49 protein-coding genes and 1 tRNA gene (2 of these 50 cut by a window edge) are annotated in these 57,671 nt (G+C 52.1%); 25 read left to right on the top strand and 25 right to left on the bottom strand.

From position 1 onward, the window contains the following. From HRQ87_RS09375 to HRQ87_RS09340, 8 genes are all read left to right on the top strand, one after another. Positions 1 to 1,321 carry the 3' portion of a heparinase II/III family protein gene (locus HRQ87_RS09375; RefSeq protein ID WP_246251973.1) on the top strand. 410 nt of this gene lie to the left of the window's left edge, so the window shows 1,321 of its 1,731 coding nt (coding positions 411-1,731); the start codon falls outside the window, past its left edge; it ends in the stop codon at positions 1,319 to 1,321. Positions 1,322 to 1,336: 15 nt separating this feature from the next. After that, positions 1,337 to 2,926, top strand: coding sequence for a bifunctional phosphoribosylaminoimidazolecarboxamide formyltransferase/IMP cyclohydrolase (gene purH / locus HRQ87_RS09370; RefSeq protein ID WP_174137596.1), 1,590 nt, complete (start codon positions 1,337 to 1,339; stop codon positions 2,924 to 2,926). A gap of 10 nt (positions 2,927 to 2,936) precedes the next feature. Next, positions 2,937 to 3,413 carry a signal peptidase II gene (lspA, locus tag HRQ87_RS09365; RefSeq protein ID WP_174137594.1) on the top strand — a complete coding sequence of 159 codons (477 nt, stop codon included), beginning with the start codon at positions 2,937 to 2,939 and terminating at the stop codon, positions 3,411 to 3,413. A 54-nt stretch (positions 3,414 to 3,467) separates the two neighbouring features. Beyond that, the gene (locus HRQ87_RS09360; protein ID WP_174137591.1) at positions 3,468 to 3,995 is read left to right on the top strand and encodes a DUF3035 domain-containing protein; all 528 of its coding nucleotides are present in this window, start codon (positions 3,468 to 3,470) and stop codon (positions 3,993 to 3,995) included. Positions 3,996 to 4,077: 82 nt separating this feature from the next. Continuing rightward, on the top strand, positions 4,078 to 5,421 hold the full coding sequence (locus tag HRQ87_RS09355; protein WP_174137590.1) for a M16 family metallopeptidase: 1,344 nt from the start codon (positions 4,078 to 4,080) through the stop codon (positions 5,419 to 5,421). Continuing rightward, on the top strand, positions 5,418 to 6,731 hold the full coding sequence (locus HRQ87_RS09350; protein WP_174137588.1) for a M16 family metallopeptidase: 1,314 nt from the start codon (positions 5,418 to 5,420) through the stop codon (positions 6,729 to 6,731). Before HRQ87_RS09355 ends, HRQ87_RS09350 begins: the two co-directional genes overlap by 4 nt. Before the next feature lie 289 nt (positions 6,732 to 7,020). After that, on the top strand, positions 7,021 to 7,284 hold the full coding sequence (locus HRQ87_RS09345) for a VOC family protein (RefSeq protein ID WP_246251969.1): 264 nt from the start codon (positions 7,021 to 7,023) through the stop codon (positions 7,282 to 7,284). A gap of 29 nt (positions 7,285 to 7,313) precedes the next feature. Then, complete coding sequence (locus tag HRQ87_RS09340; protein ID WP_174137586.1) at positions 7,314 to 7,634, top strand: DUF1801 domain-containing protein; 321 nt, start codon at positions 7,314 to 7,316, stop codon at positions 7,632 to 7,634. A 163-nt stretch (positions 7,635 to 7,797) separates the two neighbouring features. Here HRQ87_RS09340 and HRQ87_RS09335 read toward each other — a convergent pair whose 3' ends face one another. The 12 genes from HRQ87_RS09335 to HRQ87_RS09280 form a co-directional block, all read right to left on the bottom strand. Beyond that, positions 7,798 to 8,973: a DNA recombination protein RmuC gene (locus HRQ87_RS09335; protein ID WP_174137584.1), complete on the bottom strand. Its 1,176-nt coding sequence runs from the start codon at positions 8,971 to 8,973 to the stop codon at positions 7,798 to 7,800. Further along, the gene (gene mutL / locus HRQ87_RS09330; RefSeq protein ID WP_174137582.1) at positions 8,973 to 10,790 is read right to left on the bottom strand and encodes a DNA mismatch repair endonuclease MutL; all 1,818 of its coding nucleotides are present in this window, start codon (positions 10,788 to 10,790) and stop codon (positions 8,973 to 8,975) included. Before mutL ends, HRQ87_RS09335 begins: the two co-directional genes overlap by 1 nt. An 84-nt stretch (positions 10,791 to 10,874) precedes the next feature. After that, the gene (locus HRQ87_RS09325) at positions 10,875 to 12,368 is read right to left on the bottom strand and encodes a class I adenylate-forming enzyme family protein (protein WP_425501537.1); all 1,494 of its coding nucleotides are present in this window, start codon (positions 12,366 to 12,368) and stop codon (positions 10,875 to 10,877) included. After that, entirely contained in the window at positions 12,368 to 12,790 is a 423-nt protein-coding gene (locus HRQ87_RS09320; protein ID WP_174137778.1) for a hotdog fold thioesterase, read from the bottom strand. The genes HRQ87_RS09325 and HRQ87_RS09320 overlap by 1 nt, the downstream gene beginning before the upstream one ends. Then, the gene (locus HRQ87_RS09315; RefSeq protein WP_174137580.1) at positions 12,783 to 13,880 is read right to left on the bottom strand and encodes an acyl-CoA dehydrogenase family protein; all 1,098 of its coding nucleotides are present in this window, start codon (positions 13,878 to 13,880) and stop codon (positions 12,783 to 12,785) included. Before HRQ87_RS09315 ends, HRQ87_RS09320 begins: the two co-directional genes overlap by 8 nt. Then, entirely contained in the window at positions 13,877 to 15,073 is a 1,197-nt protein-coding gene (locus tag HRQ87_RS09310) for an acyl-CoA dehydrogenase family protein (protein WP_174137577.1), read from the bottom strand. Before HRQ87_RS09310 ends, HRQ87_RS09315 begins: the two co-directional genes overlap by 4 nt. 11 nt (positions 15,074 to 15,084) lie before the next feature. Beyond that, the gene (locus tag HRQ87_RS09305; RefSeq protein ID WP_174137575.1) at positions 15,085 to 16,260 is read right to left on the bottom strand and encodes an acetyl-CoA C-acyltransferase; all 1,176 of its coding nucleotides are present in this window, start codon (positions 16,258 to 16,260) and stop codon (positions 15,085 to 15,087) included. Then, entirely contained in the window at positions 16,257 to 18,332 is a 2,076-nt protein-coding gene (locus HRQ87_RS09300; RefSeq protein ID WP_174137573.1) for a 3-hydroxyacyl-CoA dehydrogenase NAD-binding domain-containing protein, read from the bottom strand. The genes HRQ87_RS09305 and HRQ87_RS09300 overlap by 4 nt, the downstream gene beginning before the upstream one ends. A 6-nt stretch (positions 18,333 to 18,338) precedes the next feature. Then, the gene (locus tag HRQ87_RS09295; RefSeq protein WP_174137571.1) at positions 18,339 to 19,115 is read right to left on the bottom strand and encodes an IclR family transcriptional regulator; all 777 of its coding nucleotides are present in this window, start codon (positions 19,113 to 19,115) and stop codon (positions 18,339 to 18,341) included. Further along, positions 19,112 to 20,452 carry a TRAP transporter large permease gene (locus tag HRQ87_RS09290; protein ID WP_174137569.1) on the bottom strand — a complete coding sequence of 447 codons (1,341 nt, stop codon included), beginning with the start codon at positions 20,450 to 20,452 and terminating at the stop codon, positions 19,112 to 19,114. Before HRQ87_RS09290 ends, HRQ87_RS09295 begins: the two co-directional genes overlap by 4 nt. Then, a complete protein-coding gene (locus HRQ87_RS09285) occupies positions 20,452 to 20,964 on the bottom strand; it encodes a TRAP transporter small permease (RefSeq protein WP_174137567.1) in 513 nt (170 codons plus the stop codon). The genes HRQ87_RS09290 and HRQ87_RS09285 overlap by 1 nt, the downstream gene beginning before the upstream one ends. After that, positions 20,965 to 22,017, bottom strand: a complete 1,053-nt coding sequence (locus HRQ87_RS09280) for a C4-dicarboxylate TRAP transporter substrate-binding protein (RefSeq protein ID WP_174137565.1) — start codon at positions 22,015 to 22,017, stop codon at positions 20,965 to 20,967. Positions 22,018 to 22,166: 149 nt separating this feature from the next. On the opposite strand from HRQ87_RS09280, the gene HRQ87_RS09275 reads away from it, so the two are divergent. Next, the gene (locus HRQ87_RS09275) at positions 22,167 to 22,586 is read left to right on the top strand and encodes a RidA family protein (RefSeq protein ID WP_174137563.1); all 420 of its coding nucleotides are present in this window, start codon (positions 22,167 to 22,169) and stop codon (positions 22,584 to 22,586) included. Positions 22,587 to 22,641: 55 nt separating this feature from the next. Here the strand turns inward: HRQ87_RS09275 and HRQ87_RS09270 are convergent, their stop codons facing one another. The 3 genes from HRQ87_RS09270 to HRQ87_RS09260 form a co-directional block, all read right to left on the bottom strand. Continuing rightward, on the bottom strand, positions 22,642 to 26,280 hold the full coding sequence (locus tag HRQ87_RS09270) for an efflux RND transporter permease subunit (RefSeq protein ID WP_174137561.1): 3,639 nt from the start codon (positions 26,278 to 26,280) through the stop codon (positions 22,642 to 22,644). Between the two features lie 2 nt (positions 26,281 to 26,282). Continuing rightward, positions 26,283 to 27,671: an efflux RND transporter periplasmic adaptor subunit gene (locus HRQ87_RS09265; RefSeq protein WP_343035207.1), complete on the bottom strand. Its 1,389-nt coding sequence runs from the start codon at positions 27,669 to 27,671 to the stop codon at positions 26,283 to 26,285. A gap of 172 nt (positions 27,672 to 27,843) precedes the next feature. Then, positions 27,844 to 28,704, bottom strand: coding sequence for an N-formylglutamate amidohydrolase (locus HRQ87_RS09260; protein WP_174137557.1), 861 nt, complete (start codon positions 28,702 to 28,704; stop codon positions 27,844 to 27,846). A gap of 149 nt (positions 28,705 to 28,853) precedes the next feature. On the opposite strand from HRQ87_RS09260, the gene HRQ87_RS09255 reads away from it, so the two are divergent. The 3 genes from HRQ87_RS09255 to HRQ87_RS09245 all read left to right on the top strand — a co-directional run bounded on the left by HRQ87_RS09255 (position 28,854) and on the right by HRQ87_RS09245 (position 31,461). After that, positions 28,854 to 28,928, top strand: a tRNA-Val gene (locus tag HRQ87_RS09255). A 51-nt stretch (positions 28,929 to 28,979) separates the two neighbouring features. Beyond that, a complete protein-coding gene (gene ykgO, locus HRQ87_RS09250; protein ID WP_010141322.1) occupies positions 28,980 to 29,105 on the top strand; it encodes a type B 50S ribosomal protein L36 in 126 nt (41 codons plus the stop codon). A 148-nt stretch (positions 29,106 to 29,253) separates the two neighbouring features. Next, complete coding sequence (locus HRQ87_RS09245) at positions 29,254 to 31,461, top strand: fused MFS/spermidine synthase (RefSeq protein ID WP_246251966.1); 2,208 nt, start codon at positions 29,254 to 29,256, stop codon at positions 31,459 to 31,461. Between the two features lie 15 nt (positions 31,462 to 31,476). Here the strand turns inward: HRQ87_RS09245 and HRQ87_RS09240 are convergent, their stop codons facing one another. Continuing rightward, positions 31,477 to 32,730, bottom strand: a complete 1,254-nt coding sequence (locus tag HRQ87_RS09240) for a DNA polymerase IV (RefSeq protein WP_174137555.1) — start codon at positions 32,728 to 32,730, stop codon at positions 31,477 to 31,479. Between the two features lie 214 nt (positions 32,731 to 32,944). Here HRQ87_RS09240 and HRQ87_RS09235 point away from each other — a divergent pair, with 214 nt between their 5' ends. Next, on the top strand, positions 32,945 to 33,565 hold the full coding sequence (locus HRQ87_RS09235) for a LysE family translocator (protein WP_174137553.1): 621 nt from the start codon (positions 32,945 to 32,947) through the stop codon (positions 33,563 to 33,565). Between the two features lie 54 nt (positions 33,566 to 33,619). Here HRQ87_RS09235 and HRQ87_RS09230 read toward each other — a convergent pair whose 3' ends face one another. The 4 genes from HRQ87_RS09230 to HRQ87_RS09215 are packed head-to-tail and all read right to left on the bottom strand — an operon-like array spanning position 33,620 to position 37,089. After that, on the bottom strand, positions 33,620 to 34,747 hold the full coding sequence (locus HRQ87_RS09230) for a saccharopine dehydrogenase family protein (RefSeq protein WP_174137551.1): 1,128 nt from the start codon (positions 34,745 to 34,747) through the stop codon (positions 33,620 to 33,622). Between the two features lie 3 nt (positions 34,748 to 34,750). Then, positions 34,751 to 35,806, bottom strand: a complete 1,056-nt coding sequence (locus tag HRQ87_RS09225) for a saccharopine dehydrogenase (RefSeq protein WP_174137550.1) — start codon at positions 35,804 to 35,806, stop codon at positions 34,751 to 34,753. Beyond that, entirely contained in the window at positions 35,803 to 36,417 is a 615-nt protein-coding gene (locus HRQ87_RS09220) for a glutathione S-transferase family protein (protein WP_174137774.1), read from the bottom strand. The genes HRQ87_RS09225 and HRQ87_RS09220 overlap by 4 nt, the downstream gene beginning before the upstream one ends. Before the next feature lie 12 nt (positions 36,418 to 36,429). Continuing rightward, the gene (locus tag HRQ87_RS09215; RefSeq protein ID WP_174137549.1) at positions 36,430 to 37,089 is read right to left on the bottom strand and encodes a histidine phosphatase family protein; all 660 of its coding nucleotides are present in this window, start codon (positions 37,087 to 37,089) and stop codon (positions 36,430 to 36,432) included. A gap of 189 nt (positions 37,090 to 37,278) precedes the next feature. Here HRQ87_RS09215 and fdhF point away from each other — a divergent pair, with 189 nt between their 5' ends. The 5 genes from fdhF (at position 37,279) to HRQ87_RS09190 (ending at position 44,633) form a co-directional block, all read left to right on the top strand. After that, complete coding sequence (gene fdhF / locus HRQ87_RS09210) at positions 37,279 to 40,044, top strand: formate dehydrogenase subunit alpha (protein ID WP_174137548.1); 2,766 nt, start codon at positions 37,279 to 37,281, stop codon at positions 40,042 to 40,044. A 238-nt stretch (positions 40,045 to 40,282) separates the two neighbouring features. Next, complete coding sequence (locus tag HRQ87_RS09205; protein WP_343035206.1) at positions 40,283 to 42,253, top strand: AMP-binding protein; 1,971 nt, start codon at positions 40,283 to 40,285, stop codon at positions 42,251 to 42,253. Positions 42,254 to 42,302: 49 nt separating this feature from the next. Then, on the top strand, positions 42,303 to 43,121 hold the full coding sequence (locus HRQ87_RS09200; protein ID WP_174137547.1) for an ABC transporter ATP-binding protein: 819 nt from the start codon (positions 42,303 to 42,305) through the stop codon (positions 43,119 to 43,121). Between the two features lie 67 nt (positions 43,122 to 43,188). After that, positions 43,189 to 43,626: a hypothetical protein gene (locus HRQ87_RS09195; RefSeq protein ID WP_174137546.1), complete on the top strand. Its 438-nt coding sequence runs from the start codon at positions 43,189 to 43,191 to the stop codon at positions 43,624 to 43,626. A gap of 20 nt (positions 43,627 to 43,646) precedes the next feature. Then, positions 43,647 to 44,633 carry a branched-chain amino acid ABC transporter permease gene (locus tag HRQ87_RS09190; protein WP_174137544.1) on the top strand — a complete coding sequence of 329 codons (987 nt, stop codon included), beginning with the start codon at positions 43,647 to 43,649 and terminating at the stop codon, positions 44,631 to 44,633. Positions 44,634 to 44,688: 55 nt separating this feature from the next. Here HRQ87_RS09190 and HRQ87_RS09185 read toward each other — a convergent pair whose 3' ends face one another. Continuing rightward, positions 44,689 to 44,997 carry an SHOCT domain-containing protein gene (locus HRQ87_RS09185; protein ID WP_174137542.1) on the bottom strand — a complete coding sequence of 103 codons (309 nt, stop codon included), beginning with the start codon at positions 44,995 to 44,997 and terminating at the stop codon, positions 44,689 to 44,691. Between the two features lie 86 nt (positions 44,998 to 45,083). Here HRQ87_RS09185 and HRQ87_RS09180 point away from each other — a divergent pair, with 86 nt between their 5' ends. From HRQ87_RS09180 to HRQ87_RS09160, 5 genes are all read left to right on the top strand, one after another. Next, the gene (locus HRQ87_RS09180; RefSeq protein WP_174137540.1) at positions 45,084 to 46,250 is read left to right on the top strand and encodes a branched-chain amino acid ABC transporter permease; all 1,167 of its coding nucleotides are present in this window, start codon (positions 45,084 to 45,086) and stop codon (positions 46,248 to 46,250) included. Positions 46,251 to 46,314: 64 nt separating this feature from the next. Further along, positions 46,315 to 47,598, top strand: a complete 1,284-nt coding sequence (locus tag HRQ87_RS09175) for an ABC transporter substrate-binding protein (RefSeq protein WP_174137538.1) — start codon at positions 46,315 to 46,317, stop codon at positions 47,596 to 47,598. A 102-nt stretch (positions 47,599 to 47,700) separates the two neighbouring features. Beyond that, a complete protein-coding gene (locus HRQ87_RS09170) occupies positions 47,701 to 48,525 on the top strand; it encodes an ABC transporter ATP-binding protein (protein ID WP_174137536.1) in 825 nt (274 codons plus the stop codon). 58 nt (positions 48,526 to 48,583) lie between these two features. Beyond that, positions 48,584 to 49,801 (top strand): phenylacetate--CoA ligase family protein, encoded by a 1,218-nt coding sequence (locus HRQ87_RS09165; protein ID WP_174137534.1) that lies wholly within the window; start codon positions 48,584 to 48,586, stop codon positions 49,799 to 49,801. Positions 49,802 to 49,816: 15 nt separating this feature from the next. Further along, entirely contained in the window at positions 49,817 to 51,448 is a 1,632-nt protein-coding gene (locus tag HRQ87_RS09160; RefSeq protein ID WP_174137533.1) for a peptidoglycan-binding domain-containing protein, read from the top strand. A gap of 33 nt (positions 51,449 to 51,481) precedes the next feature. Here the strand turns inward: HRQ87_RS09160 and HRQ87_RS09155 are convergent, their stop codons facing one another. The 4 genes from HRQ87_RS09155 to HRQ87_RS09140 are packed head-to-tail and all read right to left on the bottom strand — an operon-like array spanning position 51,482 to position 55,644. Then, positions 51,482 to 52,579 (bottom strand): ABC transporter ATP-binding protein, encoded by a 1,098-nt coding sequence (locus HRQ87_RS09155; RefSeq protein ID WP_174137531.1) that lies wholly within the window; start codon positions 52,577 to 52,579, stop codon positions 51,482 to 51,484. Between the two features lie 4 nt (positions 52,580 to 52,583). After that, on the bottom strand, positions 52,584 to 53,474 hold the full coding sequence (locus tag HRQ87_RS09150; protein ID WP_174137529.1) for a carbohydrate ABC transporter permease: 891 nt from the start codon (positions 53,472 to 53,474) through the stop codon (positions 52,584 to 52,586). After that, positions 53,467 to 54,339, bottom strand: coding sequence for a carbohydrate ABC transporter permease (locus tag HRQ87_RS09145; RefSeq protein WP_174137528.1), 873 nt, complete (start codon positions 54,337 to 54,339; stop codon positions 53,467 to 53,469). Before HRQ87_RS09145 ends, HRQ87_RS09150 begins: the two co-directional genes overlap by 8 nt. A 57-nt stretch (positions 54,340 to 54,396) precedes the next feature. Continuing rightward, positions 54,397 to 55,644: an ABC transporter substrate-binding protein gene (locus HRQ87_RS09140; RefSeq protein WP_174137526.1), complete on the bottom strand. Its 1,248-nt coding sequence runs from the start codon at positions 55,642 to 55,644 to the stop codon at positions 54,397 to 54,399. Between the two features lie 222 nt (positions 55,645 to 55,866). Between HRQ87_RS09140 and HRQ87_RS09135 the strand changes: the two genes are divergently transcribed. Together HRQ87_RS09135 and HRQ87_RS09130 are read left to right on the top strand one after the other, a co-directional pair. Beyond that, the gene (locus HRQ87_RS09135; RefSeq protein ID WP_174137524.1) at positions 55,867 to 56,607 is read left to right on the top strand and encodes a response regulator transcription factor; all 741 of its coding nucleotides are present in this window, start codon (positions 55,867 to 55,869) and stop codon (positions 56,605 to 56,607) included. After that, positions 56,570 to 57,671: the 5' portion of a sensor histidine kinase gene (locus HRQ87_RS09130; RefSeq protein WP_174137523.1), read on the top strand. It continues 392 nt past the right edge of the window; only the first 1,102 of its 1,494 coding nucleotides appear in the window; its start codon is at positions 56,570 to 56,572; the stop codon falls past the right edge of the window. The genes HRQ87_RS09135 and HRQ87_RS09130 overlap by 38 nt, the downstream gene beginning before the upstream one ends.

Below are 57,671 nucleotides of genomic sequence, written 5' to 3'. Positions count from 1 at the left end.
TCATGCCGGTTTTTTGACCCGCGGTGCAGATGATGACGATACAGATACATTTTTGAAATCACTCACTCAGCAGGCATTTTTCCTATCACGGCGATGGCACGCAACGCCAGCCGGGTTACCAAGGCTTGAGGCATTGACGGGGCTGATTTACGCAGGCTTGCATCTGAAAGGGTTCGATAAATACAGAGAATCTGCGGCGAATGCTTTGGCAGAAGAATGCGATGGCCTGATCGACAGCGACGGCGGTATCGAAAGCCGGAACGCAGAAGAGCTGTTGGATATTTTTACGCTGTTGAATTGGGCCGCAGCGGCGCTTGAGCAATCGCAACATATGCCGCATGACGATCATATCGCCACCATTCAACGCATTGCACCTGTCCTGCGCGCATTGCGGCAAGCCGATGGTGGGTTGGCCCGGTTCCATGGCGGTGGGCGCGGGTTGGATGGGCGTCTGGATCGCGCGTTGTCACAATCAGGTGTAAAGACGCGCAGCAAATCTGGGTCGGTTATGGGTTACCAACGCCTGGCCACTGGACGGACCAGCCTGATCATGGATGTGGCACCGCCACCGATGGGACCTGACCAGACACGTGGCCATGCTTCGACCTTGGCGTTTGAGATGACATCGGGTCGCCGTCCTGTCATCGTGAATTGCGGTGAAGGCAGCAGTTTCGGTACCGATTGGGCGCGCGCGGGCCGCGCCACACCGTCACATTCAACCCTTGGGATCGAAGGGCATTCTTCGGCCCGTATCGCAGCGGGCGGTGATTTTCTGAACGATGGGCCTGATAAAGTTCCGGTCGAACTGATCCGTGCGGACAATGGCAGTATCATGATTGAAGCAGCCCATGATGGCTATGCGGCAAGTCATGGTTTGTATCACATTCGCCAGCTTGAACTGTCGCCGGATGGTCGCAACATTACCGGTAGTGATGCGCTGACGGCTGTGAATGATCTGCACAAAGCCCGCTTTGACGCCGTTCTGGATAAGACTTTATTACAAGGTGTTCTGTTTCAGGTTCGCTTTCATCTGCACCCCGACGTGACTGCATCGCTGGATATGGGCGGCAAGGCCGTATCGCTAACTCTGAAAAGCACCGAAGTGTGGGTGTTTCGCCATGACAGCAAAGCAACGATGGCACTTGAGCCGAGCGTGTATCTGGAAAAGGGCCGATTGCATCCACGTCCCACAAAGCAGGTTGTCCTTAGTACCCGGTCAATGACATATGCGACCCGAGTCACCTGGTCGCTGTCCAAGGCCAAGGATACGCCGAACAGTATCCGCGATCTTGAACATGATGGCCCTGTGATCCTGCGTTAATCTAAAGGACCTGACATGACCGATCTTTACCCCGTGCGCCGCGCTTTGCTTTCTGTGTCCGATAAAACCGGGCTTGTAGAACTGGGTCAGGCGCTGGCTGATCGCGGGGTTGCGCTTTTGTCGACCGGCGGCAGCGCCAAAACACTGCGCGATGCCGGTCTGGACGTCAAAGATGTGGCCGAGATAACAGGCTTTCCGGAAATGATGGATGGTCGAGTCAAAACACTGCATCCCAAGGTGCACGGCGGCCTATTGGCCCTGCGTGATAATGATGATCACGTCACAGCCATGCTGGATCATGATATCGGCGGGATCGATTTGCTGGTGGTAAACCTTTATCCGTTCGAGGAAACCGTCGCCAAAGGTGCCGATTATGACACCTGCATCGAAAATATTGATATTGGCGGTCCTGCAATGATCCGGGCGGCGGCCAAAAACCATAAATTTGTCAATGTGGTGGTCGACGTTGATGATTATCAGCCTTTGCTGGCTGAGCTTGATGCAAACGATGGCGCGACGTCCTATTCGTTCCGGCAAAAGCTGGCGGCGACGGCCTATGCCCGTACTGGCGCTTACGATACAGCGGTCTCGGCTTGGATGGCAGGGGCTTTGGGCGATACCAGCCCACGTCGCCGCGCATTCGCCGGAACTTTGGCGCAAACCCTGCGTTATGGTGAAAACCCTCATCAGCAGGCCGCCTTTTATACCGACGGCAGTGCCCGCCCCGGTGTGGCAACGGCTAAGCAGGTACAAGGTAAAGAGCTGAGTTATAACAATATCAATGACACCGATGCCGCTTTTGAACTGGTGTCGGAATTTCTACCCAAAGATGGCCCCGTTTGTGCGATTATCAAACACGCAAACCCTTGTGGCGTTGCAACGGGCGAGACGCTGAAAGATGCCTATGCTCGTGCTTTTGACTGCGACCGGACCAGTGCATTTGGCGGCATCATCGCTTTGAACGGCCCACTGGATGGTGAAACGGCCGAAGAGATTTCGCAGATATTCACAGAAGTTGTCATCGCCCCTGGCGTGCATCAGGATGCCAAGGATATTTTTGCCAAAAAGAAAAATCTGCGTCTGTTGATTGCGCCCGGACTGGCCAATCCTGCGCAAGCGGCGATGACCGTAAGACAGGTGTCTGGTGGTTTCCTTGTACAGGACAAGGACAATGGCCATATCACATTGGATGATCTGAAAGTGGTTACAAAGAAAGCGCCAAGTGATGCTGAGCTTGCTGATCTTTTGTTCGCCTGGAAAGTGGCAAAACACGTGAAATCCAACGCGATCGTTTATGCAAAAGACGGGGCCACCGTGGGTGTGGGTGCCGGTCAGATGAGCCGCGTTGACAGCACCCGTATCGCGGCGCGCAAGGCTGAAGATATGGCGCAGGTGCTGGGTTTGGATGCATCCCCAACCCAAGGGTCAGTCGTGGCATCAGACGCATTTTTTCCGTTTGCTGACGGGTTGCTGACAGCAGCCAACGCAGGCGCAATTGCCGTTATCCAACCGGGCGGATCCATGCGCGATGACGAGGTGATTGCAGCCGCAGATGACGCAGGCCTTGCAATGGTTTTCACCAACATGCGCCATTTCCGGCATTAAGGGGCACGACATGAAATTGGTGTTTTGGACAAGTTTCTGGATTTTCTTGATTGATCAGGCCTCAAAATATCTAATCGTCCAGTATCTGAATCTTAAAAACGTTGGGTCCATTGATGTTTTTCCACCATTCCTAAATCTGAGGATGGCGTGGAATTATGGCATCAACTTCGGTCTTTTGGGCGGCGCAGATGCGCCAGAGTTTATGCGATGGATTTGGGTTGCCGTTGCTTTGGTGATTTCAGCTTTGGTTGTTTTTTGGATGAAACGCGAAAAACCAGGGCGATGGGGTTATATCTCTGCGGGTTTGTTGGTTGGTGGGGCTTTGGGCAATACGATTGATCGGATCATCTATGGTGCGGTTGCCGATTTCCTGAACATGTCGTGCTGCGGTCTTGAAAACCCTTATGCATTCAATGTTGCAGATATTTCGATCTTTGCTGGGGCCATTGGGTTGATCCTGTTTACCGGGACAAAGAAGACTGCGTGACCTTCCAAAACGAATGGGTTAGAACGCAACTATTATAAATTGAGGAGATCCGCGATGCGTGCGTCGCTTGGCATTATTGTTTTGATCAGCGTTTTCGGACTGACCGCTTGCGATCAGGGCGATCCTGAATTGATGAACGTACAATCCACTGGGGAAGGGCCTGATGAGTTTGGCGTTTTGCCCGTAAAACCGCTGGAAGAGCCGCCAAATTATGCGCAGCTGCCCACACCGACACCCGGCGGTAGCAATATCACAGATCCACAGCCCAAAGCTGACGCAATTGCAGCCCTTGGTGGTAATCCGAACCGCGCCCGTGCCGGTGGCATTCCGGCAGCTGATGCGGCGATTGTCAGCCACACGTCGCGGTTTGGACGTGACGCCGCAATCCGGCAAACGCTGGCCGCCGAAGATCTTGAATTCCGCCGCCGCAACCGTGGTCTGCCGCTTGAACGCGCATTTAACGTCAATGTGTATTATAAGGCGTATGAGCCTTTGACGCTGGACAGTTACCGTGAATTGGAACGGTTCCGCCGGTTGGGTGTGCGTACCCCTGCGGCCCCACCTTTGCCGGTTGAAGAATAAAATCGCTCACATCTTCGCCAGATGTCTTGAACCGCAGCGACAAAGGCGTAGCTATATCCGAAATGATGAACGGAGAATTTTGATGCGTCGATTGCTTGCAGTCTTTGGTCTTACATTGATGGCATTGCCCGCTTGGGCCCAGGATTTCGTATCCACGTTTTCCCTTGATAACGGAATGGATGTGGTGGTGATCGAAGATCATCGTGCCCCGGCTGTTGTCCATATGGTCTGGTATCGCGCCGGTGCCGCTGACGAACCGCCCGGCGCATCCGGCATCGCGCATTTTCTAGAACATCTGCTGTTCAAGGCGACGGATGATATGGAATCAGGGCAGTTGTCCAAAGTGGTTGCCGAAAATGGTGGGACCGATAACGCGTTTACCAGTTGGGATTACACAGCATACTTCCAGCGCATTGCAGCAGATCGGCTTGATCTGATGATGACGATGGAGGCCGACCGGATGCGCGATATTCAGTTGACCGAAAGTGATATCCTGACGGAACGTGATGTTATTCTGGAAGAACGCAACCAACGCACTGAAAATAATCCGGCAGGACTGTTTGGCGAAGAACGTCGTGCTGCACAATATTTAAACCACCCCTACAGCATTCCAATCATCGGCTGGAAGCATGAGATGCAACAATTGTCGATGGATGATGCGATGGATTTTTATCGTACCTATTATGCCCCGAACAACGCCATTCTTATTGTCGCTGGCGACGTGACCCCGGAAGAGGTGCGTGTTCTGGCTGAAAAGCATTACGGTGTGTTGGAACCTACGGTCGATCTGCCCGAACGGGCCCGCCCGCAAGAACCGCCGCAGCGTGCGGAACGCCGTATTAAGTTCGAAGATCCGCGCGTGGCCCAGCCCTATGTGATACGCACCTATCTGGCGCCTGAACGTGACAGTGGCGCACAGGAACAGGCAGCAGCTTTGGTCATGTTGGCCGAGCTTCTGGGTGGTGAAGGCGCGACGTCATTTCTTGGTCGGAAACTGCAATTTGAAAGCCAAACTGCCATTTACACCGCCGCTTTCTATAGCGACGTGTCCCTGGATGATACGACCTTTGGACTGGCAATCGTACCGAACGAAGGCATCAGCCTGCAAGAGGCCGAAGATGCACTGGATCAGGCGGTTGCGGATTTCATCACCGAAGGCGTGGATACCGAAGCTTTGAACCGCTTGAAAATGCAGATGCGTGCCGAGCAGATTTATGAACGTGATAACGTTGGTTCGGTTGCTCGGCGATATGGGGCTGGTCTGACCAGTGGGCTGACGGTTGAGGATATTCAGGCGTGGCCAGATATCCTGCAGGCCGTCACCGAAGAAGATATTATTGCCGCTGCAGAAATGGTGTTCGATGAAGACAAGGCCGTCACAGGCTGGCTGATGAAACCACAACAAGACGCTGAGGTGCTTCAATGATCCGCGCTCTTTTCATGGCTGCCGCATTGGCGATGGCCACTGTTGCCGCAAAGGCCGAAGTTGAAATTCAGGAAGTGACGTCACCCGGTGGTATTAAAGCTTGGCTGGTGCAGGAAAACTCTATTCCATTCACCGCGCTTGAGATCCGTTTTAAAGGCGGCGCCAGTCTGGATGCTGACGGCAAGCGCGGTGCGACGAACCTGATGACTGCGCTTTTGGAAGAAGGCGCCGGTGACATGGACGCTCGTCAATTTGCCGCAGCCCGCGATGGTCTGGCGGCCAGTTACGGATTTGACGTGAGCGACGATGCCATGTCTGTGTCTGCGCAGTTTTTGACTGAAAATCGTGATCAAGCTATCGAGCTTTTGCGTACTGCTTTGATTGAGCCGCGCTTTGACGACAGTGCTCTTGACCGGGTCCAGTCGCAGGTTTTATCGATCATTCAATCAGATGAAAAAGACCCTGAAGCAATTGTTGGCGATGCATTTGCACGCCTTGCTTTTGGCGATCATCCCTATGGCAGTTCTATCAACGGGACTTTGGCAACAGTTGCGTCCCTAACCCGTGATGACATGATCGAAGCAAAAAACCGTGTGATGGCAAAAGATCGTCTTTATGTGGGGGTCGTTGGTGATATTTCGGCCGAAGAGCTGGGCACATTGCTGGACACTCTTTTGGGTGATTTACCTGAGACTGGCGCAAACATGCCGCCTCGGGCAGATTATCTCCTAACCGGGGGTGTGACAGTTGTGCCGTTTGACACGCCGCAATCCGTTGCACGCTTTGGTCATCAGGGCATCACGCGCGATGATGATGATTTTTTCGCAGCCTTTGTAATGAACGTCATTCTTGGCGGCGGCGGGTTTGAGGCCCGTTTGATGACAGAAGTGCGCGAAAAGCGCGGTCTGACATATGGTGTTTATTCATATCTGGCCCCACGGGATCATGCAGAACTGGTGCTTGGTCAGGTTGCTTCAGCGAATGATCGGATTGCAGAAGCAATTGAAGTGATCCAAGCGGAATGGTTCAAAGTGGCGACCGAAGGTGTTACTCAGGATGAATTGGACCGCGCCAAGACCTATCTGACCGGCGCCTATCCGCTGCGATTTGATGGAAATGGACCGATTGCGAACATCATGGTCGGGATGCAGATGCAGGACCTGCCTGTTGATTATATCGCGACCCGAAATGCCAAGGTCGAGGCCGTAACGCTAGAGGACGTCAAACGCGTCGCCGCGCGGGTATTGCAGCCTGAAAACTTGCATTTTGTGGTGGTTGGTCAGCCGGCAGGTCTGGAAACGACGAATTAAGAAAGGGTGACGCTGGTTTAGTTTAGGGTATTGTTATTGAACGTCAAATAACTTTGATCTTTACGTCAACGACTGACCCAAACACCTAAAACCAGACTTTCGGATTGATCTCGAAGTGTCGTTGCTGACAGTACGATTGAGCCAGGCGCTTACTCATTATAACCCATTGCTTTAGTTTTCGTATGTGAGCGGGGATTGATGAGGATGATCGTCGTGACACAAGATGCATCTACTAAGCTGAATTTCTTAGAACTGACTTCGCCTGAATTAGAAAAAACCAGACATTTTTGTGGATGTGTTCGGTTGGAAATTTATAGATTACGATGATGATTATAAAGACATTCAGGGTGCCGGCACTGCTGGTGGTATTGAGAGAGGTGATCTTCGCGCGCCGTTGCCAGTTATGCAAACAGACGATCTTGAAAACTTGTTGGAAAAGGTAAAGTCTGGAGATGCTGAGATCACATCCGGTATCTTTGATTTCCACAGCGGTCGCCGCTTTCACTTTAAAGAACCGGGTGGCAACGAAATGGCTGTTTGGTCTGAAAACTAAAGCTATCAAACGGGATCGGGGTGCAAATTATGGACAACACTGAATCAGAAGACATCACAAATGCTATAAAGGAAATCATCGACCAAATTGAGCCAGATGTTCGCTATGTTCCCAAGTATGGCGGGGAAGTAATAGCGCTTGATCCAAATGACGATAGTAAATTTGTGGGTGGGATTTTTTCATACAAAGATCATGTTTCATTGGAGTTTTCAGAGGGTTCGTTGTTCGATGATCCAGACAAATTTCTTGAAGGAAAAGGTAAGAGCCGCCGCCATCTAAAGTTTATGAGTGTAGATGACGTTGATGCGAAAGGCACGAGGCGTTTTCTAAAGCAAGCCCTTGAGCCTTGATGCAAAAGAATGGATCAGATCAGAAATGTTTGACGTTTGGATCAGTATTGCGTCACGCGGCCTGTTGACAGGATTCAGAGAATCCGCGGCATCGGATCATAAATTTACGACGTTTCACAACTGTAAATGCTTGGGATCTAAGTATTTTTGTCAGTAAGAACGGTCATTCGTTTTTCGTCTCAAGTTTTACAACGTTCGGAGCAGGGTCGGGCTGAAGTTCCTCAAAATCAAAATTGTCCAAACGGCGCGCACGTTTTCCGGCTTTGTCAGCTGAAATCTTGATGTCCGAGATATCTTTTGCGGCTTGTCCAAAGTGGCGATCCAGATTTTCGACACGGGTGCCCAGACGATCCACATCTGCATAAAGCAGGCCTAGTTCTTTGCGAATAGCACCTGCATGTTCTTGCATACGGGCGTCTTTCAGGATCGCGCGCATCGTGTTCAACGTGGCCATGCATGTAGTCGGCGAAACGATCCAGACGCGCGCTTCGAAACTGTCGCGCACAATGGCAGGAAAGTTGGCATGCAACTCGGCATAGACGGCCTCGGACGGCAGGAACATCAATGCGCCATCAGCCGTTTCGCCTTCGATAATGTATTTGTCTGAAATTGATTTGATGTGTGTTTTGACAGCCATTCTGAAAGCCTTGGCCGCTTCGTTCAGTTCCCAGTCGGTGTTGGCATTACGCAGCGCTTCATAGGCTTCCAGCGGGAATTTTGAATCGACAACAATCGGTCCGGGCGGATTAGGCAGATGGATCAGGCAATCCGCGCGTTTGCCGTTGGAAAGCGTGGCCTGCAACGTATAACTGTCGGATGGCAGGGCCTTGCTGACGATATCATTCAATTGAATTTCCCCGAAGGCACCGCGGGTCTGTTTGTTTGACAAGATATCTTGCAGGCTAAGCACATCGCCCGATAGTTTGGTGATGTTGTCTTGGGCCTTATCGATTGTCTGTAGCCGTTGCTGCAAATCCCCAAGCGATTGCGCCGTGCGCCTGGATGATCCTTGAAGATTTTCGTTTAACTGTTGTGTAACCGCCCCAAGCCGTTGTTCCATCAGCTGCAGCATATTCGCCTGACTGGCTGCTTGCGCTTCGCTGACATGGGTAAGACCACCGGCCAATTGCTGTTGCCCATCGCTTAGCATCTGAACGCGTTGGCCAAGTCCCTGCATATGCATTGCAAGGGGTTCAGCCATGCGGGCAGATCGTCCGGCGGCGCGCACAGCCATAATCAAAAGGATCAGAAAAAGCAAAACCACGAAGACAATAATCCCGCCCGCGATCAACAGGGAATTTTGAAACGCATATTCGATATCGCCAAACTGGATTGTCATCATGTGCGCCCAAACAGCCGTTCAATATCGCTGAGTTTCAGTTCGACATAGGTCGGTCGCCCATGGTTGCATTGGCCGGAATGCGGTGTCGCCTCCATTTCGCGCAACAGCGCATTCATTTCGTCACCACGCAAACGACGGCCCGTGCGCACTGAACCATGACAGGCGACACGGCTCAAGATCGCCTCGATCCGGTCCTGTAAAGACTGGGTTTCGCCCAAATCATCAAGTTCATCCAGAATATCGCGGATCATTGCAGTTGCGTTGACTTGACCCAATATGGCCGGGGTTTCGCGTATCGCTATGGCGCCACCGCCAAAAGGTTCAATGCCAAGGCCAAAGCGTTGCAGATCGGCAGTATGTGCCAGAATACGGGCGCAATCGCCATCCGACAGTTCAACGATTTCGGGGATCAAAAGCGCCTGCGCTGCGACACCATTTTCAGACATCTGGCGTTTCAGCTTTTCATAGACCAGACGTTCATGGGCGGCATGGGCATCCACAATAACGATGCCATCTGCAGTCTGCGCGATGACGTAATTTTCATGCACTTGCGCGCGGGCAGCACCAAGTGGAGAGTTAGAGTTTTCTTCTGCAGGTTCTTCCATGCGGGCGAAAACAGCTGCGGTTTCCTGAAAGCCCGGCGCTTGCGCATCATAAGCCGTTTGAATGGCCTGAGCAGACGGACGGTCCATCTGATAGACCCGTGCGCCAGTTGGTGCAGCGCGCATCGCGCCCAAAGTTGCATCTGCCACAGTGGTCGATGCACGATGTCCTGCATCTGCCAAGGCATGGCGCAGACCTGACACGATCAGGCCGCGCACAACACCAGGTTCGCGAAATCGGACCTCGGCTTTTGCGGGGTGAACATTAACATCGACATGCTGTGGATCGCAGTCAATAAACAGACATACCGCCGGGTGGCGATCACGGCTTAGAAAATCGGAATAGGCCGCGCGCAACGCGCCATGCAATTGCTTGTCGCGTACAGGGCGACCGTTCACAAAGAAAAACTGCGCGACAGCCGCGCCGCGGGAATAGGTAGGCAGGGCTGCATATCCTGTCAGGTGTATAGCTTCGCGTTCAGTATCAATGCGCAGGGAATTTTCTGCAAATTCAGCGCCCAAGACACGGGCCAGACGTCCGTAAAGGGCATCGAACAGATCGCCGGTTTCAGCATCGGCGCGAAAAGTCACGCGGCCTTCGCCACCGCTGGTCACGTCGCGCAGAGTGACGCTGATAAAGGGTTCGGCCATGGCGAGGCGCTTGACCACATCGCTGATGGCTTGGGTTTCAGCGCGGTCTGATCGCATGAACTTCAGGCGGGCAGGGGTCGCATAGAACAAATTGCGCAATTCAACGACAGTGCCACTGGTCAGAGCGGCGGGGCGAATGGGATCCATCTTGCCGCCCGCGACTGTAATTTGGGCGGCATCGAACTTGTGCATGCGCGATGTGATTGTTAACCGCCCGACAGCGCCAAGGGATGGCAAAGCTTCGCCCCGAAAGCCAAAGGTGTTGATGTTCAGCAAATCTGATCCGTCAATTTTCGATGTCGCATGACGCGATAAGGCAAGCGGTAATTCATCTGGCGCAATACCGCAGCCATCATCTGTAACGCGGATCAGGGTTTTGCCGCCGTCCGCAATTGCCACGTCTATTCGACGGGCACCGGCATCAATTGCGTTCTCGATCAGCTCTTTGACGGCGGATGCGGGCCGTTCAACAACTTCGCCCGCAGCAATCCGGTTGATCGCCGTCTCATCCAGCTGTCGTATGACTGGTTTGGGGCTTATTTTGGGGTCAGCGTTCGGCATGGCACAAGCTATAGCATGCCATTGTCTGAGTCTGCCACAACACTTTGCAATCCGTTTGAATATTGTGATGCAGATTATCTGTGATCAGCACAGGTCTTTTGCGAAATGTTCCAGAAGCTTGTGTTTCAATATTTTTCCAGTCGGCGCTGCAGGTAGGGACTTGGCAATTATGATCTGACTGGGCCGTTTATAGGGGGCCAGCTTTCCTGCAACAAAAGCTTTCAGCGTTTCTGCTATAAGTGCATCCGCAACATTGCACTGCACAAAGGCCAGCACCTGTTCGTCGCCGTCCGCTAAGGTTCGACCAATCACTGCGGATTGCACAACACCGGGATGATCGTTCAGTGCCGCTTCGACTTCGGGTGGATAGACATTAAAACCGCCGCGAATGATCAGCTCTTTTGATCGGCCAAGGATATGTAGGCGGCCCTGATCATCAAGTTTACCCAAATCGCCCGTGCGCAGCCAGCCATGGGCGTCCAGTACACGCGCTGTTTCATCTGGGTTTTTGTAATATCCGCGCATGATATGGGGGCCACGGGTCAAGACTTCGCCCAATCCATCCCCGCCGCCTTCTATTGTCTGATCGATCCGAACATCAACACCGGCAAGCGGTTGCCCGACCGATGTGTCGGGGCTGCCCATGGCATTGCACGTCGTTGCCACCCCGGCAGTCGTTTCGGTCATGCCATAGCCGTTTTGCAAAGCGATACCATAAAACGCTTCGGCTTTTTTCTTCCAAATTGGATCAAGTGGTGCAGCACCTGATGACACATAGCGCAGGCCTGATCCGACCAGTGCACCAAGGTTATTTTCCTGTGTGTACTGCATCAAAAGCGCATGCATCTGCGGTACAGCGGGTAAAATAGTTACGCCGCTCCGCAGGGCTTTATACAGCTTTTCGGCCGAAAACCGTGGGTCAAGCTGGATCGTGGCCCCGGCATAAACAGATGCCATTACCATTGACGCCAGACCGAACACATGGGTCATCGGCAAAACGCCATACACCACATCGCCCTTGGTAATTCCCCGGATCGTGGCCGAAGCGTGACCGCCAAAGCGCAGATTTCCATGGGTCAACATCACGCCTTTTGGCTGACCGGTTGTACCGGTTGTGTAAAGCATGACAGCCACATCATGGTCGGGGTCTGGCGCACTTGAATATGGCGTTGCGATTGCTATTTTGCCAAAGGCGCCTTCTTGCGGTTCTGCCTGAAGGTTTTCGGCGTGCTTTGCGGCATCGGATGATATCGATACTGTCAGAACAACGGCCCGTGGCGTGGCGTGGTCAAGGATACGGGCGATTTCGCTTGGGGTCTGGCGCGCATTCACGGGCACGGCCCAGGCACCGGCCCGGATAGAGGCAAAAAGAAAAGCAACGGTTTCAGCGCAGTTTTCTGCGACGATTAAAACCCGGTCACCACGAGTGACACCATTCTCCGTCAGCAGCTTTGCAGCCATTGTAACGGCTGTTTGCAGATCGGAATAGGTCCAGCGGCGCCCGTCACTATCAAGAATGGCCAAGGTGTCGGGCCAGCGCAGAACAGTGTCGTCTAGATAATCGCAGATCATCTGCATCAGCGGCCTTCCTTGGGTTGAAGCGGTACGCGTTTGAACACGCCGGTTGAGCTGGCGATCAGACGATCCTGATCATCCATAAGCTGGGCGCTGATGAAAAGAATACTGCGCCCGCCCCCAGTGATTGTTCCGGTTGCTGTCACACGCCCTGCACTGACAGGTGCCACGAATTGCGTATTAAGTGAGATGGTCAGAAAAGGTGCGCGCCCTGCCGGATCAACTGTTAAACTGCCCGTAGCCCCACTTGCGCTGTCCAGCAGCGTGGCCGCGATGCCGCCATGCAAAACGCCATGTCGGTTCATATGATCCGGGGTCAGATCCAGCCAACATCGCGCGCGTTTGTCTGTTTGCCCAACATCCAGAACATAACCAATGGTGCGTTGGGGGCCAGTTTCATTTCGGATCAGGTTGGGATCAGGCACTGAGGGCAATGAAACGCTCCAGATGGTAATCCGTATCCCCTAATTTATGATCAATCATAATGATCCGCTTGGCGATATGGGCCAGTTCGTATTCTTCTGTCATTGCGATGCCACCATGCATTTGAATGCTTTCCTCAGCCACCAGACGCCCCACGCGACCGATCAGATTTTTGGCCGCACTGACATAGCGATCACGGATATTTGGCGCAGTTTCCAGATGGCCAGCAGCTAAAATAACGATGGAACGCACCTGTTCCAGTTCGATCAGCATATCTGCCATGCGATGCTGAAGCGCTTGAAAGCTGCCGATGGGTTTGCCGAATTGCTTTCGTGTGCCAAGGTAATCAATGGTCAGCTGAATTGCGGTTTCCATCAAACCCAAAGCCTCGGCGCATAGCGCAACTGTTGCGGCGGCTATTGTAGTTTCGATTTGGTTTAACGCCTGTCCAGGAATGCCGATACGTGATGTGACATCAATTGTGACATCGTCTAGAATAACTTCGGCTGCGCGACCGCCATCTGTCATGGGATAGCCTTGTAATTTCATTCCCTTAGTATCGCGAGGGACAAGAAAAAACGATATATCATCACCGCTTTCGCGCGCAGAAATGATTAGATAATCAGCCGCTTCGGCATTTGCAACCACAGCTTTGCGCCCGTTCAGCACAATTTTATTAGCTAACATGGTCGCTAGCGTCGATACATCGTTCAGATCATAGCGGCTGTTGGGTTCGGCGTGTGCAAATGCCAGCTGCAACTGGCCAGCGATAATCTGGTCAATCATGTCTTGCTGGTTCAGCAGCCGTCCGGCCAAAAGACCAGTTTCAAGAAAAGGTTCAACCACACCAGCACGACCCAGTTCTTCGAACACGGTGGCGATATCAAAACCTGTACCGCCGAACCCGCCCTGATCTTCGTTAAACAAAGCGCCGATAACGCCAAGTTCGGCAAGATCAGTCCATATCTTGGGGCTGTACCCCTGATCCGATGCAATCACCCCGTTGCGAAATTCTGTTGTATAACAAGTACGCAGAAATCGGCGCAGCGTATCTTGCAGCATTTGGCGTTCTTCAGTCAGTTCAAAATTCATCGCATGGCCCCCAATGCGGTTTTTGCGATGATCTGTCGCTGCACTTCGTTTGACCCACCATAGATCGATAGTTTGCGATTGTTCAGGTATCGCGTTGTGACGGTTGCCGCATAATCCGGGCCGATGGCATCGTTGGTCTCCTCCATCGCTTCGCTTGCGAAAGGCAGCGCATAGGGGCCGGCGGCACGCCGTGCCAGATCATTAATTTCTTGCCGGATCAGCGTGCCTTTGACTTTTAACATTGAACTTTCGACGCCGGGGGCCTGCCCACTGGCCGCTTGTGAGATCACGCGCAAATTGGTTGCAGCCATTGCCATCAGGTCAATTTCAACTTGTGCCAGCCGTGCTGCAAAAAAGGGATTTTCGATCAACGGACGTCCGCCAGCCATTTCAGTGCGTGCAATCCGTTTGACGGCTTCAAGCCCCGCAGTCGAAAAACCAACACCTGCAATGTTTGTGCGTTCATGGGTCAGCAGATATTTTGCATAGGTCCAGCCTTTGTTTTCGTCGCCTACCAGGTTTTCAACAGGGACACGCACGTTGGTCAGCCAGACCTCGTTCACCTCGGCTGATCCGTCCAGAAGCACAATCGGGCGTACCTCGACCCCCGCTGTATTCATATCGATTAACAGAAAACTGATACCTTCTTGTGCTTTGACATCGGGGTTCGTGCGCACCAAACAAAAGATCATGTTTGCGTGCTGACCCAGGGTTGTCCAAGTTTTCTGCCCATTGACGATGTAATGGTCACCGTCCCGCACCGCACGTGTTTTCAGGGACGCCAAATCTGATCCGGCCCCCGGTTCTGAATAACCCTGGCACCACCAGTCATCGCCATTTAGGATGCGCGGCAACCAATGTTTTTTTTGCGCATCATTCCCGAATTTTTGCAAGACAGGCCCAAGCATGGCCAAACCAAAGGGTACAATGCGCGGCGCATTGGCCATGGCGCACTCTTCTTCGAAAATATGGCGCTGCACCGCATCCCAGGCTGCCCCACCATATTCAGCGGGCCAGTTTCCAGCCAGCCAACCGCGCGCATTCAGGGTGGCGTGCCAATGGTCATGATCTTGCTTTGTCAGTTCGCGGCCTTGCGCAACTTTGTTGGCCAGATCGGGCGTTAGCTTTTCGGCCAGAAAGGCTTTGACCTCTGCACGAAAGGCGTCTTCTTCGGGGGTATAATTCAGATCCATCAGTTGGCCTTTCAGAAAATTTCAAACAGTCCGGCAGCGCCCATTCCGCCGCCCACACACATGGTGACAACGCCCAGTTTTGCACCGCGTCGTTTGCCTTCGCGCAGAAGATGCCCGACCATCCGGGCGCCGGTCATGCCAAAAGGGTGTCCGATTGCGATTGATCCGCCATTCACATTGCAAATCGCATCATCAATTCCCAGCTTGTCGCGGCAATACAACGCTTGCGAGGCGAAGGCTTCGTTCAGTTCCCATAGATCGATATCGTTAACGGTAAGCCCGTTGCGTTCCAACAGACGAGGCACGGCAAAAACCGGGCCGATCCCCATTTCATCTGGTTCACAGCCCGCAACGGCAAACCCACGAAATGCGCCCATCGGTTCGATCCCTGCCTTTTCAGCGAGATCTGCATCCATCATGACAACAGCGGCCGCCCCATCAGATAATTGACTGGCATTTCCGGCGGTTATGAATTTGCCATCGCCCTTAACAGGGGTCAGTTTGGTCAACCCTTCCAGCGTTGTGTTCGGGCGATTGCATTCATCGCTGTTCAGCGTAACATCAACCTCTGTCATGTCACCTGTTTCGCGATCTTTCTGCGCCATGGTCGCGTTCATCGGCACAATTTCATCTTTGAAAAACCCAGAGTTTTGTGCTGCTGCGATACGCGTTTGACTTCGAAGCGCATATTCATCCTGTGCGTCGCGGCTGATGCCATAGCGTTCGGCAACATTATCGGCTGTATCAATCATTGGCAGATACAGGTCAGGCTTGTTGTCTGCAATCCAGGGTTCGCGCGGATCGACAGGGGGCGGTTGCGTCAAGGATATATTTTCGACGCCGCCTGCAATCATGGTCTGTGCGCCGTCCACAGCAATCGCATGACCTGCCATCGCAATCGCCTGCAAGCCCGAGGCACAAAATCGGTTCACGGTCATGCCTCCCACGGCCACCGGAAGCCCTGCGCGAATGGCACTTTGGCGTGCGATATTTCGGCCGGTGTATCCTTCGGGATAGCCGCATCCAAAGACACAGTCTTCGATCAGGTCTGGATTGATACCAGCACGATCTACGGCGGCGCGGATTACATGTCCGCCCATGGTCGCACCGTGCGTGCGGTTCAAAGATCCGCGGTGTGATTTTGCCAGTCCTGTACGGACGGCTGAGACGATGACAGCTTGTTTCATAATGCGGCCTTTTTGTTCAGATCATCGAAAGTGCGCCCTTGGGTTACAAGTTTTTCCAAAAGTGGGGCGGGTTGCCAGAACCAGTCGTCGTCTTGTGCAAATGTATGGATGTTGTGCAAGACCGTATCCAAACCTTGCATGTCAGCCCATTTCATTGGCCCGCCGCGCCAACGCGGGAAGCCATAGCCAAACAACATGGTTACATCCACGTCCAACGGACGCCGTGCGATACCGTCTTCGACGACGCGGGCGGCTTCATTCACCATCGCGGCCATGAAACGGCGTTGGATTTCGTCATCTGTAAAATCGCGAGGTGTTATCCCCTGATCTGCGCGCTCTTCTGAGATGATCTGCAAAACCTCGGGGTCTTCTTTTTGATTAGGATAGATATAATATCCGCGCCCCGTTTTGCGCCCAAACCGGCCCAGTTCGCATAGCCTGTCTGCAAAGCTCGGCACGCGTTCGCGCGGATCACGGTTCGGTGCTTTGCGTTTGCGGGTGGCCCAGCCAATATCCAGACCTGCCAGATCCGACACCGCATAAGGGCCCATAGCCATGCCAAAGTCAGTCAGCGCGCGGTCCACTTGATAGGGTGATGCCCCGTCCAGCACCATGTTATCCACTGCCATGCGATAATGCGCCAAAATGCGGTTGCCAATAAATCCGTCACACACGCCTGCACGTACTGCCACTTTGCGCAACCGCTTGGCCAAGGCAAACCCAGTGGCCGTTACGTCAGGGGCAGTTGCATCGGCCACGACGATCTCAAGCAGTTTCATGACATGGGCGGGGGAAAAGAAATGCAACCCGATCACATCCTTTGGCCGCTTGGTCGATGATGCAATTTCGTTGATATCCAGATAAGAGGTATTGCTGGCTAGAACCGCGCCAGGCTTTGCTGTTTTGTCAAGGGCGGCGAAGACGTCACGCTTGACACCCATGTTTTCAAAGACCGCTTCAATAATCATATCTGCGGTTGAAATTGCGGTATAATCACTTGCCGTGGTAAATGCGTCCTGTGTGATTTTTGCGTGCGTCTCAGGGCTAAGTTTGCCGCGCTGCACTGCGCCATCCAGCATTTTTTCGACCGTGGATCGGGCTTTTTGTGCGGCGTTTTCATCCCGTTCGACCAAAACAACCTGAAAGCCAGACAACAGGCTGGCCGTTGCAATTCCTGCGCCCATTGTCCCGCCGCCTATCACGCCAATCTGTTTGATGTCCCGTGATGCAACACCTTCTAACTCAGGCAGTTTTGAAACGGCGCGTTCCGCAAAAAAGGCATGGATTAGCCCTTGTCGTTGTGGCGATGCCATAAGATTGCTGAATAATTCGCGTTCGCGCTTAAGACCGTCGAAAAATGGTAATTCGCAGGCGGTTTGAACGGCGCGAACGGCTGTTGCGGCGGCGATTTGGCCTTTTCCTTTGGCTAAGGCTGCAGCGTGCCAGCTGTCGAAATCAATCGTTGTGGGCGATGGCATCGCTGATATGGGGCGTGGGCCTTTGCCGTCGTTCAAAATGGCCTGCGCATATTGCAGGCCAATTTCGCGTGGGTTGCCATTTTCAATTTTGTCTAGAATGCTCAGCTTAAGGGCTTCGTCTGCGCTAATTGGGCGGCCAGTAGTGATGATCTTCAGTGCGGCTTCAGCACCGGTTAGGCGTGGCAGACGCTGTGTTCCGCCAGCACCTGGCATAATGCCCAAAGTAACCTCGGGCAGGCCAACTTTGGTATCGGGCACGGCAACGCGGTAATGCGCGGACAAAGCCAATTCCAAACCACCCCCAAGTGCTGTTCCATGCAGGGCTGCGATCACTGGCAGAGAACTGGCCTCAATACGATTACAGGCGTCTGGCAGGATCGGAGCCATCGGCGGTTTGCCAAATTCGTTTATATCCGCACCCGCAACAAAGGTGCGCCCGTCCCCCAGAATTACAGCTGCTTTGGCTTCGCGTTCCGCTTTTTCCAATCCATTCAGCAAGGCTGCGCGCACGGCATGGGATGCCGCATTCACGGGTGGGTTTTGGATCGTCAGAAGTGCGATGTTATCGATAAGTTCATAGCGTACGGCCGTCATATTCGTTTATCCTCGTCTGACCAGTGCGGGGCTACGCCCGGTGATCCGTTCTAATTCGCGTACCGAGTCACGCAGTGCTGGCCCCACGTCATTGCACATCCGGTCGTCTGTCAGTGCTTCGGGCAAAGCGCCGCAGGAAAAGGCAACGGGTTCGCCGAATTCTTGTGCATGAAACGGTACAGCAACGGCGTTGACTGTTGTGGAATATCGCGTCTCGGGCGGGGCAATCGTAAAACCCTGTGCAATCAACTGGTCGTATCCATGGCTTCGAAAGTTGCAAAGCGCGTCACTTGGGTTCATCGCCTGAAATCGGGTGTCGTCCAGTGCCGCCACAATGGCCCGGCCAGATGAAGATCCGAAAACAGGTATCCTGTGCCCGGGTTCCAGCCAGATTGAGGCTGCGCCAACCGGGCGCCAGGTTTTGGCCAGCATAACCTTTTCGCCGTCACGCACCGCCAGTGATACCAATGTTCCGGTTTGATCTGCGAGATCTTGCAAAATTTGGTGACCGACCTCAACAAAGGACACCGATGCTGCTGCTACATTCCCCAAAGCCAAGGCTGCTGGTCCCAGTCGATAGCGGTTCATGCGCCCTGCGTGGCTTAGAAACCCCAATTCGCTTAGGGTAAATGTTAACCGCGATACGGTGCTGTTGGGCAATCCCGTCCTTTCGGCCAATTCCGAATGGGTGAGACCGTCATCGCTGGCACGAAACGCACGCAGTAGGCTAAGACCCCGCGCCAATGTATTGGCAAACCGTCGATCTGTTTCAGGCTTGGTCATCGCATACCCATCGGCAACAGAAGTGAGATTATGGGGAACGCCATGATCAACAACAAAACGATCACATCGACGCTTAAGAATCGTGCGATGCCTGCGAATATCTGGTCAATCGGGGCCTGTCGCCCAACCACGTTCGAGATGACAAAGACATTCAGCCCAACGGGCGGTGTGATCAGCCCGATCTCAAGCAGTTTGATCACAACGACGCCAAACCAGATCAGATTCAGACCATAGCTTTCGACCAGCGGTATCATCAGCGGAAGCGTCAGAACCATGATGCCGATTGGGTCCAGAAACATGCCAAGCAGCAGGTAGATCAGTGCAATACAGATCATTAACACGACCACAGACGGGCCAATATCGGTCACGGCATTCACGATCATTGGGGCGACGCCGGTCAGGGCAATAAAGGCCACAAATATCTTGGCTCCCATGGCGATAAAGAAAATTGCTGCCGTCTGGATGCAGGTTTCTTTGACGCTTTCCCACAGGGCTTTAAAGGTTAGTTTGCGTTGCGCAAATCCGATGGCAGTGGTGGCACATACGGAAACGGCTGCGGCCTCGGTCGCGGTGAAGATGCCGCCATAGATGCCGCCGACAATGATCACAAACAGCAAAACGGCAGGCCAAGCGGCGCGTGCGGCAGCCATGCGTTCACTATGGCTGACCCGTTGTTCGCTGACCGGTGCGATTGCGGGGTTTCGCCAGACCCAGACTGCAATCACCAGAATGAAGCCTGCCAATGTCAGTAGTCCTGGCAAAACACCCGCCATAAACAGGCTATTGATCGAGGTTTCGGTGAAAATACCATAGATGATGAACAAAACCGATGGTGGGATCAATGATCCAAGCGTGCCGCCCGCTGCAACGCTTGAGGTCGCCAAACGTGGATCATACCCCATCTTCAGCATCTCTGGCACACAAATGCGCCCCATCGTTGATGCGCAGGCGATTGATGATCCGGTAATTGCTGAAAATCCACCGCACCCCATGACCGAAGCCATGGCGACACCCCCTGGCAGACTGGCCAGCCAGACTTTGGCGGCATAATAGATTTTTGTCGTGATTTCGCTGCGATATGCAATGTGACCCAAAGCCACGAAAAGCGGGATCATGGACAATTCATAGGAATGAACCAGATCAAATGCGTTGGAAAACACCATAGAAGATGTTGGCCGTATCGCGCGATCTGGCATGAAAGTGCCCGTGCGAAAAGCATAGATCATAAAGGCCGATACGGTGGCCACGGCGGCCAAAGCAAATGCAATTGGCACACGGATCGCAAGCAGTACAAGGACGGCCCCAAATGCGATCAGACCAATTAGTGTAGGGTCCATTATTCGGCCTCGGTTTGGTTGCGGGTCACGTCAATGATACCACCACGCAACAGCGTAAGTGTGTCGCGGATCACCAGTTCTGACAGACGCAGAAAACAAACACCGATGCCCAACAGAAACAACGCGCGCCCTGGCCAGCGGGGCAAATTCAGATCACCGTAAAAAAAGCTGCCGGATTGCCAAGTGCTTGACAGTTCGCGCCAACCTGCAAAAAGCAGTGGCGTTAAAGCCATAAGCCCAACGATTGACCCGAATACGATACACCAAGACCGGACTTTGGCATTGAACCGGTTTGAGATAAATTCGACCGCGACATGGGACCGCGCAGCCGTGGCCGCGGCAAGTGGCAAAAGAATAGCGGCCACCATAAGTTCGCGGACGATGGTGACGGAATCAGGGACTTGTGATCCAAACACTTCGCGCAGAAAAACATTTGCGCCGATCAGAAGTCCAAGTGCGATGATTGCCGCCGCACTTAGACCCCAAAGGATGTTTTCAAGCCGGGCCAGCATTTATTGACTGCGCGCCCATGGGTATCCTGCATCGTCACGCTCTGCCGTGTATTTGGTGATCAACGCTTGGTATTCAGCAAGCAGATCTTCGCCCGGCAGACCAACGCGTTTTGCGGTTTCCGTCCATTGCCCGATATAGGGTGCGCCCGCCGCAACCAGTTTGGCACGATCTTCCTGCGGCAGCTCGATCACTTCGACGCCTTGGGTCTTCATGCTTTCGATGGCTTTTGCATTTGCTTCAGTGATCAAACGCCCGAACTCATTGGCCATATCAATGCCAACTTCAGCCAATAGTGCCTTCTGTTCTTCACTAAGATCCGCGTGGATGTCGGCATTCATAAAGATGCCCACACCGCCAACCTGGCCCCAATCCAGCAGGGTGTAGCTGTCCATGACCTCAGCTTGTTTCAGCGCGCTGACGGCATAGCTATAGCCTTGGGAACAGTCGATTAGGCCGGTATCAAGCCCCTGATATGCCTCGTAAATTGACATGTTGACCATATTTGCGCCCAGTTCGCCAAACACCTTGCCATAAGCGCCCGTTCCACGAACTTTCAGTCCGTCGATGTCGCTGACGCTGCGTATGGCTGCATCTTTACAGCCAATATGTACGGCCGAGGTCGTGAAAGTGCCGATATAGACAAGACCTTTGTTGGCAAGATCTTGTGCGATGACGTCGGAATTGCGCATTAATTCATCCGTGGCGCGCATGCCAACCCAAGCATCAGGGTTATCAAGAGGCAGATCGGCAATGCCGTATCCAACTAGTTCTTGTGGATAATAAACGGCAATGACCGTGCCCATATCTGCCACGCCGTCACGGACCGACTGCAATGCCGCTTGCGCCTTGAACAATGCACCACCCCATTGAATGTCGATACGCATATCACCTGCTGATCTTTCAGCGACTTCATCTGCGAACCATTGCAAAGCCGCCGCCCGTGCGCCGCGGTTTGGACCCGCTTCGCCGTGGATTAATACTGTTTCTGCTATCGCAAAGTTGCTTGCGCCCGCCACAAACGCAGCCGCGCATAATGCCTTAAAGCATCCCATTTCTATCTCCTCCCATTTCCACTATGCAGAAATTTATTTCATTATGCAATTGAGGCTATAGGCAAAATAAGGATCAGGCAAATAAGAAATTTTGATAATCAGCCGTATTTAATGATAGCTTGTAGCCTTGATTAAGAAGGGGGTCGCAAATGCCCAAAGGCTTTGAAACAGAAAAAGTTTGGGGCGCTCGGGGACGAGGCTTTCAGATGGGGGTTATTCAGCCAAAGGGGATTGTGGTGCACTTGACAGGTCAGGTTGCGTGGAGTGCCGATGAAGAGATCATTGGCCTTGGGGATGTTGAAAAGCAAGCAAGACAGTGTTTTCGCAATATTCAATTTTTACTGCATGAGATTGGTGGCAACCTGTCAGATGTTATTTCAATAACGACCTATTTTACGGACCGAAGCCAGCTTAAGCATATACAAAAAGTACGGGCAGAATTTTTTCATCCAGGCAGTGAGCCTGTATCTACATCAGTTATGGTTGCCGGGCTTGGCCATAAAGACTTCTTAGTCGAGCTTACTCCGATCGCAGTTATATCACATGACAGATTTATCGACCCTGATTGAAAGCTGACATAAACAGCTTTTATAAGAACACCCGCTTCTGAAACCTGATATTTTGTTAGATTTTTTGACGCAGTATAATCCTGATAGATGCTGCAATAAAGCTAAGCAGCGTCAAAATCGCAGAGCCAGATATGAACAGCACAAATGCACTGATCGCAGGGTTGCTGAAGCCCGGATCAGGAAGAGCTGTCCAAATATCACCAGTAACGAAAAGCGGCAGAAATATCATGGTAAACAATATCGCGATGCTTGTGCTTGCAACAATTGACACCAATCCAACATCGCCGGATTTGACCGGATGACGCAATGCACGGCGCAGACCTGTGATCTGCTTGGAAATATCCAATTGCATTGCCATCAGCGCAGGGACGACCAGCAATACCAAAAGCATTCCGAAGCCCAGCCCGTAAACTAACGTAATAACTGTTGGCTTTAGAAACTGTGCCTGCGTGGACTGTTCAAACAGCAGCGGTGACAGGCCCAAGACAGTTGTCAGCGTGGTCAGCAGCACAGGGCGCAACCGATCGCAGGCGCCATCAATGATTGCGGGGATAATGCCACGGTCTTTGGAATATTCGTCAATTGTCGTCACCAAAACGATTGAGTCGTTGATGATAATGCCCGTCATTCCGATCAGGCCTACGATGCTGAACATGCTTAATGGCACATCCCATGCGTAATGGCCCCATATTGTCCCGACCAAGCCAAATGGGATGATCGCCATGACCACAGCAGGGCGGCTCCAACTGGAAAAAATCCAGGCCAAAGTCAAATAAATACCCAATAAGCTAAGCATCAGACCAAGGGTGGCATCATTCAGAAATTCATCTTCCTGTTCGCTAAGGCCTGTCAGTAGGAATTCGATCTGATATTGTCCTGCGATATTTGGAAGCAACTCATCTTCCAGGATTTGCATGATCTCTTCTGCACGGGCCGGGTCGTCTTCGGACAGATCGCCAGTGACCGATATCAGTTGAATACCGTTTTCGCGCCGCACGGTTGAAAAGCCAGATTGGCGCTGTACGGTCACAATATCGGCCAGCGGAACATATTCGCCTGCGGGTGTACGCAACTGCATCCGATCCAGAAAATCAGCGGTCAGTTCATCATCAGGTAGTTCGACCCGAATTGCGGCTGATCGCGGGCCATCTGGATAGGTGGCAGCTTCAATCCCGTTCAACCGATTGCGCAAAACACGGCCCAGGCCATCAATTGTGAAGCCCAATGCCTGACCTTGCGGCGTCAGATCCAACACCAATTCTTCTTTGTCATAGGCCAGATTATCCTGCACTGCCGAAACTTCCGGGAATTGCAAAAGCGCCTGTTGCAATGTCTCGGATGCGGATTTCAGGGTTTGTGCGTCCGCCCCATAGAAGTGAATAGATATCGCATCGCCGCCTGGCCCCGATCGCCATCCGCGAAAGCTGACAGTTTCGGCCATGGGATGCTGTCGAACGACCTCTTGCAGTTCGCCAACAAAGGCAAACGACGAATAGGGGCGCAGATCGGGATCGATCAATTCAATGGAAATACCGCCAAGCTGATCGGGGTCTTTATTCGAAGCCCCAGCCAGACCGCGCCCGGAATTACCACCGATTTCCGCCATGACAAAATCAAGCGGGTTCAGGCCATAGCGTTCTTCGTATTCGGCGCCAAGTTCTTCGACGCTGCGTTGTAAGTCACGCATTTGTTCCAGTGAATCCTCGCGCGTTGCCCCGGGTGCCATGGCGAAATTGCCGGTGACGGATCCGCGTTCGGGCGCGTTGAAGAAACGCCATTGCACATCGCCACCCACCAAAAGGCTTACGTTCCAAGCCAAAAGAAAGATAACCGCTGCCATCACTGGATATCGGCCTATTACAACAAAGCCCATCAACGGACGGAATGCATTGTCGCGAAACCAACTAAAGCCAATGTTCACTATTTTGGACACGCTATCGATGCCATGTTTTGACAGATAGACCCACATGACCCGACGTTTTTCGCCCGGTGTCAAAAAGTACAACACCAGGGCAGCACACGGTACAGCAGAGAAGAAAAAAGCGAAGACGGACGTGCTGACCAAGATATCGAAAACAACATCAGCTTGGCTGAACCATAGGATAGTCATTGCGACAAGTATCCACATCAGCCCACCAAGGGCTATTAATAAGACCTGAACGCCAAGCAAACCCAATAAGGCGCGCATGGGTTTGAACCCTATCACAGGCTTGACCCTTAGTGCGCTTTGCATGTGATGAGGCAATATCAAAAAACACTCAACAAGCGATGCAATTAGCACCACGATCACTGTGAAAGGAATATCTGCAATCAGATCGCCAAAACGGCCACCAACGGCAACAAGACCAAAAAAAGCAATGACTGTGGTCAGAGTCGCGGAAAACACAGGGGCCGCCATCCGCTTTGCGGCGTTTTCAGCTGCGACAACGGGGGGTTCGCCCAACCGTCTGCTACGAAAATCGGCATGTTCACCCACAACAATTGCGTCATCCACGACAATCCCAAGTGTGATGATCAGCGCGAACAGTGACACCATGTTGATGGTCAGACCTGCAGCATACATCAGCGCAATCGCGGCCAGTAAGGCCACTGGAATACCAGCTGCCACCCAAAAAGCCGTGCGTGCATTCAGGAACAAAAACAACAGCGCAAGAACAAGCCCTAATCCCATAAGTGCATTATCCAAAAGAATATTCAGCCGTCCACTGATCTGTTCGGCGCGGGCCCGGATCAGTTTGATCTGCACACCTTGGGGCAGGCTTAGGGCCAGTGTATCTGCGACATCCTGAACCTGTGCCTGAATATCAATGGCATCCCCCCTGTCGGACCGATCTACGCGAATTGAAATTGCAGGATCATCGCCCACGAAATAGGCGCGTTCACGATTGATCCCTTCGACACGAACCTGGGCAACATCACCAACAGTCAGCGGGCGACCGTCCTGATCAGATCGCAAAACAATTGCCGCGATTTCATCTGCGCTGCGTTTGGCAATGCCCGTCCGCACGCGGCTGTCAATGCCCGACACATCACCGGCTGGGTCTGCATCGGCTTCGCCTGCAATGGCTTCGGCAATTTCTGCTATTGTGACATTGTGCCGAATAAGTGAGTCCGACGTAACCTCAACCACGGTCTCGGGCGCGGCGATGCCACGGATTGATGTGCGTGTGACGCCTGCGTTGAACAGTCGTGTGACAAATTCATCTGCAAAACGCCCTAGTTGATCAACACCCACAGGACCGGTGATAACAACATCTGTCACCCTGTCGCGCCATGCACCACGCCGTACGTTTGGGTCTTCTGCTTCATCGGGCAGATTGTTTGTGGCATCGACGGACACTTGCACGTCATCAGCGGCACGCGACATATCCCAGTTCGGTTCAAATTCCAAAGTGATGGACCCGAAACCTTCACGAGATTCAGAATAGGCGTTTTCAACCCCTTCAATCGACAAAAGCGCAGGTTCTAGCACCTGAATAATGGCTGTATCCACATCTTCCGCACCTGCGCCATCCCACGCGACTGACACGGTGACCTGATCTATGATGACATCGGGAAAGAACTGTGCGCGCATCCGCGGAAAGGCTGCCAAGCCCAAGACAATCATTAGAACCAACAGCAAATTGGCGGCAGTTTTGTGGCGTGTGAAATAGCTTAGGATGCCACTGGTAGAAGGAGGGATAAGACGTGCCATCCCTAGCTGCCCATCCGGCTTTCAAGACGTGTTACGACACTGGCAGGGACCTGATCTTGTTTTAACTGTCCAAGAATGCGCGCTTTTGCGGCATCAGGCATACTGTCATTTTCTTCGACAAAAGTTATTAGTTTGGTACGACGTTCGGGGCTTAACATCAGCATTTCCACGACATCACTTGTATTGTCATTAAGACGTCTGACCTTGATGCCCGCACCAAGCAAAGGTGTGCGTTCCGCAACAATGTCACGACCTGCCAAGGTCGGGGCGGTAACAATCACATCATTGTCTTGCCTGCGCATCAATTGAACTTGCGACACCTCAAGCCGATCATCATCGTCCAAAACAAGAACCGTCTGATCCGCGCCGACAGCTGCCGAAGGCAGTTTGACGACATTATCCAAAGCGGGTTCTGCAATGCGCACTGTGACAAAGTCACCGGGCTTGAAGCCCAAGGGTTGATCAAGTGTAGCAAACAACAGCCGCCCGGTCTGGCCTTCGCCCACTGCGGCACTTTCGCGTGTGACCATACCTTGGGCAATATGGTCAAATCCCAGGACATCCAAGGTTACATTGACCGGAACCTGCTGCAAACCACCGTTTTGATCCAAAAGCCGGGCATATTGCGCTGTCGACAATCGAAACCGCACCTCAAGCTGGTCTGGGTCAACCAACCGCGCCAGTTGTTCACCAGATGTGATACGTGCGCCCTGAACAGCTGATACATCGCTTAGTGTCCCCGTGAATGCAGCATAGATATTGGTGTCGGCCAGTCGGCGTTCCGCTTCGGCCAGATCAATCTGTTCCCGCAAAAGTGCTGTTTTCGATTGATCCAAGCGCGCCTCGGCCTGGGCCAGGGATTGTCTGCGAGCCACCACAGACTGGCGCGCGCTTGAGGCTTCAAGTTCAGCGATCTCAACACTTGCGTCTGTGCCCACACCGCGTTCGCGCAAATCCTGTTGTCGCACAAATGCACGTTGTCGTAACAGGTTTTGTTCTTCGGCAACCGCGAGTTCATCTCGGGCCAGTTGTAAGGCACGGTCAGCATCGCGCACTTCTGCTTCGGCTTGCAGGATATCGGCCTTGGCACGGTCAAGCGCAGACTGCATGTCGGCCGGATCAATCTGGGCCAGAAGTTGGCCGTTTTTAACTTGACCGCCTTCTTCAAATTCACTCGCCAGTTCGACCAAAGTACCTGCAACAGCGGACCGTAGCTCTAGGGTGCGGCGACTTTGGACTTCACCAAAAACGGTCATTTCAGGGATCAGCGTTTTGGGTGTGACGGTTATTGTATTGACCGCGAATACACGTTCGCGCGCAGGCCTTGCATCGGGTTCATCGGACAAACGTGTTTGAATCGCAGAAAACATCGAAAAAGCGGCAAGGCCCAAAAAACCTACCGTAAGAGATAATAAAAAAAGGCCAATAAGGCTTCGAACTAAAAAGCGCATCGCTAAGACATACCTTGGATAACTTACCAATAAGCATAGGCTTGATCCAAAAAAGGCCAACCTACAATAGTGTTACGTGGATGCGCAGCGTTTCCGTCGGTCAGTGTGGGTATTATTCAGCAGCCATCGGAAGCTTGACCTGACCGATCTGTGTAATGTCGGCAATTGCGCCGGTAATCAGCTTGCGAAACGTTTCAAAATCGCGCCGGGGCAAAATGGTTTTCTCATCCATATAAAGCGCACGATCAATTTCGATCTGGATGACATGCTGACGTCGCGAGGGCCTGCCGTAGGTTTGTGCAATATAGGCACCGGCAAATGGCGTGTTGCGCACAACATTCAGCCCAACTTTTGTGAAAGCCTGCTCGACACGATCCATAACGTCGCTGTTTGCGGCGGCGCCAAAACGATCGCCCAGGACAATCTGGGGCTTTTTGACTGCAGATTTTGCAATTGATTCAATCGCTTCATGCGGCATGGAATGACAGTCTATCAAAATCGCTTCGCCAAACTGATTGTGATTTTCCGTCAAAAGTTGCTGCAGTCGCGCATGATAGGGGTGCCATATATGTGTAATGCGGTCCTGCGCACGCTGCCAGGACATCTTGCCGCGATAAATCGCACGCCCATTTGCGACGACCCTTGGAATGACCCCAAGACCTGAAGCTACTCGAGGGTTATGACTGACTTTGCCGACCCCTTCGATCAAAGCAGGATCAAGTTCATCGGCACTGCGGTTCAGGTCAACGAACGCTCTGGGTGCGCCTGCACGTAAAAGGGGTGCGCCAAAACGGGGGGCTGCTACGAATAACTTATCAACAAACGCATCTTCAGAGCTGCGGATTGTTTTTTTGTCTAGAACAGTTTGATTTAGAAATACGTCAGAATAATCGCGCCCACTATGCGGCGATGCAAAAACAACGCTGGTTGTGCGTTTTTGCGGCAAATCCAGTGAATACGCGGCGTTCGACATTTCTGCTCCTTTATACTTATATCATAGACTGATTTTATTGATGTTCAAAAGCCCTTGATCCTGTCAGCGACTCCTTTTATAGACCCAGCACCCGGCGCGGATTTCCCGCGTCTGATTTATTTTGGGCGCAGGGGTTTGCAAATGGGCGTGGGCGCTTAGCTCAGCGGTAGAGCACTTCGTTGACATCGAAGGGGTCACTGGTTCGATCCCAGTAGTGCCCACCATGAATAGAAACCCAATGGCGCAGGGACGCGCCGCGATAAAAGGAGAGGACCATGAAGGTCAGAAATTCACTCCGCTCGCTCAAGCAGCGTCACCGCGATTGCCGCGTTGTGCGCCGTAAGGGCCGTGTTTATGTAATCAACAAAACACAACGCCGTTTCAAGGCACGTCAGGGCTAATCTGTTTTGACATTCTGAAATTTGAAGCACCGTCTGGCAACAGGCGGTGTTTTCATTTTGTATGTTTTGTTGAATACAAAATTTTGCCGTAAAGTCGTTCTAACCAACAGGCGTAAAGTCAGTCTTGCAGGTAAGCGGAGCAATCAACATGGCGCATGAAACAGAACGCAATGATAAGGCAATGGATCAAAAGCTGATTGCTCCGATTGTGTTTTCAGTGTCGATCTTTCTAAGCGCGGCTTTGCTATTTTTTGTTCAACCTCTTTTTGCAAAGCTTGTTTTACCTAAAATCGGTGGTGCATCTGGCGTTTGGACAACTGCAATGTTGTTTTTCCAGGTCGTATTGATTGCAGGCTATGTGTATTCACATTTAATTACCCGGTTACTTCCGGTGAAAATACAATTGATTGTACATGGCGCTTTTTGGGCAGCTTCGCTTGCATTTTTGCCATTGGCCGTCAGCAGCAACTGGCTGTATGATCCCGAACAATCCACAGCGCTGCAGACACTTATATTGTTTGCTATTGGCGTGGGTGTGCCGTTTGCGATGCTTTCAGCCAATGCGCCTTTGCTTCAGGCCTGGTATACGCGCACCAACGGCCCCTCAGCAGATGATCCATATTTCCTTTATGGCGCTAGTAATTTTGGGTCTTTACTCGCCTTGCTTTCGTTTCCGTTATTGGCAGAGCCTTTACTGCGAATTTCACAAATTAGTGTGATTTGGTCATTCGTATTTGTTTTATTCGGAGTATTTTTGATCATTTGCGGCTTGATGGCGCGGCATGAAAAAACAGAAACTTTGCAAGGACCATCAACACGGGAAGACAAAATAGCAATATCTGATATTGGTATATGGCTCTTGATTGCCTTTGTGCCATCTTCGCTGATGCTGTCCATTACAACAAAAATCAGTACGGATCTTGGATCTTTTCCATTGGTCTGGGTGATCCCATTATCGATCTACATTTTGTCGTTCGTCCTGGCCTTTAGCAACAGAACATGGATCAGTGATCATCTGTCAAATACACTTTTTGTTATTTCACTAGCAGTGCTGAGCATGTTGTTCATTCCATATATGAACCTAATTTCGACGTCAGTGACTGCACTGATCTTCGCGCCATTGCTTCTTATAGTGGCGTTTTATGCACATAAACTCCTGTATAATCTCAGGCCATCTGCTGGAAATTTAACAGTATTCTATATCACGATGTCTGTTGGCGGGGCATTGGGCGGCCTGTTCAATTCGATTATTGCACCAACCTTTTTTGACACGGTTATTGAAGGACAGGTGTCAACATTATTGGCAGCATCCCTTTTGCTTTTCACCCGCAACAAACTGAAACCATGGATGTTTTTAGTTGGTATGGTAATTGCAGTTATTATTTTCGCAGGTGGTCTCTATCAGTACGTTGTTTTGAAGGACATTCAGCAAAGAATAGTATCCTTTGGCTTACTGGCTATTTTTATGCTGGTCCTGTTTTTGCTAAGGCGAAAGCCGACAGTTGTCTTTGTAGCTGTCTCATTTCTGATATTAATCAATTTTTCTGTCGATCTAAAGCCAACCGTCTTCGAAGACCGTAGCTTTTTTGGTAAACATACGGTTGTTGATAATACCGAAGAAAATACAAGGCTTTACAGCAACGGTACCACGCTGCATGGCATACAACGTTTGACAGATATGGATGCTGATCCAACACCGCTGTCTTACTATCATCCCCAAAGTCCTATGGCGCAGGTGCTGACATCTGAACGGGGAAAGGCATCTGAAACAATTGGGATTGTCGGACTTGGTGTCGGTTCGCTGGCTTGTTATGCACAAACTGGGCAGGATTGGCATTTTTATGAAATCGATAAGACTGTTGATCAGATTGCGCGCGATACGTCTCTGTTTACGTTCATGCATCATTGTGCACCTGATGCACCCACACATTTGGGGGACGCACGCATTGTTCTTGATGATCAGGATCTGCTGTTCGATGTGTTGGTTCTGGATGCTTATAGTTCCGATGCGATCCCGGTTCACCTGATTACGCTTGAGGCGGTTCAACTATACCTGAGACGTTTGTCAGAAGATGGTATTTTGGTGTTTCATATTTCAAACCGATATTACGATATCGCACCCCCACTTGCGCGAATTGCAGGTAAACTTGGTATACATGCTGCAATTCGGTCGGATTTGTCGGACTCAAATGCGAATTGGGAAGTCGGATCTACTGCATCAGTGGTTGTAGTTGCATCCCGTGATCCTGAATGGATCGAACATCTGTCTGAAACGAAACAATGGAATGTGTTGCAAGCGGATCAAAAACCAGTTTGGACAGATGATTATGCCAATCTTTTATCGGCTCTTAAATGACAATGAAAATAAGAATCATCTTAGAGCCCGCCCTTTAACAATCGCATCCTTGCCGAATTTTTCGCGAATTTTGTCTGTTGCGCGCTCAGCTTCAGCGCGTTTTACGGCCTCTGGATCCAAAAGATCACCCAGAGTGTCGAACTGACTTTCTGGTGTCAGATCTGACAAACCGACGCCCAAAAGCCGGTAAGAGCCGTGGGTTTTGACCTGATCAAATAATTCGCGCCCTGTGCGGTAAATGCGGTCAGCGATTTGTGTCGGATCTCGCAATGATACACGTTTGGACAAAAGCGAATGATCAGATCGTTTCAGCTTTAGCGTCACAACACGACCTGCCAAGTGTTTTGCTTTTGCGCGCGCGCTGACTTTTTCAGCCATTCGCCAGATATGACCGTCAAGAATATCAACATCAGCCGTGTCATCATGAAACGTCGTTTCGTTTGATATTGATTTGATTGGCCGCCGCGATGAAACGTTGCGCCGATCTTCGCCGCGTGCAAGATACCAAAGCCGGTCGCCCATGGATCCAAACCGCGCATGCAGATCTTTTTTGTCCCACCGCAGCAAATCTGCAAACGTCCGAATGCCTGCTTTTTCAAGACTGGCTTTGCCAGAATGGCCAACACCCCAGATCAGACCCACGGGTTTGTCATTCAGAAAATCGGCTGTTTCGGATTTGCCGATCACCGAAAATCCACTTGGTTTATCCAGGTCAGAGGCAACTTTGGCTAAAAACTTATTATGCGACAGGCCAATGGAGCCGGTTATGCCAAGCTCGTCCTTCATGCGTTTTGTCAGACCGGCCAGCATTTTGGCAGGTGGTGCATTGTGCAGCTTGGCGGTTCCTGTGAGGTCAAGAAAGGCCTCGTCCAGTGATAAGGGTTCGATGGCAGGCGTTAGTTCTTCCATCATAATGCGGATCTGGCGCGAAACCTGAACGTATTTATCTATACTGCCCCGAACGACCACGGCATCGGGACACAGCTTCAACGCCTTGAACATCGGCATGGCAGAGCGAACACCCCGAATGCGGGCAATATAGCAAGCCGTCGAAACCACACCGCGTCGTCCACCCCCAATGATAACGGGTTTGTCGCGCAATTCCGGATTGTCGCGCTTTTCGACTGACGCGTAGAATGCATCACAATCCATGTGTGCGATCGACAACGAAAACAGTTCAGGATGACGTAATACGCGCGGGCTGCCACAGTTGGGGCAGCGGTCGCCGTTTTCGAAAATCTGCAGACAGTTTCGGCAAAGTGCATCCATGCGCTTAAATTAGAGATGCGCCCTTGCAATGCCAATGACGATTTCGATGGCGGAGGCAGACTGTTAAGAAAGCGTGTTAATCTGTGCAGCGAATGTTGCAAGTAAGTTCTGATTTTTGTTGTTGAAGTCTCTTATTTGTCTGCACAGTATGATTAAGCGATAAGGATATTTTGAGAACCTGCCCGAACTGAAGGATAATTTTTGGGATTTGGACATGATAGACATAACTGGATTGATTGCGATTGCAGGCGCCTTTTTTATCGTGACGGTATCGCCAGGTCCCGCAACGATAGCTGTGGCAACCGTGTCAATGAGTTCAGGCGGCAAAAATGGGCAGATATTTGGTCTAGGCTTATCATTTGGCTTGGCTTCTTGGGGATTGGTCGCTGCAACCGGTATGGGGGCCGTGCTGCAGGGATCAAATTATTTGCTAACCGCGCTTAAGTTGCTTGGTGGGGTATACTTGCTATGGTTGGCTTATCAATCTGGTCGCTCAGCAGTTCAAAAAGTCACTATTGAGCAAAAAATCGATGCGAACGGGCGCTGGTTCATTCGCGGCCTATTTCTAAATCTTTCTAACCCAAAGGCTGTCGTTGCATGGATGGCGGCACTTTCGATGGGGATGGACAAGGGCGACGCGGCCGGCCAGATCGTAACCGCTTTAGTGATCTGCATAGGCTTGGGTTTTCTGAATTACGCAGGCTATGCGTTGGCATTTTCCCGATCACAGGTGATGAAAGGATATCGTCGTTTTCGTCGATTGATCGACGGCGTCGTCGCTGGTTTGTTCACATTGGCCGGTATAGGGCTTATTCGGTCCGCATTTTCGCGGTAGTGTTTTTGAACCCAATTTATCTGGCACTTTTACGTGGGCGGGATAAACGCCTGATCAGATATGATTGACCACCTGCATATGCTGGGCAAGTCGGTTAACTTCGCCTAACCATCGTTGCACAAGTCGCAGATCACTGGGGGCAGCATTGACACCTGGACCGATTTCGTGGGCCATCACGGCCTCAACCGCCAATGACACAGGTATTGATACCAGCCGCGCCATCGCTGTGCCGCGTATGTCACCCCATGCATCCATTGCATAGGTTTTGTGGTAAACGGATTGCCCGTTTTGTTCGGCCTGCAAAGCGACACACATAACAATGCGGTCGGGGTCATCTGGGCCATACGCATTGTCTGCCCATAGTTTATCAGACATTTCCTTTAGGCGTGCGTCGGTGGCTGTGTCCACTTCGTCAAACACATCGCGCCATGCATCGGCCCATCCGTTCAGACGCAGTGTCCCGCGTACAAATTCCTTGACCGTCCATGCGGGATCAAAATGATAATCGGCCATGAACGGCAGGCTGTCGCGGTTTGGATAAACCTCAAAGGTTTCGGGGGGTGTCAGCGGCGCATTATAACTGTGCATGGCGTCCCAGGGATGTTTCACCTCAAGTTCAGTATAGGCACGGATGGATTTTGAAGGGGACCGAAGTGCTTTTAGGACGCCCACGGGTGACCAGCTGAATTTATATCGGAAACTGTTCGGGTGCTTTGGTACACCGCCACAATAGCTGATGAAACTCAGGTGGTTTTCGGCATTATATCCAACCGATGCCCGGTAATCCGCAACCAGATAATGCGCCATCAAGTGATCAATTCCAGGATCAAGCCCAACTTCATTTACCAAGGCAACACCTGCCTGTTTTGCTGCACCATCAAGTGCACGCATTTCAGGCGCGATATAGCTTGAGGATACGAAATGCGCGCCCTTTTCGATGCAAAGCTGGGCCAGTGTGACGTGCATATCGCCGGGCAACATCGACACTACGATATCACCGGGCTGCAATTCTGCACCAAGCGCATCAAAATCAAATTGCTGTATTCTGTTTGTCAGATCGCCAACCGCATCTTGCGCTTTGTCCAGCGTGCGGTTCCACACCGTGACTTCACGCCCGGCTTCAATCAGACGTCGCAAACCGGGAATAGTCGAAAGCCCTGTGCCGCACCAATGAACTGTCATCTGTCAAATCCCCGCGCTGTGTCTGTCGAAATCCGTTTTGGCGCGCACCCAAACGCCCTGATCCAACGTGCCGAGTGTCATAAGCGATGGCAAGAGCTGCTGTGCGTAATCCTCGGACGCCTCTGTTGGCAACATGGATGGCAGATTGTCGATCGCGGTCACATCAAGCGGTGGAGTGTCATGAACCCGCAGTGTAGGTGTGTCCCAGGTTGTCACGCGGTCATAGACCTTGATCGGGGAAAAGTCGCTGTCCGGGTCGCATGCAATGTCACCGATCACAGTCAAACGACGTGCCGCTGTTTTGGCAGATGCGGGCACAAAAACAGGCGTACCTGGTCGCGCCAGAATGCAATTTAGGAAAATATCATGCTGTAAAACTTGGGGGAATGGACCGCCGGATGCGGTTTCAGCCATATCCCATTTGGTCACAGGCACGCCCATATGTGTGCAAAGATCGGCCGCCCCTGTTCCCACGCGCCCAAGTGCACCGATGACAATCGCCGTCGGACGGGTGAAACCGGCTGATGTCAAGTCAACCTGTAAATCGGCCAGCAAAGCCGTTGAACTATCGAACACACCAACTGGCCCGGCGATTGACTCGCGTTGTTGTGCAGCCCAGCATCGCAAAGCCACCGCGGCACCTGCATAGCCTGCCCAATACCCAAAGGCAGCAACGCGATGTCCGGTATCATCGACCAGATATTCCAGATCATAAAGCATCCCACCGCCCGCCTTGAACCGTGCCAGCAGCTTTTGCCCGGCAGATTGGCCTTTGTATGCGTGGCCGAACATGATGTGTCTGTGGGGCAAAGGCGTTCCATCTTCGGGTAACTCTTTCAGTCCAAAGATAATTGCATCATGTGGCGCATTGCGCCAACTTCCGGCAGGCGCGATATCGCAGCCTGTGTTTTTGTATCCATCAATCGGAATGGCGCGCACAGGGCTGTCTTCGACAGTGATTTTGAAACCCTGCGCAATCAACGCCGACACGCCGTCCGGCATCAAGCCAACCCGTTCTTCATTACCGCGTTCTTCTGCGCGGACCCAAAGATGCGTCATATCATGCCCATGTCTTGCGCCTTTTGAACCGATGGCCGTTCCTTCATCGTTTGAAAGAATTCATCAAGCTTGGGGTAATCCGATATCGCGACCCCGTCGGGTTTTAGCCACGTGCAAATAACGTACAAATACGGATCGGCCAGCGTAATCTGATCGCCCAAAACAAACGGATCGAGGGCGTAATTATCCTGAAGATACGCACAGCTGGCGGCCACCGTTTGTGGCACCTTTGCTGTCATATCTGCAAATGAACTTTCTTGATCCGCCCATCTGGCCCCACGTATTTTATGGGCGTGGTTTACGTGCATGGTGCTGGCCAGATAATACATCGCCTCCCGCATTTTTGCGGCGTTGAATGGCGTTGACGGGATCAATGTCGATCCGCTGGCTATAGCGGCAATATAATCCAAAAGCGCGCCTGTTTCGGTCAAAATGCCTTGATCAGTTATCAGCGCAGGGACTCGTCCCTTCGGGTTTACAGACAGATAATCAGGTCTGGTCTGTTCGGCTGCGCTGAAATCGACCGGCTTTGCATCATAGACCAGCCCAGCCTCGTTCAACGTTATCGCAACAGCGACCGAGATTGTGTTGGGCGCATAAAAAAGGGTCAGCATGGTGGCTCCTTAGATATAGGTTCGGGCAAAGGCGCGATCGGGCATTTCCAAGTGGGGAATCGCGTTAAAGGCATCTAAGACAAGGTGATCACCTGCCTTTACGTACCGATGCAGCGACGTGTTGTGGATCTGTAAAAGCACATTGGCATAGCTGCGCACTTCAAGCTGCAAAAGGATTCGCATCGCCATGCCGATAAATCCCCCCGATGTGACCAGCAGAACCCGCCCGCCCAGATTTTCGGCCATATCTATGATGGCTTTGGTGCGGGTTTGAAAAGCCTCAAATGTCTCAAGGTGACTGGCGATTTCGCCAGATTGCCAGACCGTCAGGATTTGCGAGACATGCGTGATAAAGCTTTCCCGGTCCGTGGGGAATTGTACGGCATGCGTTTCTTCAAGCGATTTTGCCAGTCCGAAATAATCCATCTCATTCAGGCGTGGATCCTGTTGTATCTCAAGTGGCAGATTTTCCTGTATTGCCTTGGCTGTGCCGATATGACGTTTCAGTGTGCCGCAGATCATATGATCAAATGTGCGTTCAGTTGCTTTGAAGTGCTGACCCAGCCATTGCGCCTGTGTCCGTCCAAGATCGCTTAGCCTATCATAGCTTTCTTCATCGCCTGCACCGGTTTGTGCCTGACCATGCCTGACCAATGTAATTTCGACCATTCTATCCCTCAGTTTCGTTAAGGCTTAGGTCAAGCAGGATGCTGGTGCAATGGTTGTGCGCAAGGCTTTTATGGTAGGCAAATTTCCCATTGGAAACATGATTGGCGGAAATAACGCGTGTGACGTCGCAGTTAGGCGTCTGACTTTTGCAATGGAATGATCTATTCTGAATTGAATGCAGGAGGTTCCATGTCAGGTACAATAAAGTTCACGCTGGATGGCAAAGAGGTTGAGGCCCAGGCGGGCGAGACGATCTGGCAGGTCGCCAAACGTCAGGGCACGCTGATCCCCCATCTGTGTCATCGGGACGAACCGGGCTATCGCGCCGACGGCAATTGCCGCGCCTGTATGGTCGAGATTGAGGGCGAGCGCACTCTGGCGGCGTCCTGTATTCGCACACCTTCTGATGGCATGAGCGTCACCACCGATTCCGCGCGGGCCGACACGGCGCGGAAGATGGTGATGGAGATGCTGCTGGCCGATCAGCCTGAACGCGATGTGGCGCACGACAAATCCTCGCACCTTTGGGATATGGCCGCGGTGCAGCAGGTTCAGGGCAGCCGGTTGCCTGCACTGGAAGATGCCCGGGTGCCACTGTTGGATGACAGCCATGTGGCGATGTCGGTCAATCTGGATGCCTGCATTCAGTGCGGCCTGTGCGTGCGTGCCTGCCGCGAGGTGCAGGTCAATGACGTGATCGGCATGGCGGGGCGCGGCCATGACAGCTATCCGGTTTTTGACTTCGACGACCCGATGGGCGACAGCACCTGTGTGGCCTGCGGTGAATGCGTGCAGGCCTGCCCGACCGGGGCGCTGATGCCCGCGACAGTTGTTGACGCGGATCAGGTGGGCGATAGCGGCGATTACGACAGCGAGGTTGAAAGCGTTTGCCCGTTCTGCGGTGTGGGCTGTCAGGTCTCGCTGAAGGTCAAGGATGGCCGTGTGAAGTTTGTTGAGGGGATCAACGGCCCCGCGAATGAAGGGCGGCTGTGCGTCAAGGGGCGCTTTGGCTTTGATTATATCCACCACGACCATCGCCTGACCAAACCCCTCATCCGCCGTGCGGATGCCCCGGCCAAGGGTCTGAACGTCGATCCCGGCAACTGGTCGACACATTTCCGCGAGGCTTCGTGGGAGGAAGCGTTGGAGGTTGCGGCGACCGGGCTGAAAGGGCGCGGGCGCGAGGTGGCTGGTTTCGGATCGGCCAAATGCACGAATGAAGAGGCTTACCTGTTCCAAAAGCTGATCCGTCAGGGGTTTGGTCATAACAACGTTGATCACTGCACACGGCTTTGCCACGCGTCTTCGGTCGCGGCGTTGCTGGAAAATGTCGGATCGGGGGCCGTGACGGCGACGTTTAACGAGATCGAGAATGCCGATGTCGCCATCGTCATTGGCGCCAATCCGGTCGAAAACCACCCCGTCGCGGCGACTTATTTCAAGCAGTTCGCCAAGCGGGGCGGCAAGCTGATCGTGATGGACCCGCGCGGGCAGGCGCTGAAGCGGCACGCGACACATATGCTGCAGTTTCGCCCCGGTGCGGATGTGTCGATGCTGAATGCGATTATGCATGTGATCGTGGAAGAGGGCCTTTATGATCAGCAATATATCGAGGCCTACACCGAAAATTGGGAAGCCGAGAAGGCGCATCTGAAAGGCTTTACGCCCGAAAAGATGTCTGAGATTTGCGGTATTGAGCCAGAGACTCTGCGCGCCGTCGCCCGCGATTTTGCAACCGCTAAAGCGGGCATGATTTTCTGGGGTATGGGCGTGTCACAGCATATCCACGGCACCGACAACTCGCGCTGCCTGATCAGTCTGGCGTTGATGTGCGGTCATGTGGGACGGCCAGGCACAGGGCTGCATCCGTTGCGTGGGCAGAACAATGTGCAGGGCGCGTCAGACGCCGGGCTGATCCCGATGTTCCTGCCGGATTATCAGACGGTGACAGACGACGGCGTGCGGTCGGCCTTTACCGAGGTTTGGGGCGGCGGTGACTTCAGTGCCGAAAAGGGCCTGACCGTGACCGAGATTCTGGATGACGTCCACGCGGGCAACATCAACGCGATGTATATTCTGGGCGAAAACCCGGCGATGTCGGACCCTGATGTGGATCACGCGCGGGCGGCGCTGGCCAAGCTCGATCATCTGGTGGTGCAGGATATCTTCCTGACCGAAACCGCGAATTATGCTGATGTGATCCTGCCTGCCAGTGCTTTTGCTGAAAAGGCAGGCACGGTGACGAACACCAACCGTCAGGTCCAGATGGGTCGCCCTGCCGTGCCACCGCCCGGTGAGGCGAAAGAAGACTGGTGGATCACGACAGAGCTGGCCAATCGACTTGGGCTGAGTTGGACCTATCAGCACCCGTCCGAGGTCTTTGCCGAGATGAAGCGGAATATGGCCTCGCTTGATAATATCACATGGGACCGGCTTGAGGCGCAAAATGCCGTCACATATCCCAGCCTGTCGCCCGAAGACCCCGGTCAGCCGATCGTCTTCGGCGATGGTTTCCCGCGCGTTGAGGGCCGTGCTAAGTTCACCCCTGCCGATGTGATCCCTCCGGACGAGACACCGGATGCCGATTATCCGATGATCCTGACCACCGGGCGGCAGTTGGAACATTGGCACACCGGCAGCATGACGCGGCGGTCCAAGGTTCTGGACGCCGTTGAGCCCGAAGCAAACTGTTCTTTGCACCCCAAAACACTGCGCAAGATGGGTGTTGCGGCAGGTGATCTGGTGCGGCTGACAACACGGCGCGGGTCTATCGAAATCATGGCCCGCGCAGATCGGGCCGTGGCCGAAGACATGGTTTTTGTGCCCTTTGCCTTTGTCGAAGCGGCTGCAAATATTCTGACAAATCCGGCAATTGATCCTTATGGAAAAATTCCGGAATTCAAGTTTGCTGCAGTAAAAGTTGAAATGGTTGGGAAGCAACTAGCAGCTGAATAAGTACGTTTAAATATAAGATATTCATTGCCGTTATAATGTTAATTGGCCCTTTGCCACAACTTTTGCATGCAATGATGTCGTGGCGTTAACTACATAAATTTCGTCTGACTGTGTATTATTTGAACAACTGTTCAAAAAACTATTTGACGTGACAACTTTCTATCTCGCAATATCTCTAAGTGTGACTCGTGAGTATCGGGCAGGTCATTTTTTGACCTTGATGGGAGGAAAATTCAACGTGTCAAATGCATCCGCGCAAGCGGGATCTTTGGTTTCGATTCCGCATTTGCTGGCTAGAAATGTTGCGAAATACGGCGACAAGGCAGCGTACCGGGAAAAAGAATTCGGTATTTGGCAAAGCTGGAACTGGGCTGAGTCCGCAGATGAAATTCGTGCGATCGCGCTTGGTTTTCTTGAACTTGGCGTCAGCAAAGGTGACTTTGTTGCTATAATCGGCCGCAATCGACCTGCGCTGTATTGGTCGATGGTTGCAACCCAAATGGTGGGTGCCATCCCCGTTCCGCTTTATCAGGATGCTGTCGCAGAAGAGATGTCATATGTGCTGGAACACTGCGGCGCACGTTTTGTCATTGTCGGTGATCAAGAACAAGTTGATAAGGTGATCGAAGTTCAGGAAACCGTCAAAGGAATTGATCACATCATCTATCATGATCGCCGCGGAATGCGGAAATACGATCACAGTAAGATGAACGCTTTAGCCGATATACAGGCCACAGGGCGTGCCGCACATGACCGGTTTGATGCAGAATTGGAAAAGCGCTGGACGTCACTTGGCTATGACGACATTTGCGTGATGCTTTATACTTCGGGCACGACGGGGCGGCCCAAGGGCGTTGTGCTGTCGAATCGGAACATTATCGAAACATCGAAAAATTCTTCGGAATTTGATCATCTGCGTGCGGATGACGAAATTTTGGCCTATCTGCCAATGGCTTGGGTCGGTGATTTCATATTTTCGATCGGTCAGGCGTATTGGACAGCGTTCTGTGTGAACTGTCCTGAAAGCCAGGACACGATGATGACCGATCTGCGCGAGATCGGGCCAACTTATTATTTCGCCCCGCCACGCGTGTTTGAAACACAGCTGACCAATGTCATGATCCGAATGGAAGACGCAGGCCGGATCAAGAAATGGATGTTCAATAAAGGCATGTCTGTTGCGCGCAAGATTGGTCCTGATCTGTTGGACGGTAAGTCCGCTGGTCTGGTGGATCGTATCAAGTATGGGCTGGGTAATTTGTTTGTTTATGGTCCGCTAAAAAATACACTTGGCTTTAGTAAGGTTCGTGTCGGGTATACGGCTGGTGAAGCTATTGGGCCGGAAATCTTTGATTTCTATCGGTCTTTGGGGATCAACCTGAAACAGCTTTATGGTCAGACCGAAGCGTCGGTGTTCATCACGCAGCAACCTGATGGACAGGTTCGGTCAGACACAGTGGGTGTGCCCAGCCCTGATGTTGAAATCAAGATCGCCGATAATGGCGAAGTTTTCTATCGATCCCCCGGGGTTTTTGTCGAGTATTACAAGAATGCAGACAGTACTGCGTCGACCAAAGATGCCGAAGGCTGGGTGGCCACGGGTGATGCTGGTTTCATCGAAGAAGGTACCGGCCATCTGCGCATTATTGACCGTGCCAAAGATGTGGGCAAAATGGCAAATGGTCTGTTGTTTGCACCAAAGTACGTTGAAAATAAACTGAAATTCTATTCCAATATTTTGGAAGCCGTTGTCTTTGGAAGTGATCAAGATTATTGTACGGCGTTTATCAACATCGATCTGACAGCGGTCGGAAACTGGGCGGAACGCAACAATATCGCCTATGGCAGCTATCAGGAATTGGCAGGCCATTCGCGCGTTTTGGATATGATCCAGAGTCATGTGGAAGAGATCAACACCTCGGTTGCGCAGGATGATATGTTGTCGGGCTGCCAGATTCATCGCTTTCTGGTTCTGCACAAGGAACTGGATGCTGATGATGGCGAGATGACACGGACACGGAAAGTGCGCCGCCGGATTGTCGAGGAAAAATATTCTGATTTGATTACAGCGCTTTATGATGGATCCAAGACAGTTTCGACGGTTACTGAAGTGACCTATGAAGATGGGCGTAAGGGGGCGATCAAGGCCACGCTTGAGATACGCGATGCGCGAACGGTGCCCTCTGCTCAGAAGATGGCTGCAGAATGATGGGTTCGGATTTGAGTATTTTGGCAACACTGAAATTGGGGTATTGGACATGAAGGATACCTATGAACCCTATGTGACGGATGATGGTCGCCAGATCGGTAACGTTTTGATGGAAATGAAAAATATCACCTTACGGTTCGGCGGTGTGGTGGCCATCAAAGACATCAGTTTCGACATCCGCGAAGGTGAAATTCGTGCCATCATCGGGCCAAACGGAGCAGGCAAATCGTCGATGCTGAATGTCATCAGCGGGTTTTATCATCCACAAGAGGGCGAAGTTTGGTTTCGGGGTGAAAAACGCAAGCTGATGAAGCCATTTGAGGTTGCAAATCAAGGGGTTGCAAGGACTTTTCAGAACATTGCGTTGTTCGAAGGTATGAGCGTTCTGGACAACGTCATGACCGGACGACTGACGCATATGAAAACGAATATCTTTCAGCAGGCTCTTTGGTGGGGCAAGGCTGAAAAGGAAGAAACTGAAAATCGAGAAGCCGTTGAAAAGATTATCGATTTTCTAGAAATCCAAGCTATTCGCAAGACACCTGTTGGCCGTTTACCCTATGGTCTAAAAAAGCGGGTCGAACTGGCACGTGCATTGGCGGCTGAACCGAAATTGCTGCTGTTGGACGAACCGATGGCGGGCATGAACGTTGAGGAAAAAGAGGACATGAGCCGCTATATTCTTGATGTGAATGATGAATTTGGCACCACAGTGGCCTTGATCGAACACGATATGGGCGTTGTGATGGATTTGTCCGACCGTGTGGTTGTGATGGATTATGGCAAGAAAATCGGTGACGGAACACCCGATGAGGTGCGCAACAACCAAGCTGTCATCGATGCCTATCTGGGTGTCGCTCATGATTAGATTGTGGGGGCTATCTAATCGTATAAAGCCCCATTTTTCAGGGATCTTGAGTATTTTGGTCTGTACCATGGTCATTCCCAATTTTGCACATGCAGGCGCATGGCAGATCTTTCGCGACAATTGTCTCTTCCCGATTGAAAGCGGCGAATTGGTCCAACTGACCGATATGACACCGTCCGCTAGTTTCAAAAATGATGGCGATACCTATTCAAAATACAACTTCGATAATGGTGCATACATCTTGTCAATTTCAGATAGCGGACAGTGGTGTTATCTGGTTGTGACAAATGAAAAGACTGAAGCCTCAGCTGATATTGCAAATGAGTTTCTGGCGTGGAGCAGTCAGTTGGAGGTTATAGATCGATATCAAGAGATCGAGGGAGAGCAAGACGCGCTTATGCTCGTCAGCGCATTTTGGCGTACGCCAAAGATGAGTGTCACACTACGCTTCTTGAAAACTGGAATATTGTTACGTGCCGCAGAAGAGGTCGATCTTGACCTATAATTATCAATTCGGAGACTACCATGCCTGATCAACTGTTTTTTGCGATGGAGGTGGCTGTAAACGGTCTGATGGCCGGGGTACTTTATGCGCTGGTCGCCCTTGGGTTCGTTCTGATCTACAAGGCGTCGGGCATTTTCAACTATGCGCAGGGTGTGATAGCGCTTTTTGCAGCGATGACTCTGGTCGGGATCATGGAGGGGCAGGTGCCGTTTGCGCATATGATCAATTCGACCTTTGGGACCAAGATCCATCATTTTGGGTGGACCATTCCCGGATTTGTGGCCATCGCGCTGACGGTTGGTTTGATGGTACTGCTGGCTTGGGCTGTGCAGCGTTTTATATTCCGCCATCTGGTCAACCAAGAGCCGATCATTCTGTTTATGGCCACCATCGGTCTGGCTTACCTTCTGGAGGGCATGGGTGCACTGATGTGGGGGGACCAGATCAAGACCATCAATCTGGGACTGCCCAGTGGTGCGTCGATCTGGGTTGAAGATACGACAGAGAGTTGGTTTGGGTACGGCTTCTTTTTGGCACGTTTGGACATCTTGGCGACTGTCATAGCGGCGGCATTAGTTATGGCACTGATGATTTTCAGTCAGTATTCCAAACATGGTCGTGCGCTGCGTGCTGTGGCGGATGATCATCAGGCGGCGCTGTCTGTGGGTATTTCGCTGAACTTTATCTGGATTTTGGTCTGGTCAATCGCGGGATTTGTGGCACTGGTGGCTGGCATTGTTTGGGGGGCCAGTTCGGGCGTTCAATTTTCGCTGTCGCTGATCGCGCTTAAGGCACTGCCGGTTTTGATGCTGGGCGGCTTTACATCCATCCCCGGTGCGATTGTAGGCGGATTGATCATAGGTGTCGGCGAAAAGCTGTTTGATTTCTTCATGAACCCTATCATCGGCGGAGCCACGGAAAACTGGTTTGCCTATGTTCTGGCGCTGATCTTCCTTGTTTTTCGTCCACAAGGGTTGTTCGGCGAAAAGATCATCGAGAGGGTATGAGGGTGCAAGTGATTTCAGAAAACAGTTCTATGAAGCATGCCTGCCTGACAAAGCATTATTGCGACACACCGAACGCTAAAAAGGCGACAAGTAAGAATAAAATCAACAGCCCGCCGATGCTGTACATGATGATTTCAAAGTGGGTAGCCATCACAAACCCAACCAGACCAAGGCCACCGATGACCAACATGCCCGCAATTATATACCAAAGATACTTTGGCATCGCCCATTTTGAGGCCGTCGATTCAAGCCCAAGAACTTTGCGCTTGGCCTGTTCGTATTCCCATTCACTTATCTGCAGCGCACTACGCATTTTATCCAGCTTTGCCAGCTCATCTGCAATAGATGTGGTGTTTTCAGTCATACGTAAGCTTTCGATTGGTCGTTTGAGTTCACATTTATCAGTGATTTTCGACGATAAAATGGCAAATATACGATGGAGGATTGTTAATGTTCTACCGTGAAGCCGGGGATTTCAAGACCTCTTATTCGAATGACAGCCAGACGTTTCCGATCAAGTTTGACCGGTATCGGTACTATTTCGTACTGTTTGTGGCCTTTGCGATCCTGCCATTTATCCTGACCGATTATTGGGCGGGGCGGATTTTGGGACCGTTTTTGGTGTTTTCCATTGCGGCCATCGGGTTGAATATTCTGACAGGCTATTGCGGTCAGGTCAGCTTGGGCACAGGTGGATTTATGGCCGTGGGTGCCTATAGCTGTTTCAAATTTATGACCGGCGTCGACATTTGGTATCCGGCGGTGTGCGAAGGATCGCGTATACTGTTTTTCTGGTGTTCGGGCGATGCCACGTATGAGATCTGGTTTCAGTTGCCGCCGCTTAACATCCTTTTGTCGATCTTAATGGCGGGTGTGATTACAGCCGCGGTGGGGGTTTTCTTTGGTCTGCCATCTTTGCGGATCAAAGGGTTTTATCTGGCTGTGGCCACATTGGCTGCACAGTTTTTCCTGATCTGGCTGTTCAACAGCGCATCGTGGTTTTACAACTTTTCTGCCACAGGCCAGATCACTGCGCCGGACACATTCGTCTTTGGTACCCAAGTGACGGGGGCAGAAACAAAGCCTTGGGCGCTGTACATGATTTGCCTGGTTTTTGCAGTGGGTTGCGCCTGGATTGCGCGCAATCTGACGCGCGGAACAGTCGGACGGACCTGGATGGCCATTCGTGATATGGATATCGCCGCCGAGATCATTGGCGTGAACCCGCTGAAGGCCAAGTTGACGGCCTTTGCGGTTTCGTCTTTCTTTATTGGGATCGCGGGGGCGCTGTTGTTTTCGGTGGTTTCAGGATCAGCCGAAGCGGGTGATGTTTTTGGCATTCAGACATCTTTCCAAGTGTTGTTCATCATCATTATCGGTGGGCTGGGATCGATTTTCGGGTCTTTTGCCGGGGCCGCGTTCATTGTGTTGTTGCCGGTTGCCTTACGGGTGATCGGAACCGATCTGTTAGGTTGGCCATCGGATCTGGTTGAGCACTTTCAGTTCGTGATTGTTGGCGGCTTGATCATCTTTTTCCTGATCGTTGAGCCGCATGGTTTGGCGCAGTTATGGCGTCTAGCAAAGGAAAAACTGCGATTATGGCCCTTCCCTTACTAGGGGTGGCTGACTGTCGGGCACATGTCCGGCCAAAATATCAAAATGCGTGGGAGGCATATTTGAAATGAGAAAAAAACTGGTAACTTTGGCTTTGACCGCAGCGCTTGCGGCTGGCCCTGCAATGGCGGATCTGGTGTTTCCGTCGCTGTCCTATCGGACAGGACCTTATGCGGCGGGGGGTATCCCGTTTGCTGATGGATATGCGGATTATTTTACGCTGTTGAATGAACGCGATGGCGGGATTGGCGGTGTGCCGATCCGTGTGATTGAATGCGAAACAGCCTATAATACTGAAAAGGGCGCCGAATGTTATGAGCGGACCAAAGGTGAAGGATCATTGGTCTATCAGCCGCTGTCCACAGGGATTACTTATCAGCTAATCCCGAAAACGGCGGCTGACGGCATTCCGCTGCATACGATGGGCTATGGTCGCACATCGGCGGCCAACGGGAAGGTGTTCGGTAATGTCTTTAACTATCCTGCGAACTATTGGGATGGCGCGTCAATTGCCGTGAAATATCTGCTGGACCAAAACGGCGGTGATCTAAGCGGAAAGACAATCGCGCTGATCTATCACAATTCAGCCTATGGCAAAGAACCCATTCGCACCCTGACTGATCTAAGCGAAAAGCATGGGTTTGAATTCAAGACTATTGCAGTGGATCATCCGGGCCAGGAACAGAAATCTCAGTGGCTGCAAATTCGCCGGGAACGCCCCGATTATGTTCTGATGTGGGGCTGGGGTGTTATGAACCAGGTTGCTATTCAGGAAGCTGCAAACATCCGTTTCCCGATGGAGAATTTCATCGGCGTCTGGTGGTCCGGATCTGAAAATGATGTGCGTCCTGCGGGGGCTGCGGCCAATGGCTATAAATCGTTGAACATGCACAATGTGGGCAGAGATTTCCCTGTTTTTGAAGATATCCAGAAATATGTCGTTGATGCGGGCAAGGCTGCAGGTGCTGGCGATCAGGTTGGTACGGTGCTGTATAACCGCGGGCTTTATGCAGCCATGTTGGCTGCCGAAGCCGCACGTACTGCGCAGGAAATCCACGGCGAAGCTGACATAACACCTGCGATGATGCGGGATGGCATGGAAGCACTGGTTATGACCGAAGCGCGCATGACGGAATTGGGCATGCCAAACTTCGGACCTGAGTTCAGCGTGTCTTGTGAAAACCATGGTGGATCGGGCCAAGGCAAGGTGCAGCAGTGGAATGCATCAAGCGGGCAATGGGAGCTGGTCAGTGACTGGATCACATCGGATCAGGACGTGATCATGCCGTTGGTGATGGAAGATTCCGAAGCCTTTGCTGCGGAAAACAACATCGAAATGCGTTGTAACTAAAGCGCGTTTCCCCCCGGCGGGCCAAATGGCTGGCCGGGGGTTTTGAGTATTTACAGAGCAACGAAGCCGCAGATCGCGCGTTAACCTGAACGGGGTAAGACCATGTTGGATGCCGGGCATACCGAAGAAACACTGCTTGAGGTGAACAACATCGAGGTGATCTATAACCATGTGATCCTTGTGCTGAAGGGTGTCAGTCTGACAGTGCCCAAAGGTGGGATTACGGCGCTGTTGGGTGGCAATGGGGCCGGCAAGACGACCACGCTAAAGGCGATTTCGAACTTGCTGCATTCAGAACGCGGTGAGGTGACGAAAGGGTCAATTGAATATCGCGGTGAACGTGTGCAGCATCTGTCGCCGTCGGATCTGGTACAGAAAGGCGTCATCCAGGTTATGGAAGGGCGCCACTGTTTTGAGCATTTGACGATCGAAGAAAACCTGATGACTGGCGCTTATACGCGCAAGGATGGCTCCAGCGCTGTGAAGGCCGATCTTGAAATGGTTTATGATTATTTTCCACGCCTGCGTGAACGCCGAAAGTCGCAAGCGGGCTATACATCGGGTGGTGAACAACAAATGTGCGCCATTGGTCGCGCTTTGATGAGCCGCCCGGAAACAATCCTGCTGGATGAGCCGTCAATGGGACTGGCCCCGCAGTTGGTCGAAGAGATTTTCACAATCGTCAAGAACCTGAATGAAAAAGAAGGTGTCAGCTTTCTTTTGGCTGAACAAAACACCAACGTCGCCCTGCGGTTCGCGCATTATGGCTATATTCTGGAAAGCGGGCGTGTTGTGATGGATGGCCCCGCAGATGAATTGCGCGAAAACCCGGACGTCAAGGAATTCTATCTGGGTGTCAGCGATGATGGGCGCAAATCGTTTCGCGATGTGCGCAGTTATCGGCGCAGGAAACGTTGGCTTAGCTGACGTGTTATTGAATAACGGGCCGGTTTGCGCCCTAATCTGAAAAGAAGGAGCGACCGGAATGGCGTCATATTTCGACGAACTTGAAACCTGTACAGCTGATGTACGGGCAGCGGCATTGGCCAAAGTGTTGCCTGTGCAAATTGCACATGCGCAAGGCTTGCCAGGCTATTCCGGTTTGGCGGATATAGATCCGGCCAGTATTACAACCGTCAGTGATTTGGCGCATTTACCAGTTTTACGCAAATCCGAACTGGGTGAAAAACAAAAGACATCTGCGCCCTTTGGCGGCTTCACGACGTTTGACGCATCCGGGTTTGATCACATCTTTCAGTCACCCGGGCCCCTTTATGAACCGGGCATGGTCAGCCATGACTGGTGGCGGTTCGGTCGATTTTTGCATGCGGTTGGTATTGGCAAAGGCGATATTATTCAGAACTGTTTTGGGTATCATCTTACCCCTGCGGGCATGATGTTTGAAAACGGTGCGCGGGCCGTCGGTGCGGCCGTGTTACCAGCAGGCACAGGTCAGACAGAACTGCAGGCGCAAGCGGCCCACTCCATCGGAGTGACGGCCTATGCAGGTACGCCGGATTATCTGAAAGTCATTTTGGAAAAAGCCGATGAACTTGGGCTGAAACTCAAGATCAAGACCGCTGCAGTCAGTGGCGGCGCGCTTTTCCCATCGTTGCGACAGTTCTATGCAGATCGCGGGATTGCGTGTTTGCAATGCTATGCGACTGCTGATCTGGGGCAGATCGCTTTTGAAAGTCCAGCGATGGAAGGTATGATTGTCGACGAAGGCGTGATTGTCGAAATCGTTACACCCGGTACCGGGGATCCAGTGGCCGAAGGTGAAGTTGGCGAGGTTGTGGTAACCAGTCTTAACCCTGATTATCCGCTGATCCGTTTTGCCACAGGTGACATGAGCGCTGTCATGCCTGGTGAAAGCCCTTGTGGTCGCACGAACGTGCGGATCAAGGGCTGGATGGGACGTGCTGATCAGACGACAAAGATAAAGGGCATGTTTGTACGCCCCGAACAGGTGGCCGCGCTGGTTGCTAAACATGATGAAATCACGCGCGTACGGGTCATTGCCACACGTGACGGTGAAACCGATGTGATGACGGTACAGATCGAAAGCCCGACGGGCGATGGCGCGGCTTACGCGGCCTCGGTTCAAGATTTATTGAAACTAAGAGGCCGTATAAAGGTTGTACCAGTGGGAAGTTTGCCGAAAGACGGTCTTTTGATCGAAGATCAGCGGACTTACGATTAACAGATAGGAGTACCCATGCGACGTTTCTTGCTTTCTACTTTCATAGCATCAGTTGGGGTCGTACCCGCTTTTGCCCAAGATGTTGCATTGGTGATTGGAAACCGCAGCTATGATGATGCGCCACGTGTTTCTGATGCATCCAAAGTCCGCGAAACGGCGGATTTGCTAGAAGATGACGGGTTTACAGTTCTTTATGGGCGTGACCTGACCGCGGTTGAAATGCAGAATTTGTCCGACAAGATGTTCGATGAGGTCAGCCTGGGTGATCCAAGCCGATTGCTGGTATTTTTGGCCGGGCACGTGGTGATGTGGCAGGATGATGCGTATCTTTTGGGAACAGATGCGAATGATATTACGTCTGTGAACATCGGTCGGAATGCATTACCGATTGCCCCTTTGATGGATTTGATCAGCGCACGCCAAGGTAGCGCTGTGGTGATGTTGTCGCCATCAGATAATGCGCCGACAGGCCCAAGGTTGCTTGGAAAACTTGAAGAGATGTGGACGTTTCCGCAAGGTGTGACATATGCAAGCGGCGACGTGGATGGTCTGAATGAAACACTTGAGACACTTTTATCGGGTCGCAGTTATTCCGATATGGCAGTTACGGCACCCGATGGTGTCCTCGTGCGTGGTTTTATGACGTATCAATCTGGTTTTGCCCAAAATGAAGAGGGACAATCCGATGTATCGTCTGCCTCAGCGGAAGATGGATATTGGAAAGCAACACAGGATTTGGGAACGGAAGATTCTTATCGTGCCTATTTGCGCGCGTATCCGCGTGGACAATATGTAGATGACGCCAACCGTCAGATTGTTGCTTTGCGCGGTGACCCTGAACGGGGTGCACGCCAGACCGAAGAAGCGCTTGAATTGTCGCGCGATGATCGCAGGCAAATTCAACGTGATCTGACACTTCTTGAATATGATACGCGCGGTATAGATGGTATTTTTGGACCTGGCACGCGGGGTGCAATCACGAAATGGCAACGAGAGAATGGGTATGAGGCATCAAGTTATATTACCCGTCCGCAAATCGTTGCTATGCGCGCACAAGCCCAAGAACGGGCTGCTGTTCTGGAAGAAGAAGCACGACGCAGACAGGAAGAGCAGGATCGTGAAGATCGCGCTTACTGGGAACGGACTGGTACGAGTGGCGATGAAGATGATCTGCGCGCCTATGTTGAACGCTACCCCGATGGAATTTATTCCGATCAGGCACGTGAACAACTGGAAGAATACGAGGCCGAAAAACGCGCAGAAGCCAAGGGCGAAGAACGTGAATACTGGGATCAGGTGAAAGAGCGCAATAGCGTCGAAGCATACCGTGAATACTTGCAACGTTATCCAGATGGATCATTTGTGCCTGTTGCCGAAGCTTCAATCACAGAATTACAAAGCGATGATCGCAATAGCGATGCCGTTGCACAGGCGCGCGCCGAAGAAGGTCGCATTGCAGGTAATCAGATTGCCCGTTTGCTGGCTGAACAAGGTCTAGCCGCCAATGGCACCGACCCAGGCAGGATCGATGGTCGGTTTACTGACAAAACCCGCCGCGCCATTCGCCAATTTCAACGTGCACGCAACATTGAGGTGACTGGCTATATCTCGCAGGAAACTGCTGTGCAATTGCTTGGTGGACGTTAACCAAACCTTATCATCCCTAACGAGCGAAGCGGATCAGTTTAGTCGCTCGCCTGTTTTAGGGGCAAAATACGAGACCTTTGCCAGATCAAAGGCAAAAGTCAGATTGCCGCCCGGCGTTGCATTCGTTTCTGCATGCAAACGGGCGGTAACTTCTTTACCGCCTAGTTTTGACACGACATAGGTATCGGCACCGGCTGGTTCCACAACATCCACAAGACAGACAGCACTTTGGACATCATCGCCTTGGCGATATCCTGCTTCGGCAATATCTTCGGGGCGCAGACCAATAATCACATCTTCTGGCAAATTAGTATGGTGCGCATCATTCAAGACAAGGGATTGTCCATCTTCGCGCTCAATTTCAATGCGTGATCCACTTGCGTCCTTGTGCACACGCGCTGGGATCAAATTCATCGCAGGCGACCCCATAAAGTCGGCAACGAACAGATTTGCAGGTTTGTTATAAATTTCAGACGGTGTGCCGATCTGTTGGATCACGCCGCCTTTCATAACAACGATCTTTGTGGCCAATGTCATCGCTTCGATCTGATCGTGGGTCACATAGACGATAGATGCATTAAGTTTTTGATGAAGCTTTTTCATCTCGGTCCGCATTTCGACCCGTAGTTTTGCATCTAGGTTGGACAAGGGTTCATCGAACAAGAACAGTTTCGGATCGCGCACTAACGCACGCCCCATGGCCACACGTTGACGTTGCCCACCTGACAGCTGCGCCGGGCGACGTTGCAGCAATGGTTCGATCTGTAGTTGCTTTGCGACCTCGGCCAGCTTTTCAGCCTGCATCGTTGCATTCACGCCACGAACTTTCATGCCAAAAGTGATGTTTTTGGCCACCGACATCGTTGGGTAAAGTGCATAGGATTGGAACACCATCGCGATATTGCGGTCCTTGGGGCTGACATGAGTCATGTCTTGACCGCCAATATCAATTGACCCGCCAGTGATCGGTTCCAGCCCAGCAATGCAGTTCAGCAGGGTAGACTTGCCGCAGCCCGATGGACCGACAAGGACCAGAAAATCACCCGGCTCAATCGTGACATTGATGTCTTTCAGGATCTCGACCGACCCATAGCTTTTGTACAGATTTTGGATATTCAGGATGGGGGCCATTGGATTATCCTTTGACTGATCCCGCGGTCAGTCCGCGGATGAAATATTTGCCAGCAACAACATAGACAAGCAGTGTCGGAAGGGCGGCGATGATAGCGGCGGCCATATCGACGTTGTATTCTTTGACGCCGGTAGTTGAATTGACGATGTTGTTCAGGGCCACGGTCACAGGCTGCGTGCCTGCTTGGCTGAACGAGACACCAAATAGAAAATCGTTCCAGATCTGGGTGAATTGCCAGATCACGGTCACCACTACGATGGGTAACGACAAGGGCAGGAAAATAGACCAGAAGATTCGGAAGAACCCAGCACCATCAACTTTGGCCGCTTTGACCAATTCGTGCGGGATCGTGACATAGTAGTTGCGGAAAAACAGTGTCGTGAAGCCAATGCCATAAATCACATGTACAAAGATCAGCCCTGGGATAGTGCCCGCGACACCCATCAGCCCCAGCATGCGTGCCATGGGCAACAAAACAACCTGAAAAGGAATGAAGCAACCAAACAGCATCATCGAAAAGATCAGGTTGGCCCCTTTAAAGCGCCATTGCGCAACGACATAGCCGTTCAACGCCCCAATCAGGGTTGAAATCAGAACCGCCGGAATAGCAAGTTGAATTGAATTCCAGAAATAGGGGCGCAGCCCTTCGCATTGGATGCCTGTGCAGGCGCCTGACCAAGCGGTTTTCCAAGCGTCGAACGTGATATCGCGCGGAAGTGAGATGAGCGATCCGGTGCGGATTTCCTCAAGGCTTTTCAGTGATGTCGTCAGCATCACGAACAGCGGCATCAGATAGTACAGCGCGAACAGACACAGGATGATGTAAAGTAACCAGCGCAAAACAGTTTTTGACAGGCTGCTGGTTTTTGCCTTGGGATGGGGCATATCAGTCATTTTTCGCCCTTAATTCGGAATAAAGGTAAGGCACGACAATGGCAAAAACGACCATCATCATAATCATGGCAGAACTGGCCGCTTGGCCGATGTCACCGCGAGAAAAAGCCATGGCATACATGTATGTGGCCGGCAGATCGGTGGCATAACCAGGACCGCCGCCCGTTAGTGCGATGACCAGATCAAAGCTTTTGATAGCCAGATGCGACAGAACGATAAAGGCGGACAAAAAGATCGGGGCCATCGATGGGATAATAATGGCAGAATAGATGCGGTGCGTAGGGATGCCATCGACTTGTGCGGCTTTGATGATTTCCTGATCCACCGATCTGAGACCCGCCAGAAACAGCGCCATCACAAAACCCGAAGCCTGCCAGACACCCGCGATTACAACAGTATAAATCGCCATATTGGGATCAACCAGCCAGTTGAATTCGAAACTTTCAAATCCCCAGCCTTTGATCACCGCTTCGATCCCCAAACCGGGGTTCAGGATCCATTTCCAGGCAGTGCCGGTTACGATCAGCGACAGAGCCATGGGATACAGATAGATGGTGCGCAAGATGCCTTCGGCCCGGATTTTCTGATCCAGAAAGATCGCGATCATCAGGCCCAAGAACATCGAAACTATGATGAACAGCGCGCCGAAAATGAACAGGTTGTTCATTGCGGTATCCCACCGGGGCGATGCAAACAGGCGTTCGTATTGAATAAAGCCTTCGATATCGTAACGGGGCAAAAGACGGGATCTTGTCAGTGACACCCATGCCGTCCAGGCGATAAAGCCATAGACAAATATAAGGATGGCCACGAAAGAGGGTGCAAGCACCATTTTTGGCACATGTCGTTCCAACCATTCGGTCATGGGGATGCTCCACTTCAAAAGGCCTTGTCCCTAAATCAGGGGCAAGGCCATGACGATTTACATTGAGTTGGCGACAGCGTCGGCCAACATCTGGACAGCATCTTCAGACGACATGTCTGAATTGAAGTGTGCTGTCACAACGTCAGTAATTGCGCCGGCTGATGCCCCGCGCAAAGCCATTCCGTGAGCATATGAAGGCAAAAGGGACCCAGCTTCGCTGGTCGATGCCATGTCTTCGGCTGATGTGATCGCGCAGCTGTCAAAACCATCAAGTGCAACGTCAGTACGTGCTGGAATGGACCCTTTGTTCAGGTTGAACACGCTTTGGAATTTCTGACCCATGATTAGTTCTGCCAACAGTGCTTGACCAGCTTGCTTGTCTGCACCACCAACTTCGAACATGGCAAAGCTGTCCACATTGTACAGATACCCGTCACCAGGTGTTGAAGCGCAGATGAAGTCTTTGCCGGGTACTTTACCAGCCGCCAGGAATTCGCCCTTGGCCCAGTCACCCATGATCTGAAACGCCGCTTCACCGTTCATGACCATCGCTGTGGCCAGGTTCCAGTCGCGCCCTGAAAAGCTGTCATCGACATAGCCACGCAAAGTGCGCATCTGGTCGAACGCTGCGACCATTGTGTCGGATGTCAGTGCTTCGGTGTCCAGATCGACAAGCGCGCGTTTAAAGAAGTCGGGCCCGCCGATGCCCAAAACAACGGTTTCGAAAACCGTTGCATCCTGCCAGGCCTGTCCGCCGTGGGCCAAAGGAATGATGCCAGCCGCCTGCAGTTTTTCAGCTGCGGCGTTGAATTCATCCCATGTGGTGGGCATATCAATACCGTTAGCGGCCAGAATTTCAGCATTTGCCCAGATCCAGTCGACGCGGTGAACGTTCACTGGGGCGGCACACCATGTACCGTCGCATTTCATGTGACCTGCGATGGAATCCGGCAAGACGTCAGCCCAGCCTTGTGCTTCAGCGACGGCTGAAATATCGGCCAACACGCCTTCTTCGTACCATTCCTGAATGGCGGGACCTTTTAGCTGAACGGCTGTCGGTGCGTTCCCAGACAGAACGCGCGCACGCAGCGCTGTCATGGCCGCATCGCCACCGCCACCTGCAACTGGCATATCAGTCCAGGTGCCGCCATTGGCTTTGAATTCTTCTTGCAGTACGGCCACGGATTTCGCTTCGCCGCCGGATGTCCAATAATGCAGTACCTCTGCCTCTGGTCCAGCCACGGCGAAACTTGCCGCGAAAAAAGATACGGCTGCGCCAGCCGCAAAAACGGATGTGGTTTTCATAGTTATCCTCCCAAGTGTCTAACCCGCATAGTGCAGGGACACCGCAATGGTAGACATGTCAGCGACCTTACGGAAAGACCGAATTTTGCCGCAGACGTCTTTGCACATGGGAAATTCCCGTATCCTGTTACCTGATGTTACGATAAGATTGATTTTGGCGCGATGTGCGACCAGTTAAAGCGCCGTTTTGCGGTGATGAGTGAAAAGACTGAAGGATCATAGATGACGATTCCACGCCTGATGGTTGTCGATGATGACGATGAAATGCGGTTGATGATGACGCAGTTTTTGCAGGCGAACGGATTCTTTGTGCTGACTGCCGCGACCGAGGCCGAGATGGAGGTTCATCTGAGCAGTGGGCGTATTGATCTGATCTTGCTTGATGTGATGCTGGGGGCCGAAAATGGCGTCGATATCTGTGGCCGTTTGCGCAATCAGCAGGATGTGCCGATCATTTTGGTGTCAGCCTTATCTGCGGATCATCAACGCATGGCCGGGTACGAGGTCGGAGCGGATGACTATATCGCTAAGCCTTTTAATCCTGATCTGCTATTGGCGCGGGTGCGCGCAGTACTGCGACGCGGGCGCAGATCTGCATCTTTATCTTATCGTCGCAATACCGCGCTTTATGCATTCAATGGTTGGACCTATGACGGCAAGCGTGATGTGGTCACAGCCCCTGACGGGTTTCAGGTGGCTTTGTCCAAACGTGAAACGGGCTTGCTAAAGGTGTTTTTGGCCAACCCGCACATTCCCCTGACCCGCGAAGAGATCGCCGATGGTCTGGATGTCACCCGCAATGCGGCAGGTGGGCTGGATCACAGCGAAAGCCGTGCAATTGATGTTCTGGTCGGTCGCCTGCGATCCAAGATCGAAACCAACCCCAAGGACCCCAAAGTGCTGCGTACCGAACGGGGTGTTGGTTATGTTCTGGCCAGTAACGTCGATGTGCGCAATGCTTAAGGCACGTATTTTTCGAACATTGCGAGCCAAGGCGATTGTTTGGAGCGTGGGTTCAATGATCTTGGGTATTTTGGCTGCATGGCTTTGGATGGCGTCGCAGATGGCTTGGCAAACCCATCAGGATCAGGCGTTCGTGACGGGTGTGCGCATGTATGAAAGCCTGCTGCAAACGGGCCGTACACCACCTGCCGGGATCACAATTGAACCGCCTGCTTTGCCGCCTGACCCTGCAATGCGCGAAGCAACGTTGCCGCCGATCCCCGATGGCATTGTCCCCGCGCGGATCACATCCGTTTCGGTGCTTGCCAATTCAACGGATTTCGCAGGTACGCGCGTGCAGTTTTATATTGTATCACCCGATCTGCGTTATCCGGTGTCGGATATCACGGTGGATGGCGGTGAAGATCCTGCGGTGATTACCGGAAACCTGATCCGCTTGGTGGCCAGCTATTGTAGCGATCCGGTTATCTTTGCGCGTGTCGATGCAAACGCGTGGCAGCGCATTGATGGGCTGGGCATCTGGGGTTGCCAGGCCGCGCCGCGTGACTATCGATTATTGGCAATTTTCGTTCTGGGGTTGGGTATCGTGATTATCCTGTCTCAGATCACCGAGGCGGGCGCGCAGTTTACACAGTTTGCAAATGCTTTGAAAAAACGTGGCCAATTTAGCCGTCGCGAGGCGTTTCAGGAAACCGGACCCGAGGAATTACGAGAAATCGTGCGCACGGTGAATGATCATCTGGCCTTTGAACGTGACCGCTTGGATCGACGCGCCATGGTGCTTTCGGGGGTCAGTCATGATCTGGGCACGCCTGCTACGCGGCTACGGCTGCGCACGGCGTTGATTGAAGATCATGATCTGCGTGACCGGCTTGAGGCTGACATTGATCAAATGACCGAGATGATCGATAGCGCGCTGACCTATACCCGAACCGAAATTAACCTTGAAGAGATGGTTCAGGTCTCACTGACATCACTCGTCGAAGCGATCGTAGCGGATTACGAAGATATTGGAAAACCTGTGCAATTGCAGCAAGCGCATAGTTCAAGCATAGAGAAAAGCC

The sequence above is a fragment of the Parasulfitobacter algicola genome (assembly GCF_013315265.1).
GTDB classification, from domain to species: Bacteria; Pseudomonadota; Alphaproteobacteria; order Rhodobacterales; family Rhodobacteraceae; genus Parasulfitobacter; species Parasulfitobacter algicola.
This window is presented reverse-complemented; position numbering and strand designations above follow the sequence as displayed.

What these genes read in the sequence shown, in the direction of transcription:
- purH (WP_174137596.1), top strand. Translation starts at nt 1,337, where the DNA reads ATGACCGATCTTTACCCCGTGCGCCGCGCTTTGCTTTCTGTGTCCGAT.
- lspA (WP_174137594.1), top strand. Translation starts at nt 2,937, where the DNA reads ATGAAATTGGTGTTTTGGACAAGTTTCTGGATTTTCTTGATTGATCAG.
- HRQ87_RS09360 (WP_174137591.1), top strand. Translation starts at nt 3,468, where the DNA reads ATGCGTGCGTCGCTTGGCATTATTGTTTTGATCAGCGTTTTCGGACTG.
- HRQ87_RS09355 (WP_174137590.1), top strand. Translation starts at nt 4,078, where the DNA reads ATGCGTCGATTGCTTGCAGTCTTTGGTCTTACATTGATGGCATTGCCC.
- HRQ87_RS09350 (WP_174137588.1), top strand. Translation starts at nt 5,418, where the DNA reads ATGATCCGCGCTCTTTTCATGGCTGCCGCATTGGCGATGGCCACTGTT.
- HRQ87_RS09340 (WP_174137586.1), top strand. Translation starts at nt 7,314, where the DNA reads ATGGACAACACTGAATCAGAAGACATCACAAATGCTATAAAGGAAATC.
- HRQ87_RS09335 (WP_174137584.1), bottom strand. Translation starts at nt 8,973, where the DNA reads ATGACAATCCAGTTTGGCGATATCGAATATGCGTTTCAAAATTCCCTG.
- mutL (WP_174137582.1), bottom strand. Translation starts at nt 10,790, where the DNA reads ATGCCGAACGCTGACCCCAAAATAAGCCCCAAACCAGTCATACGACAG.
- HRQ87_RS09325 (WP_425501537.1), bottom strand. Translation starts at nt 12,368, where the DNA reads ATGCAGATGATCTGCGATTATCTAGACGACACTGTTCTGCGCTGGCCC.
- HRQ87_RS09315 (WP_174137580.1), bottom strand. Translation starts at nt 13,880, where the DNA reads ATGAATTTTGAACTGACTGAAGAACGCCAAATGCTGCAAGATACGCTG.
- HRQ87_RS09310 (WP_174137577.1), bottom strand. Translation starts at nt 15,073, where the DNA reads ATGGATCTGAATTATACCCCCGAAGAAGACGCCTTTCGTGCAGAGGTC.
- HRQ87_RS09305 (WP_174137575.1), bottom strand. Translation starts at nt 16,260, where the DNA reads ATGAAACAAGCTGTCATCGTCTCAGCCGTCCGTACAGGACTGGCAAAA.
- HRQ87_RS09300 (WP_174137573.1), bottom strand. Translation starts at nt 18,332, where the DNA reads ATGACGGCCGTACGCTATGAACTTATCGATAACATCGCACTTCTGACG.
- HRQ87_RS09295 (WP_174137571.1), bottom strand. Translation starts at nt 19,115, where the DNA reads ATGACCAAGCCTGAAACAGATCGACGGTTTGCCAATACATTGGCGCGG.
- HRQ87_RS09290 (WP_174137569.1), bottom strand. Translation starts at nt 20,452, where the DNA reads ATGGACCCTACACTAATTGGTCTGATCGCATTTGGGGCCGTCCTTGTA.
- HRQ87_RS09285 (WP_174137567.1), bottom strand. Translation starts at nt 20,964, where the DNA reads ATGCTGGCCCGGCTTGAAAACATCCTTTGGGGTCTAAGTGCGGCGGCA.
- HRQ87_RS09280 (WP_174137565.1), bottom strand. Translation starts at nt 22,017, where the DNA reads ATGGGATGCTTTAAGGCATTATGCGCGGCTGCGTTTGTGGCGGGCGCA.
- HRQ87_RS09275 (WP_174137563.1), top strand. Translation starts at nt 22,167, where the DNA reads ATGCCCAAAGGCTTTGAAACAGAAAAAGTTTGGGGCGCTCGGGGACGA.
- HRQ87_RS09270 (WP_174137561.1), bottom strand. Translation starts at nt 26,280, where the DNA reads ATGGCACGTCTTATCCCTCCTTCTACCAGTGGCATCCTAAGCTATTTC.
- HRQ87_RS09260 (WP_174137557.1), bottom strand. Translation starts at nt 28,704, where the DNA reads ATGTCGAACGCCGCGTATTCACTGGATTTGCCGCAAAAACGCACAACC.
- ykgO (WP_010141322.1), top strand. Translation starts at nt 28,980, where the DNA reads ATGAAGGTCAGAAATTCACTCCGCTCGCTCAAGCAGCGTCACCGCGAT.
- HRQ87_RS09245 (WP_246251966.1), top strand. Translation starts at nt 29,254, where the DNA reads ATGGCGCATGAAACAGAACGCAATGATAAGGCAATGGATCAAAAGCTG.
- HRQ87_RS09240 (WP_174137555.1), bottom strand. Translation starts at nt 32,730, where the DNA reads ATGGATGCACTTTGCCGAAACTGTCTGCAGATTTTCGAAAACGGCGAC.
- HRQ87_RS09235 (WP_174137553.1), top strand. Translation starts at nt 32,945, where the DNA reads ATGATAGACATAACTGGATTGATTGCGATTGCAGGCGCCTTTTTTATC.
- HRQ87_RS09230 (WP_174137551.1), bottom strand. Translation starts at nt 34,747, where the DNA reads ATGACAGTTCATTGGTGCGGCACAGGGCTTTCGACTATTCCCGGTTTG.
- HRQ87_RS09225 (WP_174137550.1), bottom strand. Translation starts at nt 35,806, where the DNA reads ATGACGCATCTTTGGGTCCGCGCAGAAGAACGCGGTAATGAAGAACGG.
- HRQ87_RS09215 (WP_174137549.1), bottom strand. Translation starts at nt 37,089, where the DNA reads ATGGTCGAAATTACATTGGTCAGGCATGGTCAGGCACAAACCGGTGCA.
- fdhF (WP_174137548.1), top strand. Translation starts at nt 37,279, where the DNA reads ATGTCAGGTACAATAAAGTTCACGCTGGATGGCAAAGAGGTTGAGGCC.
- HRQ87_RS09200 (WP_174137547.1), top strand. Translation starts at nt 42,303, where the DNA reads ATGAAGGATACCTATGAACCCTATGTGACGGATGATGGTCGCCAGATC.
- HRQ87_RS09195 (WP_174137546.1), top strand. Translation starts at nt 43,189, where the DNA reads ATGGTCATTCCCAATTTTGCACATGCAGGCGCATGGCAGATCTTTCGC.
- HRQ87_RS09190 (WP_174137544.1), top strand. Translation starts at nt 43,647, where the DNA reads ATGCCTGATCAACTGTTTTTTGCGATGGAGGTGGCTGTAAACGGTCTG.
- HRQ87_RS09185 (WP_174137542.1), bottom strand. Translation starts at nt 44,997, where the DNA reads ATGACTGAAAACACCACATCTATTGCAGATGAGCTGGCAAAGCTGGAT.
- HRQ87_RS09180 (WP_174137540.1), top strand. Translation starts at nt 45,084, where the DNA reads ATGTTCTACCGTGAAGCCGGGGATTTCAAGACCTCTTATTCGAATGAC.
- HRQ87_RS09175 (WP_174137538.1), top strand. Translation starts at nt 46,315, where the DNA reads ATGAGAAAAAAACTGGTAACTTTGGCTTTGACCGCAGCGCTTGCGGCT.
- HRQ87_RS09170 (WP_174137536.1), top strand. Translation starts at nt 47,701, where the DNA reads ATGTTGGATGCCGGGCATACCGAAGAAACACTGCTTGAGGTGAACAAC.
- HRQ87_RS09165 (WP_174137534.1), top strand. Translation starts at nt 48,584, where the DNA reads ATGGCGTCATATTTCGACGAACTTGAAACCTGTACAGCTGATGTACGG.
- HRQ87_RS09160 (WP_174137533.1), top strand. Translation starts at nt 49,817, where the DNA reads ATGCGACGTTTCTTGCTTTCTACTTTCATAGCATCAGTTGGGGTCGTA.
- HRQ87_RS09155 (WP_174137531.1), bottom strand. Translation starts at nt 52,579, where the DNA reads ATGGCCCCCATCCTGAATATCCAAAATCTGTACAAAAGCTATGGGTCG.
- HRQ87_RS09150 (WP_174137529.1), bottom strand. Translation starts at nt 53,474, where the DNA reads ATGACTGATATGCCCCATCCCAAGGCAAAAACCAGCAGCCTGTCAAAA.
- HRQ87_RS09145 (WP_174137528.1), bottom strand. Translation starts at nt 54,339, where the DNA reads ATGACCGAATGGTTGGAACGACATGTGCCAAAAATGGTGCTTGCACCC.
- HRQ87_RS09140 (WP_174137526.1), bottom strand. Translation starts at nt 55,644, where the DNA reads ATGAAAACCACATCCGTTTTTGCGGCTGGCGCAGCCGTATCTTTTTTC.
- HRQ87_RS09135 (WP_174137524.1), top strand. Translation starts at nt 55,867, where the DNA reads ATGACGATTCCACGCCTGATGGTTGTCGATGATGACGATGAAATGCGG.